This window comes from Lipingzhangella rawalii (assembly GCF_031628175.1).
Classification (GTDB): domain Bacteria; phylum Actinomycetota; class Actinomycetes; order Streptosporangiales; family Streptosporangiaceae; genus Lipingzhangella_A; species Lipingzhangella_A rawalii.
The window spans coordinates 1-57,671 of sequence record NZ_JAVLVT010000007.1; the positions used below are offsets into that span (position 1 = coordinate 1).

Here is a 57,671-nt window from a genome sequence, read left to right on the forward strand (position 1 = left end):
CCCCCCCCCCCCCCACACCCCCCCCCCCCCCCCCCCGCCCCCCCCCCGGGGGGGGGGGGGGGGGGGGGGCCCCCCCCCCCACAACCCACCAAGGCACACCCGCACAGTGGTCTTGCCCGGCCGCGACGCAATGACGTAGGAAGGTTGGACAACGTCCATCGGCCCACGCTCAGGAGGCTTGCGCCCGTGTCTCGCGACCTCAGTGCACTCGTTCCCCGGCTGCGCGAGATCTGCTCCGATCGGGGCGTGCTGACCGACGAGGCCGAACGTCGCACCTACGAGAGCGACGGACTGGACTACCACGCCGTCATTCCCGGTGTCGTGGTCCTACCCGAAACCACAGATCAGGTTGTCGCGGTGATCCGCCTGTGCGTGGAACATAACGTGCCCGTCGTTCCCCGCGGCTCCGGGACCGGCCTGTCCGCGGGAGCCCTCCCCAACGCGGACGGGGTCCTGCTCGTCACCTCCCGCATGCGCCGCATCCGGGAGATCGACGTCGACAACCAACGCGCCGTGGTGGAACCCGGTGTCCTCAACCTGGACGTGACCCGAGCCGCAGCTCCGCACGGGCTGTACTACGCCCCCGACCCTTCCAGTCAGCAGGTGTGCTCGGTCGGGGGCAACGTCGCGGAGAACTCCGGCGGGGCGCACTGCCTCAAGTACGGTTTCACCGTGCATCACGTCACCGGGCTGGAGATCGTCACTCCCACCGGTGAACTCGTCCAGCTCGGCGGAAAGTCGGTCGAGTCACCCGGGCTCGACCTCATCGGAACCTTCGTGGGTTCCGAGGGCACGCTGGGGGTGGCCACAGCCATCACCGTTCGTCTGGAACGCACCCCGGAACGGGTACGGACCCTCCTGGCCGCGTTCGACTCCCTGGATGCGGGCGGCACCGCCGTGACCTCCATCATCAGCGCGGGCGTACTCCCGTCAGCGATCGAGATGATGGATGCACTGTCGATCGAGGCAGCCGAACAGGCGGTGCAGTGCAACTATCCACCAGGTGCCGAAGCGGTGCTCATCGTCGAGTTGGATGGTCCGGCCAGCGACGTGGACGCCCAGTTCGACCAGGTCAGCACCCTGTGCCGCGAGGCGGGTGCCTTCGAGATCCACACCGCCGCCGACGCCCAGGAGCGCGCGCGGATCTGGAAAGGGCGCAAATCGGCGTTCGCTGCGATGGGTCGGATCAGCCCCGCCTACATCGTTCAGGACGGTGTCGTACCCCGAACCGCCCTGCCGGAGGTCCTCGGGCGCATCGCCGAGCTGTCCGCCACCACGGGGATCCGGGTCGCCAACGTGTTCCACGCGGGAGACGGCAACCTCCACCCCCTGGTGTTGTTCGACAATGCCGACCCCGAGGCTGCGGAACGCGCCGGCGACGTCTCCGCAGCGATCCTGGACCTGTGCATCGAGCACGGTGGCTCGATCACCGGCGAGCACGGTGTAGGCGTGGACAAGGTATGCCACATGCCCGCGATGTTCACCCCCGACGATCTGGCGACCATGGACGACGTGCGCCGGGCGGTGGATCCGCACGGCATCGCCAACCCGGAGAAGCTGCTACCCACCCCCCGTCTGTGCGGGGAACGACCCAGCGTACGCACGGGAGAGCACCCCCTGGTGGCCGAGGGTAAGGCCGAACTGTTCTAGCTGGTGCAGCCGGCACCGGACCACCGTTTGGAGAGCGGGCGCAGATGACGGATCCCCGAGACGCTCGGGTGGCGGGCAGCACGACGTTCCAACCCCACCCCCGGGTGGAAACACCAACCGACACCACCGCGGTGGCCGGTGTTCTGGGCCAGGCGGCCGCTGCCGGACAGAGCGTGCTTCCCCGGGGCCACGGCACAAAACTGGACTGGCTGGCGGAACCGGGGCCTCATCCCGGAGCAGACCTGGTGCTGGACACCTCAGCCCTGCGCGACATCGACCACGCCGCCGGCGATCTGATCGTCGAGGTCGGCGCCGGTGTTGCTGTTGCGGAGCTCCAGCAAGCCCTGGAGCGGCAGGGACAACGTCTGGCCGCGCATCCTCCCGTGGCCAACTCGACGGTGGGTGGCATGGTCGCAACGGCTCTCACCGGTCCTCCCCGCTACCGGCACGGTTCGATCAGCGACCTCATCATCGGCATGACCGTGGTTCGCGCAAACGGGCGCACCAGTCGCTCCGGGGGCCGGGTCGTCAAGAACGTCGCGGGATACGACCTGGCCAAACTGCACACCGGTGCCCATGGTGCCCTGGGAGTCATCACCTCGGTGACCTTCCGGCTGCATCCCTGCCCCGAGGCCAGGCGCTGGGTCACCGCCACAGCCACCTGCCCCCAGCAACTGGCGGTCTGGCTGCGGGCCCTACACCGCAGCCAGGCCGCGCCGACCGCGGTGGAACTCGACACTGCGGTCTCCGCGCGCGTGGACGCAACCGGCGCGGATGCGGCACCAGCACTCGGAGCCCTCCAGGTGCTGCTGGAGGGCTCCGACGCGGGAATCGGTACCCGCGCCGCCACCATCGCAGCGGAACTGGACGGGGCCAGGATCCACGCCGAGGAACCATCCGGCTGGGGGCAGCTGCCCGGCACCGGCGCCGACACTCTGTTGCGGATCGTGGTTCCTCCGGCCGCAGCCGCGACCGCCGTCGAGATGGTACAGCAGGCGGCCAGAGAGGAGATCCCCACCCAAGTGCGCGGGTCCGTCGGCAGCGGGGTGCTGTATGCGAGCCTGGCCGGAGAGGCCGATCCCGCGGCGGTGGCCCGGCTGATCCCCCGACTGCGGGAACACCTGGCTCAACCAAGTGACCCGGGTGCGGGAACCAGTGTGACGCTGCTGCGTAGCGCACCAGCGCTCCGGGGGATGGAACCAGACCCGTGGGGTGACATCCCCGGACTGGACCTCATGCGCGCGATCAAACACCAGCTCGACCCCGAGCGGCGCCTATCCCCAGGACGTGGGCCCGGGGGGCTGTAGACCAAGGAAGCGAGTGCCGACCCGTGTCCGAGACCCAGAACACGTCCCCGCCGGGCGAACCGAACCACGCGAACGGAACACCCGGTCAGCCCTCGTTCGGTGACCTGCTCAGCGACTGTGTCCACTGTGGATTCTGCCTCCCCACCTGCCCCACCTATGTCCTGTGGGGGGAGGAGATGGACTCCCCCCGCGGGCGCATCCATCTCATGGAACAGGCGCACGACCCGGCCAGCGACCGCCCCCGGCAACTCCCCGACGCCGCGGTGCGGGCCTTCGACAACTGCCTGGGCTGCCTTGCCTGCGTCAGCTCCTGTCCGTCCGGAGTGCGCTACGACCAGCTCATCGAATCCACCCGCGCGGCCGTGGAGCAGGAATACGACCGTCCGTGGACCGAGCGCCTCCTCCGTGCCGCCATATTCGCTCTCTTTCCCTATCGCCGACGGCTGGCCGCCATGCGGGGCCCGCTGCGTGCCTACCAGGCCAGCGGACTGTCGACCCTGCTGCGGGACAGTGGGCTCCTCGAACGTCTCTCGCCCACCCTCGCCACGATGGAACGGATCAGCCCACCGGTGCGCCCCACCCCCGAGCTACCGGACCTGGTCCCGGCCCGCGGTCGACGCCGCGCCGTGGTCGGAATGCTCACCGGATGTGTCCAGGGCGCTCTGTTCCCCCAGGTGAACACGGCCACGGCCCGGGTCCTGGCAATGGAGGGCTGCGACGTTGTTATCCCCCGCGAGCAGGGCTGCTGTGGGGCGCTGTCGGCTCATGCGGGACGTAGTCGGGAAGCCGCCGCCATGACCCGTGCCACCGTGCGGACCTTCGAACGGGCTGGCGTGGACCGCATTGTGGTGAACTCGGCCGGGTGCGGCAGCACGATGAAGCACTATCCGGGAGTGTTGGACACGGCCGGAGTCGCCGGAGGGGGTGCCGGATGGCGGCGCCGCGCCGAGGCACTGAGCGCCCGGGTCGTCGATCTGACGGAGCTGCTGGTTGAGCTGGGCCCCCAGGCCCGACGCCATCCCCTCCCGATGCGAATCGCCTACCACGACGCCTGCCATCTTGCGCACGGCCAAGGGGTGACCACGCAGCCCCGCGCACTGCTGCGCGCCATCCCGCAGCTGGAGCTGGCCGAGATCGCCGATCCGGAGGTGTGCTGTGGCTCGGCGGGGGTGTACAACCTCCTCAATCCCGATCCCGCACACGAACTCGGGATGCGCAAGGCCACCGACGTCGCGGCGACCGCAGCAGAGGTGCTGGTGGCCGGAAACCCCGGATGCTCACTTCAGATCTCCGCGGCGTTGGAGCAGGCCGGAACGTCGATGGCGGTGGCGCACACCGCTCAGGTACTGGACGCGTCCCTGCGGGGGTTGTCGCCGGAGGCCCTCCGCACCTCGGCCCCGAACTCGGCCTAGAGACCTACCTGGGGTGCGTGCATAACCGTACCGGGGAGTGCGGCGCGGCCCGGGGGCGCGCCGCACTCCCCGGTACGGGACACCTCCTAGAACGCCGGGCCCGCCTCCTCGGCTGCCGATTCGGCCTCCGTGGTGCGCTGCTCGTGCTGCTGTTCGATGTCGGCGGTCCGGTCCTCGATCGAGAAGGTCTGGACCGTGGGCATGTCCTCGAAGTCGCCGATCATGGCACCACGGACCCGGTTGTTGGTGCCCGCGAGCGCGACCGGGTCGTTGTCCTGGGCCACCAGGTCACCGGCAATGATGTTGTTGTCGATGTAGATGTCGGCAGTATTGCCCTGGGCCCTGACATCCTCATCCCAGTAGCTCACGGCGGTGCAGGTCGCGACCGGTCCGCTGGCTCCGATCTGTACGACTCCCGCGTTGTCCTGGTAGGTGGCCGAGCCGTAGACTTCACCGCCACAGAACACACCGCCCTCGGCGGTGTCCTCCACTCGAAGCTGGCCCTGCACGGTGCTGTCGTACACGTCGGTGTACTCGGCTCCATCCCCGACCAGATCGCCGCCCAACCGGCTGGATTCGACGTACACCGAGCCGGTGGTTGCATTGAGGCTGGCTCCCACGGTGGAGGAGATCGCGTAGAGGTAACCATCCTCGTATCCGTCCGGCAGCGCCGCGGATTCGACACTGGCCCCGATATCACTGCCTTCCAGATAGGCTCCGTAGGCACTGTGTGTGATGACGTTGCCCGCGATCTCGGTGTCTTCGGCATCCAGAAGACCATCGTCATGGACGGAAAGCTCCCCGTTGACGGTGCCGTCGGTGACGATGAGGTTCGCGCTGTCCCGGACCTCGACGTCTCCCTGGACCGTCGTCCCGGTCAGGGTGCAGGACTTGCCCTCGTCAACAACGAGATCTCCAGGGACCGTAACCTCGCCCCCTTCCCCGTCACAGTAGGTCACCAAACCGGCGTGCGCCGGTGCCGCGAGGAACACGGCACCGCCGAGTGTGAGGACTGAGGCTGCCGCGACACTGCGGAGTTTCATGCGCTCCCCTTTCTCGCGTGGAAAACCACCGGACAGGCAGGGGTGGTGCTCGCCCGGTCTCCCCCCGGGATTTGGTCGACCACCTGCTGGGTGTCGAGCGTTGCGAGCGCGACGGCCACCGATCCCGCGGTCGTCCGGACACGCCGGCCGCTGCGCCCCGGTCAGGTTAGCGGGATGCATCGTGTTTCGGAACCGTTGTGTGGCAGGCGGTTTGGCGCATGCGTGGGGAGCCTCGGGGGCGGGGCACGCCGCCCGTGGTCAGAGCTCTGCCGTCGGGACGAGGCTAGAGACGAACCTCGCCTTCGGCGACGATCACGGCGGGTCCACGCAGCCAAGCGCGTGGACCCTCCCGGTAGACCGTGCACTCTCCCCCGGGCACCCGAACCCGCCAGGCACCGGACCGGGATTCGGGGTCGGCCGCGGCCGCCACGGCGACAACGCCGGTTCCGCAGGAGCGGGTCTCGCCGGATCCCCGCTCGTACACCCGCATATCCACCATTCCGGGCTCCACCACCTGGAACACCTCCAGGTTGCCGCCGCTGGGAAACGTCTCCGGATCGAGTTCCGGACCAGCCTCCAACGGAATCTCGGCCACGGGGCCGGGCACGGAACAGGCGAGGTGCGGATTTCCAACATCGATGTGGATCCCCGAGAGCTGTGTTCCGGCCAGCCGGGCATTCCCGCTGCCATGGAGACTCACCGAGCCCATATCCACGGTGACGTCTCCCCCATGGTCAAGGGTCACCTCACGGGCACCAGCCCGGGTGCCAACGCTGAATCGCTCATCCCGGACCCACCCCGCCTCGGCGAGATACCGGGCGAACACCCGCACACCGTTCCCGCACATCTCGGCCAGGCTGCCATCCGCGTTGCGGTAGTCCATGAACCATTCGACGTCGGAACCCAGCTCCGGCAGCTCCATGCCCTGCCCACATAGGGCCGCGGTGCGGACCACGCGCAACACGCCGTCCGCACCGACCCCCGCCCTGCGGTCACACAGCGCGGCAACCCGCTGCGGGGGCAGGTCGATCCGGGCCTCGGGGTCGGGCAGGATGACGAAATCGTTCTCGGTGCCGTGCCCTTTGGCAAAACGCATGGGCACATCCTAGACGGGCTGGGCACCAGCGGCGGCCCCTCGCTCCACCCGCTGGCCACGCTGTGCCTGCGGGGCGGATCCCGGCCGATCCCACAGTCCTGGCAGACTGGAACCGTGGATAGCGTCGTCACGGTCGTGGGGCCCACCGCCTCCGGAAAGTCGGATCTGGCGGTCCAGCTGGCGCGACGGCTCGCAGCGGAGTCCGGCATCACCGCAGAAATCATCAATGCCGACTCCATGCAGCTGTACCGCGGTATGGATATTGGCACCGCCAAGCTCCCCCACAGCGAACGCGGCGGCGTTCCCCACCATCTTCTGGACGTCCTCGACGTTACGGAGCCCGCCGACGTCGCCACATACCAGAGCATGTGCCGTGCCCGGATCGCGCGCACACACGCGGCCGGACACCTGCCCATTCTCGTGGGAGGCTCCGGACTCTATATCCGTGCCGCCGTAGACCGGTTGGAGTTCCCCGGCACGGACCCGGGCTTACGGGCCCGGCTGGAGCAGGAACTGGCCGAGCTTGGCCCGGAGGTACTCCACGCACGTCTACACGACCAGGATCCAGCCGCCGCCGAGTCCATACTGGTCGGCAACGGTCGCCGTATCGTCCGTGCCCTCGAGGTGATCGAACTAACCGGGCGTCGGTTCACCGCCCACCTTCCGGACCACACCGGATTCTATCCGTGCCACCAGGTGGGGTTGGAGGTGCCGCGCCCCGATCTGGACGAGCGGATCGCACTGCGAGTGCGGCGGATGTGGGAGGCCGGCCTGGTCGATGAGGTGCGGCAGCTGGAACGGCAGGGACTCCGTGCGGGACGGACCGCCTCCCGGGCCCTGGGCTATGCCCAGGTGTTGCGGTATCTGGCTGGGGAGACCGACGAGTCCACCGCCTACGACGACACCGTCCGGGCCACGCGACGCTTCGCCCGCCGGCAACAGTCCTGGTTCCGACGCGATCCCCGCGTGCACTGGCTGGCCTACGATGCAGTCGATCTCGAAGATCGAGCCCTGGCGATCATACGTTCCGGCCCGCCGGGGAGAAGCGACACCGGAGTGGCCCCGGACGGGGCGGCCACGGCCTGGACACCGGCAACTGCCACCACCCCGGGCTCCGGCTCGGGGCGACAATCCTGACCAGGTGCCGCACACCGCAGCGCGTCCCGGGCGGTCCAGCCGGCCCGGATTCCGTGCTCGGTCCGGGGGTGTGCATCCCTGTGGTGGCAGGGAGCGTGGCAGACTCCGGACCGGATCATGGTCCCCCGAGTGCGAGCTACTGAGCTTTTCGTTGGTTGGTTGTAGGGCGGGGTGAATGGTCAGGCCGGGGCCGGGCTCTGCCTACCGTGTGTCGCCCCCATCGGCCTTTCCTCGCCCCCATCGGCTTTTGAGGGCTCTCATCGTCTGGGGGGTGGCCCCGAGGCGCCATAGCCGTCTCGGGGGCACCCAGGTCGGGTGCGGGAGCTGGAGGGTTCGGCGGGCGTGTTGAACTATCCCCGGGGAAGAGTGCTGGTAACGGCAACGGCCCGCCCGCCGGCGCCGTGTCGGCCGCCGGCGGCGTCGCGCCCTAGGGGCGCTCGGCCGCACGACGGCCAGCGGGCTGTGGTTGCGGCGCTACGGGATATCCCCGAGGCCGGGGCCACCCGTCTTCTCGCACACCACGACGGCCAACGAGAATGCAGGGACCCGCACCGCGGACGCCCCGCCAGGCCGAACAGCCCCCCGCACGGCGGCCAGCGCGATCGGGGCGCGGTTCCGGGCACGCACCGGGCGAGCAGCACCCACACAGCACCGGTGCGGCCGAAACAACCAGACCGGCCCCTCTCCCATACACGCCAGGTCAGGCCCTACCTCGTTCCCAACTTCACAAGGCAGGGAAGTACAACTAGGAGGCCGAACAGCATCCGTCCTGGGCTGCCGGCTGGCTCTCGGGCGCTCCCACGGTGGGCATCCCCAGGAGCACGCCCGGCCCGGTTGCGGCCTGACCGTTGCGCGCGGCCCAGGCCTCCCCCGCCCGGGTGCGTCGCACTTCCGTCGGTGGCTGCTCGGCAACCAGGTGGTGCGGCGCCGCGTAGGACACCGTGACGGTCGCCAGGTCCCCGGGACGCGGCGCCTCCGGCCCCTCGGGCACGGGGAAATGCACCAGGCGATTGTCTGGTGCCCGGCCGGAGGCCCGGCCGGGTGTCTCCCGGTCCTTACGGCCGGCACCCTCCGCAACCAGCACCTCCACCGCACGGCCGAGCAGTCGCTGGTTCTCCTCCAGGGAAATGCGGTTCTGGAGCTCAATCAGTCGCTCGTAGCGCTGCTGAACCACCTCTTTGGGCAGCTGCCCGTCCAGCTCGGCGGCCGGAGTTCCGGGACGCTTCGAGTACTGGAAGGTGAAGGCCTGGGCGAACCGGGACTGTTCGACGACATGCAGCGTCTCCGCGAAGTCCTCCTCGGTCTCCCCGGGAAAACCGACAATGATGTCGGTGGTCAGTGCTGCCTCCGGCATGGCCTCACGAACCTTGTGCACGATCGACAGGAATCGTTCCTGCCGGTACGAGCGGCGCATTGCCTTCAGGATCCGGCTGGATCCGGACTGGAGCGGCATGTGGAGCTGCGGCATGACGTTCGGGGTCTCCGCCATCGCCTCGATCACGTCGTCGGTGAAGTCCCGCGGGTGCGGTGACGTGAACCGCACCCGTTCCAGGCCCTCGATCTCGCCACAGGCCCGCAGCAACTTGGCGAAGGCCTGCCGGTCCCCGAACTCCACCCCATAGGCGTTGACGTTCTGCCCCAACAGGGTTACCTCGGTGACACCGTCCGCAACCAGCGCGCGAACCTCCGCCAGGACGTCGCCGGGCCGCCGGTCCCGCTCCTTTCCGCGCAGCGCCGGGACGATACAGAACGTGCAGGTGTTGTTGCAGCCCACCGAGATGGCCACCCATGCCGAGTAGGAGGAGTCGCGCCGGCTCGGCAGCGTGGAGGGGAAGGTCTCCAGTGCCTCCTTGATCTCGACCTGAGCCTCACGCTCGATGCGGGAACGTTCCAGCAGGGCCGGCAAGGAGTCGATGTTGTGGGTCCCGAACACGACATCGACCCAGGGAGCCCGGCGCACGATCTCGCCGCGATCCTTCTGGGCGAGGCAGCCGCCGACCGCGATCTGCATACCGGGGTGGGAGTCCTTCGCGGGACGCAGATGGCCCAGGTTGCCGTACAGCCGGTTGTCGGCGTTCTCCCGCACCGCACAGGTGTTGAACACGACCAGGTCCGGGGTGCTGCCCTCGGCGGCACGGACGTAGCCCGCATCCTCGAGCAACCCGGACAACCGCTCAGAGTCGTGCACGTTCATCTGACAGCCGTAGGTCCGCACCTCGAACGACCGGGCACGGTCCACTGCACCCTGCTCTACTCCCATGGCTCCAGGCTAACCGCGTGCCACACCCCTCGCCGCCGTGCTGGCCATCCGAAGGGCTCACACCCCGCTGGAACGAGTCCCGGCCAGGGGCGCGCTCCGGGCACCCCGCAGGTGAACCAGGAACACCGCCGTACCCACCGCCAGTGCGAGGAGCTTGCTCACCACCATGCCCAGGGGCACGTCAGCGCCGATCCCGGCGAGGGTGAGATGTTCGGGAAGGGCGATGTTCACGGGCACCGCCGCGGGAATCAGGTGCGCCTGGTCGCGCAACCACACCAGGACACCAGCGAGGTCGCTCATCCAGTCGTGCAGCATCATCCCAACGCCGGCGAGTGCCAGCAACACACGTTGGACCCAGTGCACGCGGCGTTCGATGTACCCCACGACCGCCACACCGACAAGGCTTGCCCCGACCACCCCGGTAATCACGGCGACGATACCCGTCGTCCAGGTCACCTCTTGCAGCAGCAGCTGTGGGTTGAGGACGAACATGAACGGAACCACGAATCCGGACACCGCGATCCGTACCGCCTGCACCCCGGTCCCCAACGGCCGACCACCGGAGATTCCGGAGGCAGCGTAGGCGGCGAGGCACACCGGTGGGGTGATGTCCGCCATCACACCGAAGTAGTACACGAACATGTGCGCCATCAGCAGCATTGCGACCGTGGGCTCGTCGAGTCCAGCTCCCAGGATGGCGAGAATCGCGGGTGCCGCAAGCGTCGCTGTGATCACATAGTTGGCCGTGGTGGGCAGCCCGATGCCCAAGACGAGACAGGCCAGCATCGACAGGATGAGCACGGGGATGAGATGCCCCTGGGCGACTGCGACGAGACCGCCGGCAAGGCCGAGACCCAGCCCGGTCAGGGTGATCACGCCGGCGATCAGCCCCGCCGCGGCGCAGGCCACGATCACCGGAAGCGCGAGTCGGGTGGCGCTGACCAGCCCGGCCAGCAACGAGTCCAGGGACAGTTGGTCGTCCTCGGCCGAGCGCCACCGTTGGAAGGGCAACAGTACGAGGACGGCAAGCACGCTCACCACCACCGACACGATCAGAATACGCGTCGACCGCGCCATGTCCTCGGGTGCGACGGCGTCCAGCACCCAGAAGAAGGCCCACAGCGCCGCGGCGGCCACCGCGAAGGGGACGGCCAGCCGGACAACGGCGTGCAGCTGGTTGCGCACTCGTTGCTGGACCGGCTCCTCGTCCGCCGTGGCATTACGGCGCCGGAGGACAATGCGTCCGGCAACCGCAACCGTTACCCCCAGAACGATGCCGGTGAGGATGACCCTGGCCGCGTCGGTCATCTCCGGAGCCAGCGCAGCAATCCCGCGGAACATTGCCCAGCCCACGGCACCGAGGATCAACATCGCGACCAGCAGAATCCCGCTACCCACGAGTCGGTTGCTGGTGGGCGTGTCCGACAGTGCCGTCTTCCGTGCCCGCGGTGGAACGAACGCCACCGCCAGCTCGCTCAGCTGCACCAGCACGTTCACTCCCACCGCCACGGCAATGGCCCCCATCGCCGCATATCCGGGGGAGAACCCCATCGACAGCAGCATGAAGATCGCCACGATCGGGATGAGCAGGTAGCCGCGCGTGGACATCAGCCGGCGCACGCTGGGCAGCAGGCTCTTGGGCAGGCCCCGGATCCCGAATCTCTTCGAGTCGAAGTGGATCACCACGAACTGCCCGACGAAGAACAGGATGGCCGGCACGATGGCCGCCTGGATAATCTCAACGTAGGGCACGCCCGTGAACTCGATCATGATGAAGGCCGCCGCCCCCATGATGGGTGGGGCCAGCTGGCCTCCGGTGGAGGAGGCCGCCTCCACCGCCCCGGCGTACTCCGGGCGGTAACCGGACTTCTTCATCATCGGGATGGTGAAGGCCCCGTTGGAGACCGTGTTGGCCACGGAACTCCCCGTGATGGTGCCGGAGAATGCGCTGCTGACCACGCCCACCTTGGCGGTACCCCCGGTTGCCCAACCAGTTCCGCCCAGGGCCAGGTCGGTGAAGAACCGTTCCATCCCGGTGCGTTGCAGCATCGCAGCGAAGATGAGGAACAGGAAGATCACGGTCGCCGAGATCCAGATCGGTGACCCGAACACGGCCTCGGTTCCCAGGAACGACGTCGCGACGATCCGGTCGATCCCGTAGCCGCTGTGATGTAGGAACCCGGGGAAGTTCGGCCCGAGGTAGGCATAGACCAGCATGGCGCTGGCCAGAATCACCAGGGCGCTGCCCAGGGCCCGTTGTGCGGCGAGCAGCACCAGTAGGATGCCCAGGGTCCCCACCACAATGTGCTCGTCGTCGAAGCGCACCCCGAGCCGGGTGATCTCCTCGTAGTTAATGAAAATGTACAGGCCGGAGAACGCGCCGAGCGCCGAGAGCACCACATCGCCCAGGGGGATTCCGAACAGCCGCACGGGCAGATACCGGGACAGCTGCACCACCAGCAGCACACCGAGGGCGGGAAGCACGATGGAGAGGGCGGCCGCCCCGGCGATCCACAGCCACAGCAGGACGAGGGCGCCGGCGACGCTCAGTGCGATCCCGATGGTGTGCTGCCGCCGCCCCTGTCGGGTCCCGGCGGGATAGAGCAGGAACGCGAGGAACAGGCCAAGCGCGAGGTGGAATCCGCCCTGCTGAAGCTGCGGCAGTGTGCCCTCGAACACGGCGTTGGTGTAGACGTGGAACACCGCGAGGATCAGCGCGGCGAGGAAGATCACCCAGCGCCAGGGGCCCTGCTGGGTGTCCCGCGCTCCCTCGGTTGGAGTCTCGGCGAAACTGTGCTGCTCCAGTTGGGCGACATCCTGCTCGATCTCATGCAGCGTGCGGGTGTCCGTCCCGCCGTCGGAGCGTGGCTGGGCTGCCATCACCCTTCCTTCCGCGTCGGGCCGCCCTGCGCGGGAACGGCCGGACTATGGTCCAGGCATGCCCTGCACCCGAAGTTCTACATGCGTGCCTCGTGGAGCGAGGTCGAGAAACCGGACACGCACCCCGTCCGCGGTGGTGACCGTGTGGTCGACCATCGGTCCACCGACACGCAGCGGGACCGTCCCCAGAATCCGTCCGTGGTGCACCACTCGGAACTGGTCACCGTCGTTGACGAACGTGGTGGTTACGTCCCCGATCTGTTCGGGACGGCTGGGGAGGTTGGCGCCGGTCGCGTCGAACCGCATCTCCTCCAGGGCCAGGCCGTCGCCGTCGCTGACCGAGAAGACCTCCACCACAGGACGTCCATGCACCGAATGCGTGTGTTCCAAGCGGATCCGCTCGCCCACCTCGACGGGTTCGGACCACAGGGTCACCGAGGTGTCGTGGTCAACCACGGCGATATGCATGCGCCAGGCGGGGGCATCCCCGGTCAGAACCAGCGCGCCCGCGAGCAGGAGCGCCGTCGCGAGCACAGACCCCAGACGGTACCCGCCGCGGCGCGCCCGGCCTCTCCGGGCCCGCCGCGGGGAGTCGTCAGCGCGCGGGACCGTGGTCAGTCGAGCGCGCCCTCTTCCTCGTAGTACTGCTCCGCCCCCGGGTGCAGCTCGATGTCGCCCAGGCCCTCGACCGCAGTGTCCAGCTGGATCTCGCCGGCCACATCGTGCTCCAGGTCATCAGCCTGGCCGTACATCGTGCTGACCAGGTCATAGACGAGGTCGTCGGAGAGGTTGCTCGGCCCGTACAGCGTGGCCCAGTTCGTCACCGTGTGATGCGGGTCGTCCTGGCCCTCGTAGGTGCCGGCCGGAATCTCGTGTGGAACCAGGGAGTCGTCGGCAGCCAGAACCTCATCCAGCGCGTCGCCCTCGATGTCCAGCATGTGGATGTCGTTCGTGGTCGCGATCTCGGTGAGGCTCGCATCCGGCACCCCGAGCACGCCGAACGCCGCGTCGACCTGGCCGTCCCCGAGGTTGGTCGCCGCGTCCCCGAAGGCACTGTCGAAGGTCTCGGACGGTTCGACATCGTAGGCGTCCAGGATCTGCTGGGCGAGCACCTCGGTCGCGCTTCCGGGCGGCCCCAGCTCCACCCGGGCCCCGTCCAGGTCTTCGATGGACTCGACGCCGGAATCCTCGACCGTGGTGACCTGCATGACCTCGGGGTAGACGTTGCCGATCGCCCGCACGGCATCCGGGTCGTCCAGGGGCTCGTCACCGAAGTCGCCCGCACCGGCCACGGCATTCTGGGCGGTGCCGTTGACCGCCATCACCAGCTCGTTCTCACCCGAGTCGAGCAGGTACATGTTGTCGACCGACGCCCCCGTGGCCTGGGTGGAGACGCTGACATCCTCCAGCGACTCGGTCCACAGGTTCGCGATCTCCCCACCCAGCGGGTAGTAGGTGCCGCCGGTCGACCCCGTCGCCAGGGTCAGATCTCCACCGGCAATGTCCTCCCCATTCCCGTTGGTGTCGTCCGGTGTTTCGCACGCCGTGAGCGCGACGACGCCTGCGGCTGCCACCGCGAACGCACGCGTCAGTCCAGTGCTTGTCACTCTTACCCTCCTCCGTACGGCGCGGCCCCACGCCTGTAGGCAATGACAACGGGAAACGCCACAGCAGTAACCATGTCCACGGTTGCTGCCAGCACCGTAGTGCACCAGCCAGCAAGCCACCGTCCCACTGTCATTACAACTGGGAAACGATGGCTGTGCTCCGAATATCCCCGCCTGCACCCTTGATTCCGCACGTACCGGTTGTGACCACTAGGGTCGGCACTGGCACATCCCCGTCAAGCAAGGGCAGTGACTGATGACCGACCCCGCGACAGCCTGCCTCGGCGCGTGGCCGTCACCGATCACCGCTCGGGACGCCGCTCGTGGTGACACCCTGCCGGCCTTTCCCACCGTGGTGGGTACCCAGATCTGGTGGCAGGAATCGTTGCCGGAAGCGGCCGGCCGGGTAACCGTACTCCGCAGTGTCGACGGTGGCTCACCCACGGACCTGCTGGCCGAGCCATGGTCCGCACGTACCCGGGTGCACGAGTACGGCGGACGCTCCTACCTGCCCGTCCCGACGGAGTCCGGTTACGGAATCGTTTTCAGCGAATTCAGCGACCAACGGCTGTATCTTCTGGACGACGGGGCCACGCTGCCGACACCGCTGACCCCCGAGCCCGCGACGCCGGCCGGCGACCGCTACGCTGACCTCGCCCTGACGGCCGACCAGCGTCACGTGGTGTGCGTGCTGGAACACCACGCCAGCCCTGTGGACCGTTGTGATGCCATGTCTGTGCCGGATGCCAACACCGACTCCACACCGGAGGCAGCTGCGCAGACCGAGCCGGCCGAGCCGGCCGCGGAAGCGGACGCACCCGACACGGCGACAGGTGCGACGGAATCTTCGGAATCGGGGACGTCGGCCACCGTCGCGCCCCAGGGCAACACCGTGCGGAGATCCCTGGTCCGAGTTCCCCTGGATGGATCCGCCGCCGAGGACCCCACCGCGATCGTGGAGCTGCTGGCCGACGCCGAGTTCTACGCCAGCCCGGTTCCCTCGCCGGACGGTGTGCACCTCGCCTGGATCGCGTGGAATCACCCACGCATGCCCTGGGACAGCACCGAACTACGCATCGCCAGGTTCACCGAGGACGGCACCCTGGACAACGTCCGCACGTTGAAGGGCGGACCAACCGAGTCGGTGCTGGCTCCACGGTGGCGGGACGAGGCCACCCTCTTCTGTGTCTCCGACTGGTCGGGATGGTGGAACCTCTACGAGATCGGTCTACACGGGCCCGCCATCGCGCTGTGTCCGATGCAGGAGGAGTTCAGCCCCACCCCGCTCCTTTTGGGCACGGAACCCTACTGCGCCGTTGACGACCGACGCATCATCGCGCTGCACGGGGATTGTGACCTGAGAGCATCCCGCCTCGACACCGCGTCGGGGGAAATCACCGAACTCGACTCCGCCTGGACCTGGCAGGCCGTCACCTGCGACACGACCGAAAACACAGGCACGGTCGTCGGGATCGCGGCGTCTCCCACGACTCCGGCCGTGCCGGTGTCGCTGGACATCGACACCGGCGAGGTCACCCCGCTGCGAAAGCCCTCCCTCGGGACGGGCGTCACCACGGCCCACCTACCCACCCCGCGGCGAGAGACCGTCACGGGCCGCTACGGCGAGCAGGTCCACGCCACCGTCTATCCGCCACGCCACCCCGAGCACACCGCATCCGGCCCAGCCCCCTTCGTGGTGTGGATCCACGGTGGCCCCACCGCATGTTCCAGCAGGGCGCTGCGCCTGGAGCTCGCCTACTTCACCAGCCGCGGGTTCGGGGTGGTGGACGTCAACTACGGCGGCTCCACCGGTTTTGGACGCTCCTACCGGGAGCGGTTGCACAACGCCTGGGGTGTGGTGGACGTCGACGACGCCGTGGCCGTGGCCCGTTCTCTCGTGGCCGACGGCACCGCCGACCCGCGACGCCTCGCGATCCGCGGTGGCAGTGCCGGGGGACTGACCACGCTCCTGGCCCTCACCCGGGATACCTTCGCCTGCGGGGTATCTCGGTACGGTGTGACCGACCTGCTCCGACTGGCCGAGCACACCCACGACTTCGAATCCCGATATCTGGACGCCCTCGTCGGTCCACTGCCGGGCTACCAGGCCACCTACGCGGAACGCTCGCCCGTGAACCGGGTCGACGACGTGAACGCACCCGTACTCCTGCTCCAGGGCACCGAGGACCCGGTCGTACCGTTGGACCAGGCAACCGCGATGGCTGAGCGGCTCGCCGAGCGCGCGGTGCCCCACGCCCTGTACACCTTCGAGGGCGAGGGGCACGGGTTCCGGGACGCCGAGAATCGCGCCCGTGCTCTGGAGGCGGAGCTGGCGTTCTACGCAGCCGTGTTCGACGTTAATCCACCCGATGTGGCGCCACTGGAGCTGCGCGGCTCGCCCGCGTCACCGGCGAACGGGGCCGGGGAGGACCACGAGGGTCGGGAGGGGGCCTCGCCCCTGGAGCGAACATGAGTACCGCGGCGGTCCTCAGTGGGATTGCGACGATGACGATACTGCCCCGGGGTGGCCCCCGCTCCTGGGGACGGGGACAGGCCGGCGGGGCCCGGTAGGCGCTGGCGAGCCCGGGCCGGAGTATCACGCCCATGCTCCACCAACGATCTAGTCCAGATCCGGCTCCGGGAGGTCAACGTCCGTGCCCTCGGCCTCCAGCTCCTCACGCACGATTCGATAGGCCAGGCCCGCGGAGTAGCCGCGACGCGCCAGCACTCCGGTCAATCTGCGCATACGTGCAGCGACGTCCCGACCCCGAGTTCCCGCTAGACGGCGGCGAACCAGTTCCCGGGCCGTCTCCTCCTCGTCCTCGGGTTCCAGCTCCGCAACAGCGGATTCCACCGTGTCCTCGGCAACCCCACGTCGGCGAAGCTCCTCGGCCAGGGCTCGCCGGGCCAGACCACGCCCGCTGTGCCGGGTGGACACCCAGGCCGCGGCGAAGGCCTCATCGTCGACCAGCCCCACCTCGGCGAGCCGATCCAGAACAGGCTCGGCCACCTCGTCCGGGATGTCGCGACGGTGGAGGGCCGCGGCAAGCTGTGCCCGGGTTCGCGCGCGCGTGGTGAGCAGCCGCAGGCACACCTCCCGCGCTCTGGCCCGTGGGTCCTCCCCCGCGGCGGGCTGTTCCTCACTCATGACGCTGCGGTCGTCCTGCGGCACTGGGGACGGTGTGCGCTCCCACGGCTACTCCGAGCTGGTCGAGGTACCGGAGGTGGCCCCATTGGATGTGGCAGCGGCGGCAGCAGCCGAGGAGGATGTGGCCGTGGACTTGCCACGCCCACGCTTGGTTCCACTCCCGGTCGTGGTGGCGGATCCCGCGGTTGTCGTGTCCGCGGGGGCGGCAGATTCTGTGCTGCCCGCGGTCTCGGCCTGGGCCGACGGTTTGGCGATCCCCAGACTCTCCTTGATCTTCTGCTCGATCTCGTCGGCGGTGTCGGTGTGCTCCCGCAGGAAGTTACGGGCGTTCTCCTTGCCCTGACCCAGCTGGGACCCGTTGTAGGTGTACCAGGCGCCGGACTTCCGCACGACACCGTGCTCCACCCCGAGGTCGATCAATCCACCCTCCCGGGAGATCCCCACCCCGTAGAGAATATCGAACTCCGCCTGCTTGAACGGGCTGGCCACCTTGTTCTTGACCACCTTGACCCGGGTGCGGTTACCCACGGCATCCGTACCATCCTTGAGGGTTTCGATCCGCCGCACATCCAGCCGCACCGAGGAGTAGAACTTCAGCGCCCGTCCGCCGGTGGTGGTTTCCGGAGACCCGAACATGACCCCGACCTTCTCCCGCAGCTGGTTGATGAAGATCGCTGTGGTTTCGGTCTGACGGAGGGCACCCGCGATCTTGCGAAGGGCCTGGGACATCAGCCGAGCCTGGAGGCCAACGTGACTGTCTCCCATTTCGCCTTCGATCTCGGCACGCGGAACCAGGGCGGCCACCGAGTCGATGACCACGATTGACACCGCCCCGGAACGGATCAGCATGTCGGTGATCTCCAGGGCCTGCTCCCCCGTGTCCGGCTGGGAGAGAAGCAGGTCGTCAGTGTTGACGCCGATCTTCTTGGCGTACTCCGGGTCCAGGGCGTGCTCGGCGTCGACGAACGCCGCGATTCCGCCGCTCTTCTGTGCACTGGCGACCGCGTGCAGGGCGACGGTTGTCTTTCCCGAGGACTCCGGCCCGAAGCACTCCACGATGCGGCCGCGCGGAATCCCGCCGATCCCCAGGGCCGAGTCCAGCGCGATCGAACCGGTGGGGATCGACTCCACTGCGGGGCGCGTGTCATCGCCGAGACGCATGATCGAGCCTTTGCCGAACTGTCGCTCGATCTGGGCGAGGGCGGTTTCTAGAGCCTTGTCACGGTCAGTTGCAGCAGCCACGGAAAACCCCTGTTGGGTCGGTGTCTTGTTCGTCTCGTGCGTGACGCTACGCGGCCGGGATGACAGACAGCGACACCGACATCATCGGTGTGGAGAACCGGACCGCGGTCGTCGTGGCCAGGACCGTCGGGCCACCTACCCCGCACAATACGCCCCAACCAGCAGGACCAGTATAGCCGAACGGGTGTTCGACATCGACCCGCGCCAGCCGCGTGTTCCCGCAACGACATGCGGTCACCGCACACTCGCCGGAAGGTCGAACTCGGTACACACCGCCTGCCAAACCTCCTTGGCCGACACCCCGTCCGCCAACGCCTGCTCGACCGTCCGGGAGCCAAGCTGTCCGAGCACATGGTCCCGGGCGAGGCTGTGCGCATAAGTTTCGCCGAACTCTGCATGCATTCGTTGCCAGAACAGGGAGAGTCGCATGCCCCCAGTATCGACGCTCGGTAGCCGCCACCGGTACGGAAAGCGGCTGGCGCCGCCCCGGCGAATCCTCCACACCGGCCACGCGGCCCGTGTCCGTTTCCACGGCGCTGCTTCACCGCCGGTTGTCCCCGGCAGCAGCGAGACTGGGTGACATGACCGCCGACGCCAACCCGAACGACGATCCACTGGGACGATTCTCCGCAGCGACCCGGGAATGGTTTACCCGCACGTTCCCACAGGGTCCCACCGTGGCCCAGGCTCAGGCCTGGAATGCCACCAGCTCCGGTAACGACGTCCTGGTGGTCGCGCCCACCGGCTCGGGCAAGACCCTCGCCGCGTTCCTGTGGCAGCTGGACCGGCTGACCACAACCCCCACGCCCACGGAGCCCACGAGCCGGTGCCGCGTCGTCTACGTATCTCCGTTGAAGGCCCTGGCCAGCGATATCGAACGCAACCTCCAGCACCCCTTGGCCGAGTTGGGCGCGACGCGTCGCCGCCGTGGCGAGGAGCACACCGAGGTGACCGTGGGTATGCGTACCGGGGACACGCCCGCGGCGCAGCGGCGACGCCTGGGAAGCCGCCCTCCGGATGTGCTGGTCACAACGCCCGAGTCCCTCTTTCTGGTCCTCACATCCCAGTCGCGTCGCGGGCTCGGCGGCGTGGAGATGGTGATCGTCGACGAGATTCACGCCCTGGCCGGAACGAAGCGGGGAGCACACCTGGCGCTGACCCTGGAGCGTCTGGATGCCCTGGTGGAACGCCCAGCCCAACGCATCGGCCTGTCGGCCACGGTTCGACCGGTGGACGAGGTCGCCCGTTTCCTCACGGGCCAGCCCGAACAGCGCTCCCGGAGGGCGACCGTGGTGGCCCCGTCCAGTGCACCGAACGTGGACCTGCGCATCGAGGTCCCGGTTCCAGACCTGCGCCACCTGGAACGGGCCGTGGACCCGTCCCGTGCGGACGACGACACCGCGAGCAAGGCCCGCGCCTCGGTGTGGCCGCACGTGGAGCGCCGGATCCTGGACCTGGTCCGCATCCACCGGTCCACGATCGTGTTCACCAATGCCCGGACCGTGGCCGAACGGCTGTCCGGGCGCCTCAACGAGCTCGCCGCGCAGCACGACCCATCCCCGGCCCCCGGAGCTGCCGACGGGCCACCCGCACAGGTCATAGGCAGTTCCGGAACATCACACGGGACAGAGCCTGTGGTAGCTCGGGCCCACCACGGCTCGGTGTCCAAGTCGGAGCGGGCCACGATCGAGGCGGAACTCAAGGCGGGGCGCCTACCCGCGGTGGTGGCCACCTCCAGCCTAGAGCTGGGAATCGACATGGGGGCGGTGGACCAGGTGATCCAGGTATCCACCCCGCCGTCGGTGGCCGCCGGGCTCCAGCGCGTGGGCCGGGCCGGTCACCAGGTGGGAGCGGCTTCGCGCGGAGTCCTGTTTCCCCGTTTTCGTGGGGAGCTCCTGTCCATGATGGCGGTGGCGGAACGGATGCGGAGCGGAGAGATCGAGGCGCTGAGTATGCCACGTAATCCGCTGGATGTGCTCGCCCAGCAGATCGTGGCGATGGTCGCGATGGACGAATGGTCCGTTCCCGCGTTGACGGAGCTCGTGCGGCGTGCCGCCCCGTTCGGTGAACTGTCCGACGCTGCCGTGCACGGAGTACTGGACCTGCTGTCCGGGGCTTATCCACCGTCCGAGTTCGCCACGCTGCGTCCCCGGTTGGTATGGGATCGGGAGACTGACCTGCTGCGTGGCCGGCCGGGGGCACAGCGCCTTGCGACCACGAGCGGCGGAACCATCCCGGACCGGGGCGCGTATGCGGTTCATCTCGCCGGAACCGCGGGATCGGGTCCCACACGGGTCGGGGAACTCGACGAGGAGATGGTGTACGAATCGCGGGTTGGCGACGTGTTCACCCTGGGTGCGAGCTCTTGGCGCATCGAGGAGATCACCGCGGATCGTGTGCTGGTGTCGCCGGCACCGGGTCGCGCGGGCCGGCTACCGTTCTGGCGTGCGGACACCATGGGTCGTCCGGTCGAGTTGGGCCGAGCCCTGGGACGGCTGCACCGCGAGCTGGTGGAGCTGGGCGCCGCGCAGCGTCCCCCCGGGGAGGCGACGGAGGCCACCGCACGGCTGCGTTCGGCCGGATTGGACCCGTGGGCCAGCCAAAACCTGCTGGAGTATCTGGCGGAGCAGCATGACGCCACGGGAGCGATTCCCGATGACCGCACCCTGGTGGTGGAACGGTTCCGCGATGAGCTGGGCGACTGGCGGGTCGTGGTCCACTCCCCGCTGGGAGCCCGGGTACACGCCCCGTGGGGACTGGCCATCACGGCGCGGATCCGCGCAGACCTGGGTGTGGACGCCAAGGTCGTGTACGGAGACGACGGGATCATCCTGCGCCTTCCCGACACCGACGGCCTGGACGAGGCCGCGTTGGACCGGCTGCTCACCTTCGCTCCGGACGAGGTTGAGGATGTGGTCACCACCGAACTGTCCGGATCCGCTCTGCTGGCCGGACGGTTCCGGGAGGCTGCGGGCCGGGCCCTGCTGTTGCCGCCGCGACGTCCGGGGCAGCGAATGCCGCTGTGGCAGCAGCGCCAGCGCTCCAGCCAGCTCCTTGCGGTGGCCCGACGGCACGGTTCGTTTCCCATCCTGGCGGAGGCGATGCGCGAGTGCCTGCGGGATGTGTTCGACGTCCCGGGACTGCGCCAGGTCATGTCCGACCTCGCCAGCCGCCGGATGCGCATCGTCACGGCAGAGACCCCACGCGCGTCCCCCTTCGCACAGTCGTTACTGATGGAGTACACGGCCAGCTTCCTCTACGAGGGCGACGCCCCGGTCGCGGAACAGCGGGCACAGGCGTTGACCCTGGACTCCCAGCTCCTCGCCGACCTCCTGGGGCAGGCCGGGCTGCGGGAACTCCTGGAGCCCGACGTTCTCAGCGAGATCGAGGAGCAGCTGCAACGACGACCTGCGGCCCTGCATCCCCGCGGCCCCGAACACACGGCGGACCTCCTCCGTGAAATCGGCCCGCTGACCTGCGCAGAAGCACGGGAACGCGGGGTGGCTCTGGAGTGGTTAACCGAACTCGCCGAGCAAGGCCGTGTGATTCGGGTGTGCTTCGCCGGTGCCGAGTGGTGGGCCGCGGTCGAAGATGCGGCGCGGCTGCGGGACGGGGTCGGGGCCGACCTTCCAGCCTGGCTAAACGCCGGCGAGCACGCCGGGAGTTACGCCGTGTTCACCACGGCGGTGGCCGACCCGCTGCGGGAACTGGTTGCCCGGTTCGCCCGGTCGCGGGGTCCGTTCCACACCGAGGAGGTGTGTGCGCGATTCGGGGTGGAGGCAGAGGCGGCCCGGGAGGTTCTGCGTGGTCTGGAGACCGACCAGCTGGTGGTGTCCGGGGAGTTCCGGCCCCACGGCCAGGGCACGGAGTGGTGTGACATCGCCGTGCTGCGGCGGCTGCGGCGAGCCTCGGCGGCACGGCTGCGCCGGGAGGCGGAGCCGGTGGACGAACGGGCGCTGGCGCGGTTCGTCCCGTCCTGGCAGGGGGTTGCGCCGGCCGGGAGCCGCCCGCGGGGGCCGCAGGCCGTTCTGGATGCGGTGGACCTGCTGCGCGGAGCACCGATTCCCGCATCGGCACTGGAGTCCCTGGTCCTTCCGGCGCGGGTCGGGGACTACGCTCCGAGCCAGCTGGACGAACTGACCGTGTCCGGTGCGGTGGCGTGGGTGGGCTGTGGCGGGCTGTCCGGTGGGGATGGCTGGTTGTGCCTGGTGCCCACGGACGAGATCGAGCTGGTCGCGCCGGAACCCCAGCCCCTGGAAGCCGCTCCACTGCGGGATGCGGTCCTGTCCACGCTGCGCACCCGAGGAGGGATGTTCGTTCGGGACCTGGTTCCCGCGGTACGGGATCTCCTGGACTGGCCGGCGGTGCCCCAGGGCGACGTGCTGGCTGCGGTGTGGGAGCTGGCCTGGGCCGGTTACGTCAGCAACGACAGCCTGTCCCCCATCCGGGCCCTGCTCGGTGCAGGGGGGTTGGCGCCCGCAGCGCGGCCACGGCGCCGGGCACGTGGCCGGATCCCGCGGCACGGCCCGGTGACTCCCAGTGTCCCGCCCACGGGGGCCGGGCGCTGGTGGTCGCTTCCGCACCGGGAGGACCATGGTGCGGACGCGACCCGCCGCGCCCATGCCCGCACCGCGGCACTGCTGGATCGCCACGGCCTGGTCAGTCGGGGTGTGTTCGCCGCCGAGCTCGGGCGGCGCTCGGCCAGCGGCGGATTTGCGCGCTACTACCCCGTACTGCGGCAGTTCGAGGAGGCGGGACACGCCAGGCGGGGATACTTCGTTGCGGGTCTGGGTGCGGCCCAGTTCGCACTGGCGGGCGCGGTGGACCGACTTCGCGCAGTGGCCAACACTCCCCGGGGGTCGGCGGCGGAGGAGGGGACTGTTCCGCCTTCTGGGGCCGGCCAGGAGAACACCGGCCGTTCCGGGACGACGGCGCTGGTACTCGCGGCGGCCGACCCCGCCAATGTGTACGGAGCGGCCCTGGCATGGCCACGATCGCCGTCCTCGGCACGTCCCGGACGTCGAGCCGGGGCGGTGGTGGTCCTGGAGGACGGCGATCTCGTGTTGTTCGTGGAGCGTGGCGGAACCAGCATCCTCACGTTCGGTGCGCCCCGACAGCAGCTGCGGCGTGGGGTGGAATCCCTGGTCGAGTCCGTGCGCACCGGGTCACTGGATTCTGTGGCCGTGGAACGGGTCGACGGCCGGGTGGTGTTCGACACCGAACTGTCCCCGATGCTGCGCGAGGCCGGATTCCATCCCACCCCCAGGGCACTCCGGTTCCGGCGGTGAGCTGCCCCTGGGTCGGACCCGCGCCCGCAGCGGGAGCGAGCCACACCGCCCAAAAAACCGGTGGCGTTCCCGGGGCAGGGTCCGGCACCTTCCTCGAAGGGACGAGTAGCGCGGAGGTTGGCATGGAACGCCTGCGGATCCGGGACGGCTGCCCGGGAGACGCGCCCCGGCTGGCGGAGATCGCCCGGTCGGCTATGACCCTGTTCGCAGAGGTCGGCCTGCACCTGCCCCCGGACGACCCCGAGGCCGAGCTCGTCGAGGCGCGGTGGGTGCTCGTCGCGGAGCTTCCCGGGGCCAGGCCTGATCCGGTCGGATTCGTCCAGCTGGTCGAACTGGACGCCCATGCCCACCTCCAGGAAATCAGTGTGCATCCCCGGTACGGGCGTCGTGGTGTGGGCAGCGCACTGGTCGACGCCGCCTGTGGCGCGGCGCGGGGGCGGGGATATCGCTGGATCACATTGACGACGTTCGCCGAGGTGGCGTTCAACGGCCCGTGGTATGCACGTCTGGGTTTCCAAGAACTGGATCGGGGCCGGTGGGGCCCACAGTTGACGGCACAGTGGGACGCGGAAATGGCAGCTGGAATCGGGGTGGCTCCCCGGATCGCCATGCTGCGTGACCTCGCCGCGGCCTGACCGCGGCGGCCGACGCCGTGCGCTGTCCCCAGGAGTCACTCGGTCGTGGTGCTGAACAGCTCCTCCCGGGCCGCGTCCAGGGCGGAGAGGACGGCGCCACGCAGCACCGGGTTCCCATCCACCTGGCTGAGTTGGATATCGGGGGCCTCAAGTCCCAGCCGCCGGGTCTCCTGGCGAATCCGCTGCGCCAGGTCGTCGCCACCGGCGCGAACGACGTCGGCCCCCAGAACGATCAGCCCGGGGTCGAGGATCACGGAGACCGCGGTGACAGCCCGCGCGATCCGACGGCTCATCTCGTCCAGGAACGCCTCGCCTCCGTCCGTGCCGGACCGGGCCGCGGTGAAAGCGACGGACACGCTGTCGGAGGGCAGTCCGTGCTCCGCGGCGAGGGCGCAGGTCGCCCGGGCACCGATCAGGGACTGAAGGCCATAGCCCAAGGCCGGGTGTGGCGCGGGTTCGCCGTGCCCGTGGTACCCCTCCGGCAGGCCAACCTCTTCGGGCAGGGGCGCCCCAGGTACGGGCAGCCAGCCGATCTCGCCGGCGCCTCCGGCGTGACCACGATGGAGCTGCCCGCCAAGCATGATGGCCATACCGACACCGGCCCCGATCCACAGCAACACGAAGTCGTCGGTGTTTCGAGCCGCCCCCAGGGACCGTTCCGCGAACGCCGCCAGGTTGACGTCGTTCTCGATGATGACCGAGCGCTGGAGGTCGGCCCGGAGGAGTTCCAACACTCCCTCGTGCCAGGACGGCAGGTTGAACGAGAATCGGATATCGCCAGTTCGTGGATCCACGACACCCGGCGTGCCGATCACGAAGGCCCGCAGCCGGTCCAGCGGAACCTCCGCTCGTTCCACCAGCCGCATGACCGTGGTGTGCACCGCGGACACCGGATCGGACTCCCCGGCGAGATCGATGGTCGACTCGGTGACCACCTGGCCGGTGATATCGGCGATCGCCGCGGTCACCTGCTGGGGCCCCTCGGCCGTGACCTCGGTTGGCCCCACATCCAGTCCCGCAACGTAGGCACTACTGGGAACCACGTCGTACAGCGCGGCGTTCGGCCCCCGTCCGCCCGCCTGCGCACCGACGATGTGGACCAGCTCGCGTTCCTGGAGTCGGGACAGCAGCTGGGAGGCTGTCACTTTCGACAGTCCCGTCGCCTGTCCGAGCTGGGTCCGCGTCAACGGTCCGGTGGACATCAACAGCTCCAACGCGGCGCGGTCGTTGAGCTGTCGCAGCAATCGCGGCGTGCCCGGACGTCGAGACATAACCGTGACACTCCCATCCCTATTTATTAGGAAAGTTTCTTGTTAGTTTAAACACCCATCGCCCACTTGGAGGGCACCAGGCCCCTGTGTCTGGCGTGGCTCCAGGTCGGCTCCGGCACATCACGTGCCACTCAAGCACGAATCCCGCACAAGTTACGAAGCCCGCACAGCGTTCGTGGCCGACGAGACATCGACCGGGGGGCGTTACTCGCGAAGCTAGCCGCTTGGCGTGGGCGATCGTGAAGGGAGAATCAGGTGAGACTCACACACATCGCAGCAGCAGGTTCCGCGCTGGTCTTCGCCACCGCCTGCGCAGGTAACGGCGACGGCGGCGACGTCGATCCCGGGGACGCTCCGGAAGAACTCACAATCTGGACCATGGGCGGAGCCACCGAGGAGAGCGAGGAGTTCTTCGAGGAACTCCGCGACGAGTGGTCGCAGGACTATCCCGACACCTCCCTCAACGTCGAGTACATCCCGTGGGACGAGGCCCAGGACTCCATCACCAACGCGCTCGCCGGCGGCGACGCCCCGGACGTCCTGGAAGCCGGAAACGACCAGGTGTCCAACTGGGCCGTCCAGGGGGCCATCCTCGACCTCGACGAGTACGTGGCCGACTGGGACGAGGCTGAGGACATCAACCAGGAGGCCATGGACTACGGCTCCTACGAGAACACGCAGTACTCGGTTCCTCTCCACCTGGCCGTGCGCACCCTGATCTACCGAGCCGACTGGCTGGAGGATCTGGGGCACGACGCCCCGGAAACCTGGGACGAGCTGGTCGAGGTGGCCGAGGACATCGAGGACGAACACGGAGTGCTCGGCTTCGGCGCCCCCACCGACTTCACCAACGGCATCGCCAGCTTCATCTGGAGCAACGGCGGGGAAATCGCCACCAGCGAGGACGGCGCCGAGTGGGAGGGGCAACTCACCGACCCGGCCACCGTGGAGGCCATCGAGTTCTACACGGACCTGACGAACGACTTCTCCCCCGTCTACACGGGAGAGAACGAACTGATCGCCCAGGCAGACCTCGCCAATGGTGAGCTGGGCATGTACATCGACGGGAACTGGGCCTTCGACGAGATCGCGGACCAGGCCGAGGACCCGGACATGGTGGACAACCTGGGGGCAGCTCCGATCCCCGGTGTCGACGGGATGGCCCCGGCCTTCGCCGGTGGATCCAACCTGACCGTGTTCAGCACGGCTGACGACCCGGACTTCGCCTTCGAATTGCTGTCCACCTGGGCCTCCAAGGACATGGCCGCAACCTGGGCCGAGTACACCGGCTTCTTCCCCGCCTACCCGGAGCTGCTGGACGAACCACAGTTCCAGGAGGACGAGGTCGCCCAGGCCTCGGCGGAGCAGTTGGAGAACCAGCGGTACTTCCCGGCCACGCCGAACTGGACCGATGCCGACTTCGAAGGCAAGATCATCCCGGGCGCGGTGCTGGACATCGCGGACGGAGACAACGCCGAGGAGCGGCTCGCCGAGGCGAATGAGGAGCTCACCGAGGTCCTCAACCAGGAGACCGACTAGGACCTCCCACCGACCCGCGGGCTGGTGCCGCCCCTCCCTGGGCGGCACCAGCCCCTGCCTCCGCTCGCGAGATGACTATGGCTGAATCCACCGCACCGGCCGCCACGACGCGCGCCGAACGACGCCCACCCGCCCCGCTGCGGCTGCTCAGCGTCATTCCCACGCCCTACCTTCTGATCGCTGCTCCCCTGATCATCCTGAGTGTCGTCCTACTGTGGCCGATCATCCAGATGGTCTGGTACTCCCTCAGCGACTACACCCTGCCGGATCTGGCCCGCGGAGACGCGCCGGAGTGGAACAACTTCGAGCACTACCGCCAGCTGCTCACCGACGCCGAGTTCTGGACCATCTTCCGGAACACGGTGCTGGTCGTGATCGCGATGGTGGCCGGGGTACTCACCCTGGGCACCCTGGTGGGCCTCCTGCTGCACAAGCTACCGCGGTGGTTCTCCACCGTCGTGGCCACCGGAATGATGCTCGCCTGGGCCACCCCGCAGATCAGTGCCTCCCTGATCTACCGCTGGCTGTTCCTCCCCGAACGCGGCCTCGTCAACTACACGCTGGCCAACTTCCCGGAATGGCTGGTCGGTACGCGCTGGGGTGAGTTCTGGACCACCTTCAACTGGTTCCTCCAGCCGCTGTCCCTCTTCACCATCCTGGCCATGATCATCATCTGGCAGGGCTTCCCCTTCGTCGCCGTCACGGTGCTGGCCGGCCTGAAGAGTGTTCCCTACGAACTCTACGAGGCGGCGCGCGTTGACGGGGCGAGTGCATGGCGCCAGTTCTGGAGCATCACCTACCCCGTGCTGCGCCCCCTGTTCGCCCTGCTGTTGGTCCTCCAGATCATCTGGAACTTCCGGATCTTCACCCAGCTCTACATCCTCGCGGGCGGATTCCAAAACCGCGATGTGTACCTGTTGTCCTACTACATCTACCAGCAGGGATTCCGAGACAACCCGCCGGACTACGGCATGGGATCGGCCCTGGCCGTGACGATGACCATCCTGATCCTCATCGTCTCCGCCTACTACCTGCGCATGATGATCCGACAGGGAGAAACCCGATGAGCCCGCGCAAGGCACTGCGGTCGGTCGGCCTGTACGGAGCCGGAGTCGTGGTCCTGATCTTCGCCGTCTTCCCCGTCTACTGGATGGCGGCCACCGCGTTCCGTCCCCAGGGCGAGATCTTCACCCGCGAACCCACCCTGTTCCCGACCCGCATCACCTTCGACCACTTCGACCGGGTGTTGTCGGGACAGCTACTGCCGGGGGTACGGTTCTGGGACTTCCTGATCAACAGCCTCATCGTGACCGTCGGTTCGACCGCGATGGCCGCGGTGTTCGCCCTCATGGCGGCTGTCGCCGTGGCACGGTTCAAGTTCCGGCTGCGCTCGGCGTTCATCATGCTGCTGATGTTGATCCAGATGGTGCCCATGGAAGCGATCATCATCTCGCTGTTCCTCAACTTCCGGCACCTCAGCGACGCCACCGGGCTGGAGCTGCTGGGCAACCTCAGCGGAATGCTGGTCGTGTACCTGGCCGTGGCCCTGCCCATCACCATCATCATGCTGCGGGGCTTTGTCGCCGCGGTTCCTCCCGAACTGGAGGAGGCAGCAGCCATCGACGGAGCGAGCGGCTGGACGATCTTCTGGCGCATCCTCATGCCGCTGGTGGCACCGGGCCTCATCGCCGCCAGCATCTTCGCCTTCATCACAGCCTGGAACGAGTTCATCGTGGCCCTGACCTTCCTGGGCCGCAGCACCGAGTACTACACCCTGCCCTTGTCCCTGTCCTACTACTTCGGCCGCACCGGAACCGAGTGGGGGGCCATCATGGCCGCCTCAACCCTGCTCACGCTCCCGGTCATGCTGTTCTTCCTGTTCGTGCAGAAACGCATGGTTTCCGGACTCACCATGGGGGCGGTCAAGGGCTAGCCCCTCCTCCCCGGCCCGTTGACCGCCGGGCGCCGCGCGCCGCCAGGGCCCCACCCGGCGCGCGGCGCCACATGTCCGGAGCCGACGGTCCGCGCCCCAGTCCACCCCACGCCGCGTTGACGCGTGGACAACGTGAACGGATGAAACCTCGAGATGTCACAAGACGCCACCCTGGACCGACTCGCCAACGCGACCCTCCTCGTGCCCTTCCCCGGAACCGAGGCCCCACGCTGGCTCCTGGACGGACTCGCGGAGGGCTTTGCCGGGGTCTGTCTCTTTCACAACAACATCGCCAGCCCAGAGCAGGTGTCTTCCTTGGTGTCCCACCTGAACCGTGCGGCAGAGGCCCCGATCGTCTCGCTCGACGAGGAGGGAGGCGACGTGACCCGGATTGGCCACCTCCAGGGCAGCGCCTACCCGGGCAATGCCGCCTTGGGAGTCGTGGACGACCTCGAGCTGACCCGGCGGGTCCATCACGCCCTCGCCACCGAGCTCGCCGATCTGGGTGTCACCCTCGACCTCGCTCCCTCCGTGGATGTCAATGTCGCCGAGGACAACCCGGTGATCGGGACCCGCTCTTTCGGCTCCGACACCGACCTGGTCGCCCGCCACGCGGCCGCCGCGGTGTCCGGACTTCAGAGTGCGGGGGTGGCGGCGTGCGCGAAACACTTTCCCGGCCACGGAGCCACCCACCAGGACTCCCACGAGGTTCTTCCCGTCGTTGACGCCGCCCCCGACCTGCTCCACAGCCGGGAGCTACAGCCGTTCCGAACGGCAATCGACGCGGGAGTGGCCAGTATCCTCACCGCGCACATCCAGCTCCCGTCCCTGGGGCTCACCGGGCCCGCCACCCTCAGCCGTGCCGTGGTCACGGACCTTCTCCGGAAACAGCTGGGGTTTACGGGGGTGGTGATCTCGGATGCCCTGGAGATGCGGGGAGTCTCCGCCGACATCGGAGTCCCCGAGGCTGCGGTACGGGCCCTCGAATCCGGTTGCGACCTGTTGTGCCTGGGCCGCTACATCTACGACACGGACATCGCCACGGTACGGGAGGCCATCACCACGGCGGTGCGCTCTGGGCGCCTCCCGGGCGAACGCCTGGAGGAAGCAGCATCCCGTGTCGCCACGCTCCGCTCCCCCACCCCGACCGTGACCCCACCGACCCACGAGCGGGCGAGTGGGCTCGACGGTGCCCGCCGTGCACTGACGGTGGAGGGGGATCTACCGGACCTCAATCACCCCGAGGGGCCCGTGGTCGTGGAACTGGACGTGCCACCAATGGCGGCGGTGGGTGAGGTGCCCTGGGGGCTTGGCCCCTGGTTCCCCGAAACACGGCGCCTGCGCCCCGAACACACCACTGTGGACGAGGTACGCGCTGCGGTGGGTGACCGTCCCCTGGTCCTCGTAGTCCGAGACGCGCACCGCCACGAGGACACACGCAACCTGGTGACCGAGGTGTGCCAGGCGTATCCGGACACGGTCGTGGTGGACATGGGGGTTCCGGTGTGGCGGCCGCAATGTCGTGCCTATATCCGCACCTATGGGGCCGCCCGTGTCAATGCCCAGGGCGCGGCGGAGGTCCTGCGCACGCGGGTGGCCGCGCCCGTGCACTGACGAACGACCCCATAGGCGCGGGCCCACACCCGCTCCCATTAGGGTGGAATTCACGCCCGCTGAACGTCGAACAGGCCCGACCCTGTGCACCATGCCAGCATTCGCACGCGGGCGATGCACAGGAGCGGGCGGGAAGCGCGAGATAATCGCGATATGCGTCTGTCCGCACGAGTTGACTATGCCCTGCGTGCCGCGGCCGAATTGGCCGCAGCCGACGGCGGTCCGGTGACCGCCGAACAGCTCGCACGCGCCCAGGCCATCCCCGGAAAGTTCCTGGAGAACATTCTGACGCAGCTCCGTAGAGCGGGGCTCGTTCGCAGCCAACGTGGTCCGGTTGGCGGGTACTGGCTCGCCAAACCGCCCGCGGACACCTCGCTGGCCGACGTGATCCGCGCGGTTGACGGGCCGCTGGCGAACGTTCGGGGGGAACGGCCCGAGCACGTGGACTACGGCGGTGCGGCACGCAGTCTCCAGCGCGTCTGGATCGCCCTGCGCGCCAACGAGCGTGCGATCCTGGAGTCGGTCACCCTGGAACACATCGCCACGGGTGAACTTCCCGGAACGATCCAGGACCTCACCCAGGACCCGGACTCCTGGGCCAGTTAGATCTGCCCCCGCACAGCGGCCCATCGGGGTGAACCGGGGGCCCACCCGCGACCTCCGGTTCCCGGACCACTCGGGGAATCCGGGTCACCGGCCGGCCGCCCGGGTCCACGCGATGACGCGGATGCGGAAGGGATGGATGCCACACGCGGGGCCTCGGGGAACCGCTGTGTCCCCTGCGTCCGGCCTGCCGGGCACAGCCGGCAGGCTCCCACGACGGTTCCATCTCCAGGGCTTCCCAGACCGGGCCTACGCCGCGCGATCCCGACCGCGCCGGTAGGGCACACCCCGATGGAGCGCGCCCGGCACCGCCGGTGTGGCTCAGACCCCGACCATGTCGGGCACCTCCGGAAGCTGGTCCGGAACGGTGCCGATGTCGAACCGTTCGGCTGCCGGAACGGATCCTGGGGAGAGCATCGCTGCCTCTTGCAGCTCGGCCAGCGCCAGTTGATCCCCGACCTCGCGCAGAACCTGGGAGAGGGGGACTCCAAGGGCAGCACAGACCGACGCCAGCAGTTCGGACGACGCCTCCTTCTGCCCACGTTCGATCTCCGACAGATACCCCAACGACACCCGGGCCTCAGCCGACACCTCACGGAGGGTTCGGCCCTGCCGCTGCCGAAGCTGCCTGAGCACCTCGCCCAGGAGGTGACGAAGCAGGACCATCATTCGCGCTCCCTCCCACCGGTAGCGACCAACATACACATACCGTACCTGTCCCTGGAGTGACCGTCGCACCTCAACGTCGGCTGTTCGCTCGAGGGTTAACGCGATCCTCCCTCGTGTTTGTTCCCCGCTGCCATGGCGGGGAATCGCACATCGAGGCCTACGCCGCCGCGGGAGCACGTTCGAGAACGGTGACCAGGAGCTCCAGAGCCGCGTGTACCGCCTGTTCGCGCACGTCCTCGCGGTTGCCCCGGGCCGCCACGGTGACGCTGGACACCTCCCCCTCCGGGTCACACACCGCCACATAGACGGTTCCGGGCGCCACCCCATCCTGCGGATCGGGCCCGGCTACTCCAGTCACGGCGAGCCCGTACCCGGCGGTGAGTACCTGGCGCACCCCCAGGGCCAGAGCCTGGGCCACCATGGGGTCGACGGCGCCACGGGTCGCCAGAAGATGCGGGGAGACGCCCAGCACCCGTTCCTTCACCTCAGTGGCATAACAAACCACGGCGCCGCGAAAGTAGGCCGACGCGCCCGAGCGCTGCGTCAGCCTCGCCCCGATGAGACCGCCGGTCAGGGACTCCGCCACCGCGAGTGTGGCACGGAGCCGCTGCATTTCCGTAGCAGTTCGCGTCACCAAAGCCTGGGGCTCAGGGGCGTCCATAACTGGTCCTTCCCGCCGTTCAGGAGGAGTCCTGAGCGTTGGGATGGGGCCGCAGGGCCGTCACTCCGCCGGACGCGTCCCGCCGCAGGCGGTAGGCCTGTACCACATAGTCCAGCCCCGTGATCACAGTGACCAGGAGAGCGGCTGCCATCAACACCTGGGGAACGATCATAAGCGCTGCCGGCAGCGGGAAGAGGAACGCTGCGATCGCGACAACCTGGAGTACGGTCTTGATCTTGCCGCCGCGACTCGCCGGAATGACGCCGTGCCGCAGGACCGCGTACCGCAGAGCCGTGATGGCCAGTTCCCGGCCCAGGATCACCAGGGTTACCCACCACCAGAGCTCGGAGAGCATACTCAGCACCACGAGCGCGGCACCGGTGAGGGCCTTGTCGGCGATGGGGTCCGCAAGTTTTCCGAAGTTGGTGACCAGATTGCGCCGGCGGGCCAACTCCCCGTCAATCCGGTCCGTGACCGAGGCGAGCACGAACACGGTGAAGGCCGCAAACCGCCACAGCGGATCCTCGAAGAACATGCACACGACGAAGAGCGGAACCATGGCCAGTCGGGTCATGGTGAGTACGTTGGCGATGTTCAGCGTCGGTGCGCTGCCCCCCGGGTATCCCGGAGTGGCGACCGAGTCCCCGGATGTACTCACAGCCTCCCCCGATCGGTTCCTGACCATGTGCTCCCAGCCGTCCGCAGCCACGCGTGCGCGCCGAGTCCGGCCCACCAGCCGGGCCACGTGCATCGCGAGTGGCCCGCAGCCACCGTCCCTGTCGTCAAAGCACACCCGGCATTCCCACCACCACCCCGCCCCTCTGGAGGCTCTGGAGGGGGCCGCGCCCGCCACCGCGCATCACCCGGACCGGGCGGCTGCACGCCTCGTGGCTGTTGTGAAGCCACCGTGACCGCTGTGCCATGAGCTCCTCCACCGGCTGGCCAGTCCGCCCACCGGGCCGTGCGCCCGTTGTCCGGGTGGGGCTGACCTGGACATACCGGATTGGTGTGGTGCCGTCACCCTCGGAGTAGCCGAAGATCCGGTCAGCGTCAAGCGCCTGCCGGCCGACCACGGCCGCGGCCCGCCCAGACAGTGGCGGTTGGCAACCGGCTATGACTGTCGTACCAAATCCACAGTATCCCGGGCCGGCGTTCGGTTCAGCCTCCGTGCGCCAGCTCCGGGGCCCACCTGCGGTTGCGACACCGGAAACACCAGCACCACGGGCATCAGCCACAGTGCCCACGTGATAGCTCACCGACTCCTGGGGCTGACGGGACACAGCCGACACCCGGGCTGGGACACACCGTTCCGGAAGCCGGCGCGCACCCGCGCCAGTGGAGGGAGGAGACAACATAGCCTCCAAGCGTACCGATGCCGGCCCGCCGCACCACATCCCCACCCCACGACGCGCCGCACCCATAGCTCCCACGCCCGCCGTAGCGGACGTGGAGCCTCATTCGGCGGATCCGTCCTGGTGAATGCCGTCGGTGTTGACGGTGATGAGAGAAACACCACCCTGGCGTTCCGGTGGCTCCAGGATCTCCCCGCTGGCCGTCACATGGACGCCACCCGCGTTTCCCAGCCGAAGGCTCAACTGTTCTGGCCCCCGCCACCCGCGGCTCTGTCCCTCGGTCAGGATCCCCGCGAACAGCTCGCCGCCGTGGCTGTTGCGCACGGACAACCAGGTCCGTTCCACCGCGCGCACCTTGACCGCCGCCGTGGGCTGTGTGGTGACGTCGTACCGTTCCGTGGAAGCACGCTCGGCCGAGGTGTTGTCCCCGGCCTCGAGAGTGTCCGGCGGGGCCGGGGACACGCTCCGTTCGACGGGACCTTCCTGCTCCTGGGTCACCTCCGACGGGGCGGACCGTTCGGTGGAGTCGTACGAGCCGAACAGCGCCTGGGCCACCCCCAGCAGCAGCACCACGACCGAGGCCAGAGCCATGAGCAGTGTCCAGCGCACGCGGGGTGGCTCGGTTCCCTCCGCACTCCGGTGAGCACGGAAGATCTCAGCGGCCCGCATCCGTCGCCGGGGAGCGCTCTGAATGGCTTCGGAGGTGGCACCCGCGCTGCCGGCCCCACGGGGGCCGGCAGCGGCTCCGACCGTGCCGACCGCGCCGGTCTCCGGAGGCGGATGCGGGCCGCCGGCGCCCCCGCTCGCCGGCACCGCCCGCACCTGCTCGGCAAAGTCTGCGAGCAGCGGCTGCGGGTCCAGTCCAAGGGTCCGCGCAAGTTGCCGGATATGTCCGCGAGCGTAGAAGTCCCCGCCACAGGGGCCGAACTCGTCCCGTTCGATCGCGGCGATGACCTGGCCGCGGATACGGGTTCGCTCTTCGAGGGCCGCTATGGACAATCCGGATCGCGCTCGAGCTTCGGCGAGACACTGTCCGATCGTCATCCGCCCGTTCTCCTCCATCTGCGGGAGTCTCCTGAGACCGCGGGTACACGTGGAAACTAGTCAGTCACCTACTGTAGTAACACGGTTGGGGCTACGTAGCGCTCCCGGGACAGCGCCGCGCAAAGATCGCGTGTACGGGGGGTATGGTCGCCCTGGGTGTCGTCGTTCCCCGGCCACCCGACAGACAGCATGGTCCTACTCGATGGTCCTACTCGCCGCGGATCCGCGCGAGCACCTGCGGAAGCTCGTCTGGGGATACGAGAACGTCACGCGCTTTGGAACCCTCGCTGGGCCCCACGACGTCGTTACTCTCCATCAGATCCATGAGACGCCCGGCCTTGGCGAAACCGACCCGCAGCTTGCGTTGCAGCATCGAGGTCGAACCGAACTGTGTGGTCACGACCAGTTCCACGCCTTGCAGCAGCAGTTCGAGATCTTCACCGATCTCCTCGTCGATCTCCTTCTTCTTGCTCTCGGCGGCGCCCACATCCTCGCGGTAACTGGGCTCGGCCTGCTTCTTGCAGTGGTCCACCACCGAGCGGATTTCCTTCTCGGTGACCCAGGCGTTTTGCAGCCGAATCGTCTTGCTGGCTCCCATCGGGAGGAACAGCCCATCACCCTTGCCGACGAGCTTCTCTGCTCCCGGCTGGTCGAGAATGACTCGGCTGTCGGACAGGCTGGAGGTGGCGAACGCCAGCCGGGAGGGCACGTTCGCCTTGATCAGCCCCGTGACCACATCCACACTGGGACGCTGTGTGGCCAGCACGAGGTGGATTCCCGCCGCACGCGCCAGCTGCGTGATCCGGACGATGGCGTCCTCGACGTCCCGCGGGGCCACCATCATGAGGTCCGCCAGCTCGTCGACGATGACGACCATGTAGGGATACGGCTCGTAGACCCGTTCGCTGCCCGGCGGTGCGGTCAGCTCGCCGGAACGCACCGCGGCGTTGAAATCATCGATGTGTCGGTATCCCGACGCGGCAAGATCGTCGTACCGCCGGTCCATCTCCCCAACGACCCACTGCAACGCTTCGGCTGCCTTTTTCGGGCTGGTGATGATCGGGGTCAGCAGGTGCGGGATCCCCTCGTACATGGTCAGTTCGACCCGTTTGGGGTCCACGAGAATCAACCGGACCTCGTCTGGGGTCGCCCGACTCATCACCGAGGTGATCAGTCCGTTGATGCAGGTGGACTTACCGGCACCGGTCGCACCCGCTACCAGAATGTGGGGCATCTTCGCCAGGTTGGCCACCACGTTGGCACCCTCGACATCCTTGCCGAGTCCCACGAGCAGTGGATGCTCCTCACTGGTGGCCTCTGGGGAACGCAGGACGTCCCCCAGACTCACCACATCCTTGTCGCTGTTCGGGATCTCGACACCAATCGCCGACTTACCGGGGATCGGAGACAGGATCCGCACGTCGGCACTCTTGACGGCCAGGGAGATGTTCTTCGTCAGCGCGGTCACCTTCTCGACCTTGACCGCCGGCCCCAGCTCGATCTCGTAGCGGGTCACGGTGGGGCCGCGTGTGAAGTCGGTGACCTCCGCATCGATCTTGAACTCCTCCAGGACCCCGGTCAGGGCGGACACCACAGTGTCGTTGGCCTTGGTGCGAGGCTTGGGGGGGCTTCCGGGCTGAAGCAGGCTCGCCGGCGGCAGCTCGTAGTCGCCCTCGACCACGCGTGCCGGAATCGCCAGCTGCTCCACATTCTGGGGTTGGGGGGTGGGCTCTGGTGCCGGCTCGGGGACGGGTGGCTGCTCCCCGGAGACCACCGGGCTGTCGTAGGGACGCTCGGTCGTGCCAACGCTGGACTCCTCGGTCTCCGAGACGCGAGCAGCGGCCGCCTGCTTCTTGGCCGAGCGTTTGCGGGAGCCCCGCGCAGCACCCTCGGTTTTCTCCCCGGGCAACAGATCGGCTCCGGAGTCGGGGCCGTCCGGGCGGACGAAGTGCGGCGCGACCAGGCTACGTAGACGTTCGGGGATCCGGTAGATCGGTGTGGCGGTGAGCACCAGCAGCCCGAAGATGACCAGGAACAGCAACAGTATTCCGGTGACCCACGCCGTGGCGAGTTGGCTCAGTGGCCCGGCTGCCACGAAACCGATCATGCCCCCCGCACGCTGGATGGCCTCGGTGCCGTCAGCGGGCCACGGGACCCCGTGCCCGATGTGGATCAGTCCCAGAAGGCCCACGATCAGGGCAGAGGCCCCGATCGAGATCCGCCCCACGTCGGTCTGGTTGTTGCCCGGAGTGCGCATGAGGCGCCAGGCCACGGGCAGGAACAACAGCGGCAGAACCGGGGAGAACGCGCCGAAAGCACCGGCGACGATGACCCGGGTCCACTCCAGCAGCGGCCCGGAGGTCTCCCACCAGACCGCGGCGGCGATCAACAGGCCCAGAGCGAGAAGGACCAGCCCGATCCCGTCGCGGCGCAGATCGGGGTCGAGGTCTTTGGCGCTGCGACCCACGAGCCGCACCAGTCCGCCCACAGTGTGGGCCAGGACCCGCCACACCATGAGCATGCCCTGGCCCAGGAGTCGCACAAGACCCGCCAGCGGCCCCTCAGCCTGGGCGGATCCCTTCCGAGCCCCACCCGCCGTGGACTTCCTCGTACCGCCCGAGGAGGTGCCCTTCTTCTTGCCCGTGCTGGCCGAACCAGACCGGGTTGCGGTAGAGGCGGAGCGCTGGGGGGACTTGGGCGCACGGGTGGCCATGGCCCGTAGGATACTCGGCTCGCCAGCACCACGGGCCGCGACACGCCGTGCGCGGCGCTCTAGACCTCCACCACCACCGGCACGATCATAGGACGACGGCGATACGTGTCGTTGACCCACCGCCCCACACTGCGCCGGACCAGCTGGCGCAGCTGGGTGGGGTCGGTGATCCCGTCGGCTGCGGCCCGGTCCAAGGCACTCTGGATCCGCGGTAGCACCTCGTCGTAGGCCTCGGCGTCGATCCCGGAGCCACGCGTGTGGAGTTCGGGATCGCTGAGCAGCTTACCCGTGGTGGAGTCCACAGCGATGACGACGGAGATGAATCCCTCCTCACCGAGAATGCGCCGGTCCTTGAGTGCGGACTCGGTGACATCGCCCACGGACAGACCGTCGACGTAGACGTATCCGCACGGCACGGCCCCGGTGACACGGGCCCGCCCGTCGACGAGGTCGACGACCACACCGTCTTCGGCGATCACCACACGGTCCTTGGGAACTCCGGACAGCTGCGCCAGTTCGGCGTGCGCCCGCAGGTGTCGCCACTCCCCGTGCACCGGCACCATGTTTCTGGGACGCACCATGTTCAGGACGTAGAGCAGTTCGCCCGCGGGGGCGTGCCCGGAGACGTGCACCAGCGCATTGCCCTTGTGGACGACTGTCGCCCCCCAGCGGGTCAGGCCGTTGATCACCCGGTTGACCGAGTTCTCGTTTCCCGGAATGAGGGAGGAGGCCAACAGGACCGTGTCTCCCTCCTCGATCCGGATCTGGTGATCGCGGTTAGCCATCCGGGTCAACGCCGACATGGGCTCGCCCTGGGAGCCGGTGGAGACCAGAACCACCTCGTCGGGTGGCAGATCGTCGAGGTCCCGAACATCGACCAGCAGGTCTCCGGGAACACTGAGGTAGCCGAGGTCGCGGGCGATGTTCATGTTGCGCACCATCGAACGCCCCACGAACGCGACTTTGCGGCCGTGGGCGGCGGCCGCGTCGAGCACCTGTTGAACCCGGTGAATATGGGAGGCGAAACAGGCCACGATGATGCGCTTGTCCGCCCGGTCGAACACCTGGTCCACCACACCGGCGATGTCGCGTTCACTGGTGACGAATCCGGGAACCTCGGCATTGGTGGAATCGCTCAGGAGGAGATCCACCCCCTCGTCTCCCAGCCGGGCGAACCCCCCGAGGTCCGTCAGCCGACCGTCGAGGGGCAGCTGGTCCATTTTGAAATCACCGGTGTGCAGAACCGTCCCGGCCGGCGTCCGCAGGGCGAGTGCCAGCGCATCGGGAATCGAGTGATTCACGGCGAGGAACTCGCAGTCGAAGGCCCCGAAACTCCGCCGTTCTCCCTCGGCGACCTGGACCAGCTCCGGCTTGATGCGGTGCTCCCCCAGCTTCGCCGAGATCAGGGCCAGGGTGAGCTTGGAGCCCACGAGCGGGATGTCGGGACGCTGGCGCAGCAGAAACGGAACGGCTCCGATGTGGTCCTCGTGGCCGTGGGTGAGGACCACGGCTTCCACATCGTCCAGCCGGTCGGCGATGTGGTCGAAATCCGGAAGGATCAGATCGACCCCGGGCTGCTCCTCCTCCGGAAACAGGACGCCGCAGTCCACGATCAGCAGCCGGCCGTCGTACTCGAAGACGGTCATGTTGCGGCCGATCTCGCCCAGGCCCCCGAGTGCGACGACACGCAGGGCCTGCTGCGGCAGGGGCGGCGGAGCGTCCAGCTCCGGGTGGGGGTGACTCATGCGGATCCCTCCGGCAACGACTCGACACCGACAGCGCTGGCCGGCACCGCCTGGTGCGGCGCCAACCCGATGGGGCCCTTGACTCCCGCGGCGGCCAGGTCCTCACGCAGCAGGGTGCGCAGCTCGGTGGAGGCATCCGCCAGCGGGGTACGAACGGAGCCACCGGGCAGGCCGAACATGTCCAGGACCGCCTTCGTGGTGATGACACCCTGGGTGCGAAAGATTCCCGTGTAGACCGGCGTGAGCCGACGGTGAATCGACAGCGCCAGCTGGGTGTCCCCCGAGGTGTAGGCGTCGATCATCTCGTGGAGGTCGGAACCCACGATGTGACCCACCACGCTGACGAATCCGGCCGCTCCGATGGACAGCAGCGGCAGGTTCATCATGTCGGTGCCGCAATAGTAGGCCAGATCCGTACGGGACAGGACCCAGGAGCTGGCTCCGATGTCGTCCTTGGCGTCCTTGTTGGCGATGATCCGGGGGTGGTCCGCGAGCCGCACCAGGGTCTCGGAGGCAATCGGGACACCGGTGCGCCCCGGAATGTCGTAGAGCATCACCGGCAGCTCGGTACTGTCGGCGATCGCCGTGAAGTGCTGGATCAGCCCTTCCTGGGGTGGCTTGTTGTAGTAGGGAGTTACCGCGAGCAGCCCGTCGGCTCCGGCACGCTCCGCCGCCGTGGCCAACTCGATACTGTGGCGGGTGTTGTTGGTGCCAACACCGGCAACGATCGTCGCCCGGTCCCCCACGGCTTCGACGACCGTTCGTAGCAGCCGGTCCTTCTCCTCGTCATTGGTCGTCGGTGCCTCCCCGGTGGTGCCACTGATGACGAGACCGTCATTGCGCTGCTCATCCACCAGGTACGTGGCCAACCGGGCGGCCCCGTCGTAATCGACTTCCCCGCCTTCGTGCATGGGCGTGACCATCGCGGTCAACATCTGGCCGAACGGCGCGTTCGGCGTGTTGCTGCCTACCATGCACCAAACCGTATCGCTAATATGCGCCACCCGTGGCCACGCGAACCGCCCTCACCCGGTGTTTTGCCCGGACTCGACCGGTTCTGGCGGTTCCACCGACGAGACATCCCGCGCCCCAGCCTGGGACCGCGTTGCCCATGGCTCGCCCGCAACACAGCGGCACGATACGTTCCACCGGGCCGCCGCGGCCAACGGGAGCAGGGCCCGAGCCGGGCGCCATGACGGCAGGCCCGGCCCCGGAAGCCGACCCGCGGCTCGTTCCCCGGAACCGGGCCTGGAAGGTGCGGTTCTACTCGTCGCGACCACCGAGGAAGAGACTGAGCAGCCAGCTGACCACGGCCACGATGATGGCTCCCCAGAAGGCCGGCCAGAACCCGGCAATCTCGAAGGGAATGTTGAACAGCCCCGCGATCCATCCGGTCAACATCAGCAGCAGGGCATTGACCACCAGGGCGATCAACCCCAGGGTCAGTGCGTAGAAGGCACAGCCAACCGTCTTGACGATCGGCTTGATCACCGCGTTGACCAGGCCGAAGATCAGCCCCAGCACGAGGTAGACCACGGCCTCTTCGCCCAGAGTTCCGGCGTGGACGTCGAGCCCCTGTACGAAGTACACGGCTGCCCACAGCGCGACGGCGTTGATGACGACACGAAGTATGATGCTCACCTTCACGATGCTGCCACGCCTGACACACCGTGGGGAACACCGCGGGGCCGGGAACCGTCCCCGCATCGTGTCCACCGCGCTCCCCGGGGGGCTTCGCCGGGGACCGGCTTGGTGATGGCCGGGACAGCCTGGGAGGATCGCGGGAGACAGCTACGGACCCCGGCCCCCGAACCCCGTGCGAGGACGCACCCGTGACCACCGCCGCCTTTGTCCGCGCCGCCCGAGCCGCGGACGTACCCACCCTCGTGCGGATCCAGGTCGAGGCGTGGCGCCGGGCCTACGGCCCGATTCTGCCCACCGAAGTGTGTGCCGAACTCACCAGTGACGAGGCCGCCGACCAGTTCCGCCAACAGTGGCACGAGGCGATCACGGCACCACCGTCGTCTCGCCACCGTGTCCTGGCCGCCACGGCCGGAACCACGGAGCGGGAAGTGGTCGGGCTGGCCTCTTTCGGCCCCGCGCAGGATCCGGACCGCTGGCCCGGAACCGACGCCGAACTCTACGCACTGCACGTGGCCCCGGAGCACGGACGTGCGGGGCACGGGAGCCGACTGTTGAACGCGATGGTGGACCATCTGCTGGAGGATCGGTTCACCGCGGTATACGCCTGGGTGTTGGCCGCGGATGCGGGGCTGCACAGCCTCTTGGAGTCAACCGGGTGGCGCCCGGATGGCGCCCGCCGCGAACTCGATGTGGCCGGAACCGCGGTGCCCATGCTCCGTCTACATGCGGGGATCGAAGCCTAGGGCGGCCCCGACCCTACGCAGGGCAACCGGTAGTCTTCCGCCCAGCGGAACACCTGCGGGATTCACGGCGCCCCGGCGAGACCGGGAGCACGGGCCGAGAACCACGCGCCGTCCTGGCGCCGGTGAACCCGCGGTACGGATGTAGCCCCATACCGGAGATGAGGAAATACGGCGTGGCCACGGTCGCTCAGTGGGTCGCAGGCGCTCGCCCGCGTACGCTGCCGAACTCGGTGGTTCCGGTGGCAGTCGGAACCGGCGTCGCCATCGGCGCCGATCCGGGCGGCGCGGTGTGGTGGAAGGCGGGTCTGGCCCTGGTTGTCGCCTTGGCGCTCCAGATCGGCGTCAACTATGCCAACGACTACTCCGATGGTGTGCGCGGAACCGACGCGGACCGCGTGGGGCCCGCCCGGCTGACCGCTGCCGGTGTGGCCCGACCACGTCAGGTCTTCACCGCTGCTTGGCTGGGCTTTGGTGTCGCGGCCGTCGCCGGGCTGGTGCTGGTCGCGACGACGTCGTGGTGGCTGCTGCTGCTCGGCGTTGCCGCGATCCTGGCCGCATGGACCTACACCGGTGGCAGCAATCCCTACGGGTACCGAGCTCTGGGGGAACTCTCGGTGTTCGTGTTCTTCGGACTGGCGGCCGTCGTGGGTACCGCGTTCGTGCAGCTGTGGCCGCAGGCGGCGGTTCCCTGGGCCGGGTGGGTCGCGGCGATCCCCGTGGGGCTACTGTCCTGCTCGGTGTTGGTGATCAACAATCTGCGCGATATTCCCACGGACGCGGCCACGGGCAAGCGCACCCTGGCCGTGGTTCTCGGGGACCGTGGCACGCGGCTGGTGTATCTGGGCTGCATCGCCGGTGCCTTCCTGGCGGCGATCGCCACTGCCGTGGCGAGTTGGTGGACGCTGCTGGTGCTGGTGACGGTTCCGCTGGCGGTGCGCCCCTGGTTGGATGTCGCCCGCGGAGCGCAGGGTGCGGAGCTCGTGCAGCTGCTCGGGGCGACCGGGCGGTTCCAACTCGCGTTCGGAACGATGTACGCTCTCGGTCTCGCTCTGGGCTAGCCGCGGCAGACGCGACAGCCGGACCAGTAGGATGTCGTATGACACTGTCGTACGCAAGGGGGCGAGGTAGGCATGCCGGGACGCATCCAGTCGATCGAGCGCGCGGCGGCGATCCTCCGTCTGCTGGCGGGCGGAGCCCGGGGCCTGACCCTTGCGGAGATCTCCCGATCCCTGGACCTACCCAAGGGAACCGCGCTGGGGATCCTTCGTACCCTGCAACACGTCGGTTTCGTGGAGCAGGACACCGAGAGTGGGGTCTACCAGCTGGGCGGTAGTGTCCTGCGGCTGGGCACCCGCTATCTCGACGGCAACGAACTACGCACCCGCGCGCTGAACTGGGCGGATTCCCTGGCCGGCCGCAGCGGTGAAAGCGTGCGTATCGGCACTCTGCACGAGGCACAGGTACTGGTCGTGCACCACGTGTTCCGCCCCGACGACAGCAGACAGAGCCTGGACGTGGGGAGCCTGCTACCGCTACACGCGACCGCGCTCGGCAAGATCCTGCTGGCCTTTGACCCGCACGCTGCCTCCGAGGCCGCCGAGGGCACCATCGACCTGCCCGGCTTTACCAGAAACACCATCACCGATCTGGAAAGCCTCCAGCAGGAGGCGATCGAGGTGCGTAACAACGGCTGGGCCTGGGAGCTGGAGGAGCTCGTGGAGGGGGAGGTCGCCTTCGCGGCCCCCATCTGGGACCGCCGGGGCACCGCCGTCGGCGCCATCGGGATCCGCGGCGCGGTGGAGCGGCTGTGTGACCACGACAAACCGCGGATGGACCAGGTCTCCTATGTGCGGGACGCCGCACGGGCGATTTCGCGGGAGCTGGGCTCCACGCCTTGGTAACCGGCCTGAACACGCTGGTAACGAGTCGGAAACCCGGGTTGACATGCGACGAGACCCATACCACACTTATCCAGCAACGTACGACAATGTAGTACATCATTCGCTAATAACCCGGGAACGCCATACAACGTTCCACTCCCGTGCCGGACCCGCCGGAAGCGAGTTATTCATGACCGAGCAGTTCATCGCCGCCATTGATCAGGGGACCACGTCGAGCCGCTGCATGATCTTCGACCAGGAGGGTCGAATCCATTCGGTCGGCCAACGTGAGCACACCCAGATCTTCCCCCGCCCGGGATGGGTGGAACATGACGCCCAGGAGATCTGGACCAACGTGGAACACGTGGTGCGGGAGGCCCTCGAACAGGGCGAGATCAGCCCCGCGCAACTCGCCGCGGTCGGCATCACCAACCAGCGGGAAACCACGGTGCTCTGGGACGCGGCCACCGGGGCCCCAGTACACAACGCGATCGTGTGGCAGGACACCCGCACCGACCAGCTGGTGCGGGAGCTCGGCGGTGGGGTTGGCCAGGAGCGGTTCCGCGAACGCTGTGGCCTGCCCCTGGCCACCTACTTCTCCGGCCCCAAGATCCGTTGGCTGTTGGACGAGAAGCCCGAGCTCCGCCAGCGCTGCGAACGCGGCGAAGTCCTGTTCGGAACCATGGACACCTGGCTCATCTGGAAACTGACGGGTGAGCACGTCACCGACGTGACCAACGCCAGTCGCACCATGCTGATGAACCTGCACACCCTGGACTGGGACGACTCCATCCTGGAGGCGCTGGACATTCCCCGGGCGATGCTTCCCACCATCCGCTCCTCGGCGGAGGTCTACGGCGAGGCCACCGGGTTCCTGGCCGGAGTCCCGGTCGCCTCAGCACTCGGCGACCAGCATGCGGCCCTGTTCGGACAGACCTGTTTCGACCCCGGAGACGTCAAGGGCACCTACGGCACCGGAACCTTCCTCGTTCTCAACACCGGCACAGAGCCGGTGATGTCCGAAACCGGCCTATTGACCACCCTCGGGTACAAGATCGGGGACCAACCCGCGATCTACGCTCTGGAGGGAGCAATCGCGGTCACCGGATCGCTGGTGCAGTGGCTGCGCGACAACCTGGAACTCATTGAGACCGCACCGGAGATCGAGACGCTCGCCCGGACCGTGGACGACAACGGCGGCTGCTATGTGGTGCCGGCGTTCTCCGGACTGTTCGCCCCGCATTGGCGCAGCGACGCCCGCGGGGTCATGGCCGGACTGACCGGCTACGTCACCAAGGCCCACATCGCCCGCGCGGTTCTGGAGGCGACGGCCTGGCAGACCCGCGAGGTCGTCGATGCCATGAACACCGACTCCGGAATCCCTCTGACCTCGCTCCGGGTCGACGGCGGGATGACGGCCGACAACCTCCTCATGCAGATCCTGGCCGACGTTCTCAACATCGAGGTGGTCCGCCCGATGGTCGCGGAGACCACCTGCCTGGGCGCCGCCTATGCCGCCGGCCTAGCCGTGGGCTACTGGCCCTCCATCGAAAGCCTGCGCGCCAACTGGCACAAGGCGGCCGAGTGGGAACCACAGATGGCCCCGGACAAGCGGGAAGCCGAGTACCACAACTGGCAGAAGGCCGTACAGCGCACCCTGGGGTGGGTGGAACATGACGACGCATAACATCGAGCACGACCCCACCCGTCGGCCCTACGACCTGCTGGTCATCGGCGGCGGCATCTCCGGGCTGAGCACGGCCTGGCAGGCGGCACGTTCGGGGCTCCGGGTCGCCGTGGTGGACCGTGGCGATCTGGGCGCGGAGACCTCCTCCGCCTCCACGAAACTGGTTCATGGCGGACTGCGCTACCTGGCCACCGGTTCGGCCGGTCTGGTTTGGGAGAACCACGCCGAACGGCGGGCCCTGGCCGAACGGGTCGCACCCCACCTGGTACGCCCGATGCCATTCCTACTTCCGCTGTATCGCGGCGGGCCACACGGCCCGGCCAAGATCGGCGCGGGGATGGTGACCTACTCGGCATTGTCCGGGTTCCACGACGGCCTGGGCCGGCTTGTGGGACCCCGCCGCGCCCGCCAGATGGCGCCGGAGCTGCGCACCACGGGGCTGCGTTCCTGCGGGCTGTACCACGACCACCAGATGAACGACAGCCGGTTGGCCATCATGGTGGCGCGGGCCGCACGGCGTGCTGGGGCACTACTGCTCAACCACACCGAGGTCACCGCCCTACGCACCACTCACGGCCAGGTCAGTGGGGCCGAACTCATCGACCGGCTGGACGGAACCGAGTTCGGCATCGACGCGCACGCCGTCGTCAACGCAACCGGACCGTGGGTGGACACACTCCGGCGACTGGAGGATCCCACCGCCGAACCGAGCGTCCGGCTCTCCAAGGGCGCACACCTGGTGATGCGGACCGGCCATCGCTGGCAGTCCGCCCTGGTGGTACCGGTGGACAAAGTCCGTGTGTCCTTCGCCGTTCCGTGGGAGGGGCACCTCCTCCTGGGAACCACCGACGCCACCTATACCGGTGATCCCGCCACAGTTGCCTGCACCCAGGAGGATGCCGACCAGATCCGCTCCGAGTTGGCTCCGGCGCTGCGGGCCGATCAACTGAATGCGGAGCGTATCGCCTACTCGTTCGCCGGACTGCGGGTGCTTCCGGGACGACCCGGGCAGGACTCGGCGCGGGCGCCACGCGAGACCGTGGTCACGGTCGGACCGGGGGGCATGATCAGTGTGGCCGGTGGCAAGTGGACCACCTTTCGCCGGATCGGTGCTCAGGTCCTCGACCAGGTCCGGCGTCGGTTGCCGGCCGTGGTCCCGGACCGCACCACGGTTCCGGTGCCCGGTGTCGCCCAGCCCCAGGCGGTGGCCCGGTTGCTGCGTTCGGGTGTTCCTCCGCTGCCGGCGGATGTGGCCGAGCACCTCGCGACCCACTACGGCGCACTCAGTCACGACGTCCTGTCCTATGTCCGCTCGGCGCCGAAGCTACTGGACCGGATCCACCCGGACGGGCCGGATATCTGGGCCCAAGCCGTCTATGGCCACACTCACGAATGGGCACGCACCGTTGACGACGTACTGCGGCGACGCACAACGGTGACGGTTCGGGGGCTGGAAACTCCGGAGATCCGCCAGCGCACCGCGCAGCTTCTCGCCTCCCCTCCCTGCGGTTCCTCCAGAGATTCGGAGGCGCTGACGGGCTGACACGCCGGCCGCGCCGCGACCACCAACCACCAGACGAACCTATCTAACTACTCTCTGTAACTACCTGCCTTCCTTCTCTACAGCGGAGGTCTCCTCATGGAGAACTACCTGGCGGAATTCGTCGGTACGGCGATTCTGATCCTGCTGGGCAACGGCGTGGTCGCCGGTGTGCTCCTGAACAGGTCCAAGGCGCACAACGGCGGCTGGATCGTGATCGCGCTCGGCTGGGGTATGGCCGTGGCTATGGCCGTGTACGTCACCGGGCAGATCAGCGGTGCGCACATCAACCCGGCGGTCACGCTCGGCCTGGCCAGCGCCGGCGAGTTCGAGTGGGCGCTGGTGCCCGGCTATATCGCCTGCCAGATCGCGGGCGGTGCCTTCGGTGCCGCTTTGGTCTACGTGCACTACCTGAAGCACTGGGCGGTGACCGAGGACTCTGACGCGAAGCTGGCCTGCTTCAGCACCGCACCGGAGATCCGACACAAGCCCGCGAACTTCGTCACCGAAGTGATCGGCACCTTCATGCTGGTGTTCGGAATCCTCGGCATCAACGCCACCGCGGGGGTGACTGACGCGTCGGAGTTGTTCGCCAACGGGATCGCTCCGCTGTTGGTGGGTTTGCTGGTGTTGGCGATCGGCCTGTCGCTGGGCGGACCGACCGGCTATGCGATCAACCCGGCCCGGGACCTCGGGCCGCGTATCGCACACTTCCTCCTGCCGATCCCCGGAAAGCGCGACTCGGACTGGGGCTACTCCTGGGTCCCGATCGCCGGGCCCGCCGCCGGCGGCATCCTCGCCGGCCTCGTCTACCCCGCCATCGGCTTCCCGATGTAACAACACCCTTCCCTCCCTGGGGCACCCGGTTCACCGGGTGCCCCTTATTACTGCCCAGCCCAGCAGTAGGAAGACATCACCGCACCACAACGCACCCTTGCGATCAATATCCGAACACTGAAACCGTAACGAGGCGCCGGAAATATCACCGGAGAACCAATCCCCACCCCAAGGAAAATAATGCGGAGAGTAGGCCCCCCACTACTCGCCACCATGGCAACTCTCACCCTGCTCCCGGTAGCCCCAACGACCGCGCACGCCGATTCCCGCGGTGAGATGCTCGACAGCATAACCGTGGACCGACGCACTCAGGAGATTGAGGTCTCCTGGGATGATGTTCCCCAAGCCAGCGAATACGTGATCTTTGACGAGGTTCCCAAAGATTCGGTGCACGACGATCCCACGCAACCCGTCTACCGGGGCGAGAACACCCAGTACACGCTGACCGATCTGCCCACCCCCAGTTCCGTTCGCCTGCGGCTGGCAGCGTCAATCCGTTGAAGCAACGCCCTCGTCCTGGCCCTGGACAGCGCGCGACGGGTTCTGGCGCGAACGATGTTGCGCACGACAACAACCGACGACTCGAACTCCAACCACCAACTCACCTGGATCACCGATTGCGAGAACACCGGCTTCACTCCACCGTTCCTACTCTCGCTGTCCTCGCCTCGGCCGGCGCCATGTACACGGCCCTGGTGGGTTTGGACATCATGAATGGCCCCCTGCCGGACCATTCGAATCCGTTGGGTCCCCTCGCAATGGCACTGCTCATCGCCCACGGGGCCTACCTGATGCCCGTGCTCCTGGTCCACCTCCTGCGGCGAACCCCGCTGGCGGCCATTCTCGGGGCAGTTCTCGCTGGATTCGTCGTGTGGTTCATGTGGTTAATATCGTTGTTCCAGCCAGGTGGGGGGCTGTTTGTCCTCCCGGTGGATCTGGTTCTGATCAGCTCACTGGCCCGTCTGGCACTGACAGTTGGACTGCCCATCGGGGTTGCGCTTGGCCTGTGGACCGCCGTGTTCGTCTGGCCGCGCTGGCCCCGGCACCTACGTCACCTGTTCGCCTGGGTCCTGCCCGCACTGGCGACGGTAGGACTACTGGCCCAGAACCTGCTCTGGTGACCACCGGAGTGCGCTGTGGCAGGGCGACCTGACGCCCCGCCACCGCGCACTCCGAAACCGGGAACTACTCCCCCGTCGGCGGTAGGCCCAGTAGCGGTTCCAGGCCGACAGTGAGCTGCTCGGGCAGCCCGGCGACCTCGCGCACACCCAGCAGCACGCCCGGCATGAAGGACTCGCGGTTCATCGAGTCGTGCCGCACAGTCAGGATCTCGCCGTGCGTGCCGAACACGACCTCCTGGTGCGCGATGTGACCGGCCATCCGCAGCGCGTGCACACGCACCCCGTCCACCTCGGCGCCGCGCGCCCCCGGCAGCTCGGAGGTGGTGGCGTCCGGCATCGGCTCGGCCATCGCGTTGGCGCGCGCCTGGGCCACGACCTGCGCCGTGCGGCTCGCCGTGCCACTGGGCGCGTCCACCTTGTTCGGATGGTGGGTCTCCACGATCTCCACCGACTCGAAGTACGGCGCGGCCTTCGCCGCGAAGTGCATCATCAGCACCGCGGCGATCCCGAAGTTCGGGGCGATGAGCACCCGTGCGCCCGGATGCCCGGTGAGCGCCGCGCGGACCTCCGTCAGCTTCGCCTCGTCGAAGCCACTGGTGCCCACCACCGCGTGGATGCCCCGCTCCACGAGCCAGCGGACGTTGTCCAGCACCACGTCCGGGGTGGTGAAGTCCACCACGACGTCCGCCCCGGACACCTGCTCCCGGTCGTCCGCCGCGTCGACCCCGGCCACCAGTTCCATATCGGCGGCCCCCTGGACCGCACGCACCACTTCCGCTCCCATGCGCCCCTGGGCGCCAAAAACACCAACCCTAATCACGGGTGTAACGCTATCGCCTGCGCATGGTGGCTGGGGCACATCGCGCTGACCGCGACGCGCCCCAGCCTCACCGGGCTACAGCCAGGCAACTTCTCCGCCGAGCCGCGCGGCGAGCTGCCGCACGTCGGCGAAGGAATGCATCCCAGAGCCGGTCAGCGGCTGGGCGATGCCACCACCCCGCACCGGATTGGTGACGCCGTAGTAGCGGTGCACGACATCGTCCAGGTCCTCGTCCCAGCAGTCCACGTAGAAGGCCCGGGGTTGGTCGTGCGGTTCCTCGGGCTGGTAGACAGAGGACAGATCGAGGGAGTCATTGCCCTGCATCGCAGGCCCCTTCCTTGGTTGGATAGGCCCGGGCGGGTCGAGCTGCCAACTGTCTCCGTCCGGGCCGCCTCCGTTTCTATGCGGCGAGCTGACCACGAATCCCACGGGCTCGCCGCCACGCATCCTGCTTGTTACTTAGAGTAAGAGTAGGGTAATGTCTCTACATACACAAGCTTTTGCATATATAATTTCATCGACTGTGGAGGTCGTGCGGTGCCAGTCGGTAAGCCGAAGCGAGTAACCTTACGCGCTCGCTGGCTTGGCCAGCGCTTGCGGGAGTTGCGGGACGCCAGTGGCCAGACCATCGAAGAGGTCGCAGAATATCTACAGCGAAGCATGGGGACAGTCAGCCGGTTTGAAAGCGGCATCTACCCCATCCGCCGCACTGAGGTCACTGCACTCCTCGACCTGTATGCCGTCAATGACGCCCGCACCCGAGCCAACCTGCTCAAGATCGCCAACGACGTGTGGCAGACCGGCTGGTGGGACGGCTACACCGGCGAGGTGGAGGACTGGTTCATCGACTTCGTGTGGCTGGAGGAGCAGGCCACCGCGCACCTGCTGTTCGACACCACCGTGCTGCCCGGCCTGCTACAAACCGAGCAGTACGCGCGTGCGGTGATGCTGGCCGACGATCCTGCCTCCACCCGGGAGCAATTGGACCGCGCGGTCGAACTGCGTTTGGCTCGGCAACAGCTTCTGGAGCGGGAGGAACCACCGCAGGTGTACTGCGTGCTGGACGAGGCGGTACTGCGCCGCCGGGTGGGCGGCCGGCGCACGATGACCGCGCAACTGCGGCATCTGCGGCAGGCGATGGACTGGCCCACCGTGTCCCTGCGGGTGCTGCCGTTCTCCGCCGGGGAGCACGCCAGCCCGATGGGCGCGTTTCAGCTGTATCGGATGGAGGACCCGTATCCCGAGGTGGCCTATGTGGAGACCCCCAAAGGGGCGATGTACATCGAATCGCCCGATACCGGGGCGATCCTGGAGCGATACGATCGGTTGTGGGAGGCATCCCTGAGTGAGCACGCATCGGCCGAGGCCATCTCGGCCCTGATCGAGGAGCAGTCGTGACGTCGACACCCGCGCCGCAGCCGCCAGCCGCCACGGACCTGGCCCGGGTGGCGTGGCACATCAGCACCCACAGCTCAAACGGCGGGAGAAGCTGTGTGGAAGCCGGCCCCATCCTGGACGGCACCGCCCGCGTCGCCATCCGGCACAGCCACCACCCAAACGGCACCACCCTCACCTACCCCACCCACGAATGGCACGCCCTCCTGCACGCCATCCACACCGGAGAACTCGACGTGGAAAGCTAGAAGACTGACTCCGATCAGTTCAGCCCACAACGGGAGATGCGAGCTAAGTGCCCGCCCTCCAGGCCCGAGTGTGCATCGTTACGCCCGCGCGCTGAGCGTGGGCACCTCATAGTCCGCGAATATCCGGTCAGCGGTGACTATGGTCAGGTTCTCCACCTGGGCCTGGGCGATGAGCATGCGGTCAAACGGATCGCGGTGGTGCCAGGGAAGCGTTTGCAGCTGCATGCCGTGCTGGAACGTCAGTGGCAGGAGCGTGAACCCATCGGCGGCCACCTGCTCCTGCGGGTCAGCAGGGATCTTGAGCTTACCCAGCGAGGATTTCACGGCGATCTCCACCGCACTGACACTGGAGACGTAAACGTCGTTGGCCCGCTCAGCGATGGCCGCACACGCCTGGGGCGCGAGAGCAGGGTGATCCTCGAACCACCACAGCAGCACGCATGTGTCCAGCAGCAGTCTCACGAGTCGGTCCCTGCTTCCAGCGACGTGCCGTACCAGTCAGCGAGGGTTTGTTCGTCGAGTTCATCGAAGTCCTCGGAGATCCACACCTGCCCCCGCCACGCCCCCGGGGTTCGTGGCTCCGTTTGCTTGCGGGCCGGGACGAGCGATGCGACTGCCCGCCCATTGCGGGCAATCACGATCTCCTCGCCCGCCTCCACCCGGGCCAGAAGTGCGGACAGCGAGGTTTTCGCCTCATACACGTTGACTTGCGTGACCATATGTCAAGCATCAGACATGTTTCTGGTCTGGTCAAGTCAGACCAACCAGGAGGGCACGCCCGGAACGAGCCGGACACGAGGCAACCGAAGCGGCTACGGCTTGCGGCCCACGCCCCCGGTCATGAACCGCGCGGCGATGCTGGTGGCGTCGGTGACCGGCTCGTCGGGGCGCCACAGCGGTAGCGGCACCAATCCTGGAGTGAGCAGCTCCAGTCCGTCGAAGAAGCGGGCCAACTCCTGCGGGTCCCGTACCCGGCCGGTGCCCAGCTGGCTCAACAGGACCCGTTCCAGCTCGGCGGACTCGGGGGCATCGCCCAGGCGCGTGAAGTTGGTGATAAAGAAGTAGGAGCCCGACGGCACCGCCTTGCGCAGGCTAGCAACCACCCCGTGTGGGTCCTCCTCGTCCAGCAGGTGGTGCAGGATGCCGCACAACATCACACACACCGGCTGCTCGAAGTCGATCATCGCGCGGGTGTCCGGATGGTCCAGCACCGCCTGGGGCTCGCGGATGTCGGCGGTGACGACGCGGGTCTGGCGGTCCCCTTCCAGCAGGGCCCGCCCATGCGCGAGCACGATCGGGTCGATGTCGACATAGACCACGCGGGCGTCTGGGTTGGCCTCCTGGGCGACCTCGTGGGTGTTGCGGGCCGTGGGCAGCCCCGAGCCCAGGTCGATGAACTGGGTGATGCCTTCGGCCCCGGCCAGGTGCCGCACCACCCGGTGCAGGATCTCGCGGTTGTATAGCGCGATCTGCTTGAGCTCCGGCATCACGGACAGGCTTGCTTCGGCAACCTGCCGGTCCACCGCGAAGTTGTCCTTGCCGTTGAGCATGACGTCGTACACCCGAGCAGCGGTAGGCTCACCCGTGTCGAGCTGCTGCCAGCTCGGCGTTCCCTCCTGCGGCTCAACGTCCAGCCACTTCGGCTCCGACTCCATGTGCGCTCACCCTCCGACGATACCGACCAGTAGGTCACGTCGATCCTACCGTGTCGACACGCCCGCAGTGGCAGGGATTCGAGAACGCACGCCGTGCATGTCCTGTTGGGGTGGGATTGCGACGGTTCCAACGTCTGGGGGCGGCCCAGTCCCTGGACCGAGGAAAAGCCGAGACGTCCGGGAAGGCCGGTAGGGGATCTCCGAGCAGAGGCGCGCTGCACGGGAACCGCAAGCTCCCCCTGTATCGATCGGGCGGGGACAGACGTGTGCTGGTGCACGCGGGTGTGCTCGGGTTCGGCAGGGTGGTCGCCGCCGGTGCCCTCCAGCCAGGCGGCTACCTGCTCCGGGGTGGGGTGGTCGTAGGTGAGCGTGGCGGGTAGGAAGCGGCCGGTCGTCTCGGCCAGGCGGTCCCGGAGCTCAACGGCGGCCGCGGAGTCAAAGCCCAGTTCGGTGAAACTGCTTCGCATATCGACGGCGTCACCTTGCTCCGGGGAGTAGCCCAGCACGGCTGCGGTGTGGTCACGCACGAGCTCGCTGTACGTGGGGGCCAACGGTTGGGTCTGTGGCCGCTGTGGATCCGCCCGTGGTTCGGGACGGTCCTCGTGGCTTGAAGCGGGTTTCGCCGCAGGCGTGGCGGGTGGGGCCGCGTCCTCGATCCAGAATCGACGGCGCTGGAACGGATACGTGGGTAGATCCACGAGACGGGGTGGGTGCTGGGCCCACTGGTGCTCCCAGCCGATGTCATAACCGCGGGTGTAGAGTCGCCCGAGCGCGGTCAGCAGAGCCGTGACGTCGTGATGACTGCTTTCGTCGTCCCTATGGCCGCGCTGGGCGGCGAGCACGAGGGTGGCGGACTTCGCGTGCAGGCTCTGCTCGAGGGCCGAACGCAGCGTGGCTCGAGGCCCGATCTCTACGAACGTCCGCACTCCGTGGTTCTCCAGCTCAGCAACGGCTGCGGAGAAGCGTGTGGGCTGGCGGGCCTGGGTCACCCAGTAGTCGGGGCTGTCAAGCGTGGCCTGGATCGTTCCGGTGACGGTGGAGGCGAGTGGGATCCGCGGGGAGTGCAGGGTGCGGTGCGCGACTCGCTGGGCGAATTCGGGGAGGACGGCATCCACCTGTGGCGAATGGAAGGCGCGGCTCACCGCAAGGCGACGCGTCGGGATGCCGTGCGTGGCGAATTCCCCGGCCAGGTGTTCGATGGTCATCTCATCGCCGGAGATGACGGTGCTCCGCGGGCCATTGACCGCGGCGATATCCACCGTGTGCCGCACCGGCTCCACCAGGGCGGCCACATCCTCTTCGGCTGCCTCGACGGAAAGCATGCCGCCATTGACCGGAAGCTGCTGCATCAGATACGCCCGGTCGGCCACGAGTGCACAGGCCTCGTCCAGGGAAAGCACCCCGGCCTGGTGCGCAGCCGCGATTTCGCCCACGGAGTGGCCCAGTAGATAGTCGGGCCGCACACCCCACTCTTCCAGAAGCCGGCACAATGCCACCTGGAAAGCGAACAGGGCCGGTTGAGTGAAGGAGGTCTCCTCCAACAACCGCGGCTGCTCGAACATCACCTCGCGCAGGGGGCGCTCCAGCCGGGGATCCAGCAGGCCGCACACCTCATCCAGGGCCGTGGCGAAGGTGGGAAACGTGGTGTAGAGCCCGCGCCCCATTCCAAGACGTTGGGCTCCCTGCCCAGAGAACACAAAGCCAACCGGGCCCGGGCTGCTCTCTGCCCGACCGACGAGCACCTCCCGATGTGGGGTTCCGGCAGCCAACGCCCGCAGCTGGGGCGACGGATCGGCTGTGGGCGCGGTAAGGACCACGGCGCGGTGTGCCAGGTGGGCGCGCGACACGGCCAGGGCGTTTCCGGTCTCCGCCGCGGTCTGCTCGGGGCGTGTGGCCAGATGCGTCTGGAGGCGTTCCGCCTGGGCGGCCAGGGCCGATGGGCTGTGGCCTGAAAGCGGCCAGGCCACTGTTGGTGCCGGCGCGTCAACAGAGATACTCCCTGCGTCCATCGGGGCCGCCGGGTTCGTCTCCTCGGGAGGTTCGATGAGGACGGCGTGGGCATTGGTCCCGCCCATACCAAAGGAACTGACGCCCGCAACGAGTGGGCGATCCTGCTCGGGCCAATGCGACCCGCCGGTATGGACGCGCAGGTGGAGGCGATCCAGGGGAATTTTCGGATTGGGGGTGGCGAAGTTGCGGCTGGCGGGTAGACGACGGTGGTGAACGCTCAGGGCGGTCTTCAGAAAACCAGCAATTCCGGCCGCCGCTTCCAGATGACCGATATTGGTCTTGACGGAGCCCACCGCCAGGGGGCGGTCGGGATCACGGGCCACACCCAGCGCATCCCCCAGCGCCCGAGCCTCCACCGGATCGCCGACAGGTGTTCCGGTTCCATGGAGCTCCACGTACTGAACGTCGCGGCGGGCGATACCGGCGTGCTCATAGGCCTCACGAAGAAGTTCCTGCTGGGCGTGCGCGTTGGGTACGGTCAGCCCCTCCGAAGTGCCGTCATTGTTGACCACACTGTGCCGCAGTACGCAGTAGATGCGATCCGCGTCGGCCACCGCCGCGTCCAGGGGTTTCAGGACGACGACCCCGCCGCCCTCACCACGCACATAGCCGTTGGCGCGGGCGTCGAAGGTATAGCAGGCACCGTCGGGTGACACCGCGCCGAACTCGCTGGTGCTCAGGCTGCCGTGTGGGTCGAGCATCAGATTCACTCCACCGGCGAGTGCCAGGGCGCATTCCCCGGAGCGCAGGCTCTGTGCGGCCAGGTGCACCGCGACCAGCCCCGAGGACTGTGCGGTGTCCACCGCGAGGCTGGGGCCACGCAGTCCCAACCGGTAGGAGACACGGTTGGCGATGATGCTTCGGGTGAGTCCGGTAAGGGTGTGGCGGGTGATGGCGGTACTGCCCTGGCGGTGCACCCGTGCGGCGTAGTCGTCCGCGGCAGCGCCGATATAGACCCCGGTGGAGCTGTCGCTCAACTGGGGTGGCGCGGTTCTGGCGTCCTCCAGGGCCTCCCAGCACAGCTCCAGCATCAGGCGTTGCTGTGGGTCCATGCTGGCCGCCTCGCGTGGTGCGATGCCGAAGAACTCGGGATCGAAGCGGTCGACATGATCGAGGAAACCACCGTAGGTCGTCGCATCGGTGCCCGCATCGGCGAACGGCGCGCGGTGTCGCGGTGCACGCGTGATGGCACTGGCCCCCGATTCCAGGAGCTCCCAGAATGCCGCCGGGTTGGGGGCTGCCGGAAAACGACAGGACATCCCCACAACGGCGACCTCGCACGTGTCCACAGGGACTGTCGATGCATGACGGTTTCGACTGCTGGTACTGGCCACTGTGCGGTCTCCCCTCCCGCGTAATCCGCATGTTCCGGCCCTCCCAGTGCCGTCAGGAACAGATGCGGAAAATAATGAGATGTCGGGCACACTCGTGCGTTAGCGTCCCACGCTGACCTCGGTGTTCGTCTCCTCGGTGGTGACTGCGACTGTCTGGTGTCGGACTCAGTGGGTTAGCACCCAAGCGATGCTCGGGCACACCCACCGTTCCGGAGCCAGGGCGCTCCCCCCGGAGACAGCGGATATACGGAACTCCCGTGGTTCGGACCCAGTGAACAATTCAAGACAGACACTTTCCGAAGCATCACGTGTCCAAAATTTGATGGCCAGCTCGCAACACAAATCGACAATATCGACAAAAGAGACGCATTCGACAGTGGCCCACAGATGGCTCAAACGGGCCATACCGTCCCGGAAAGGGTAAACTCCGGCTCTGCGCGGGTGCAATGGGTGATCCCAATTCGGACGAGGTCACCCGGCTTTCACCCACGGCGTATCTGGGACCACAGCCACACAGCGATGATCATGTGCAGCAACAACAGGGCGCGGGGGCCACAGTCCGGACTGTGGCCCCCGCGCCCTGTTCAGCCGCTGGCCCGCGCCTTTCGAGTGTTCCGCTATGCGGACTGTTTGGATGTCACCGTGTCCAAATACGCCTGGGCCTTCACCGGGTCCAGGAGCCACTCGTGGAAATCAAGCGGATTGTCCCAGCCGTGCACCCAGCGGTCCCCGATCTCGGGATGGTACGGAGCGGCCGCGAACACATCCTGGAACTGCTGGGGTGGGGGGCCATCCCAGAACGAGGACACGGTCTCCGCCCACAGTTCCGCGTAGTAGCCGTAGGTCCAGAACGACTCGAAGGTCTGCACCATGAAGGTCTCGTCGAACGGACGATCGCCGTGCGCCAC

At 67.9% G+C, this 57,671-nt stretch carries 47 protein-coding genes (1 of these 47 running past the window's edge); 22 read left to right on the forward strand and 25 right to left on the reverse strand.

The genetic code is table 11. The annotated features are described in order from the left end of the window. Window positions 1–186 precede the first annotated feature (186 nt). The 3 genes from RIF23_RS15305 to RIF23_RS15315 are packed head-to-tail and all read left to right on the forward strand — an operon-like array spanning window position 187 to window position 4,369. Entirely contained in the window at window positions 187–1,650 is a 1,464-nt protein-coding gene (locus RIF23_RS15305) for an FAD-linked oxidase C-terminal domain-containing protein (protein WP_310913232.1), read from the forward strand. A gap of 44 nt (window positions 1,651–1,694) precedes the next feature. Beyond that, window positions 1,695–2,957: an FAD-binding oxidoreductase gene (locus tag RIF23_RS15310; protein WP_310913233.1), complete on the forward strand. Its 1,263-nt coding sequence runs from the start codon at window positions 1,695–1,697 to the stop codon at window positions 2,955–2,957. Window positions 2,958–2,980: 23 nt separating this feature from the next. Then, window positions 2,981–4,369 carry a (Fe-S)-binding protein gene (locus RIF23_RS15315; protein WP_407659480.1) on the forward strand — a complete coding sequence of 463 codons (1,389 nt, stop codon included), beginning with the start codon at window positions 2,981–2,983 and terminating at the stop codon, window positions 4,367–4,369. A gap of 86 nt (window positions 4,370–4,455) precedes the next feature. Here the strand turns inward: RIF23_RS15315 and RIF23_RS15320 are convergent, their stop codons facing one another. Continuing rightward, window positions 4,456–5,412: a hypothetical protein gene (locus tag RIF23_RS15320; protein WP_310913234.1), complete on the reverse strand. Its 957-nt coding sequence runs from the start codon at window positions 5,410–5,412 to the stop codon at window positions 4,456–4,458. A gap of 283 nt (window positions 5,413–5,695) precedes the next feature. Continuing rightward, a complete protein-coding gene (gene dapF / locus RIF23_RS15325; RefSeq protein WP_310913235.1) occupies window positions 5,696–6,508 on the reverse strand; it encodes a diaminopimelate epimerase in 813 nt (270 codons plus the stop codon). 114 nt (window positions 6,509–6,622) lie between these two features. Here dapF and miaA point away from each other — a divergent pair, with 114 nt between their 5' ends. Continuing rightward, on the forward strand, window positions 6,623–7,645 hold the full coding sequence (gene miaA / locus RIF23_RS15330) for a tRNA (adenosine(37)-N6)-dimethylallyltransferase MiaA (protein WP_310913236.1): 1,023 nt from the start codon (window positions 6,623–6,625) through the stop codon (window positions 7,643–7,645). A 745-nt stretch (window positions 7,646–8,390) separates the two neighbouring features. Here the strand turns inward: miaA and miaB are convergent. The 4 genes from miaB to RIF23_RS15350 all read right to left on the reverse strand — a co-directional run bounded on the left by miaB (window position 8,391) and on the right by RIF23_RS15350 (window position 14,392). Continuing rightward, complete coding sequence (miaB, locus tag RIF23_RS15335) at window positions 8,391–9,860, reverse strand: tRNA (N6-isopentenyl adenosine(37)-C2)-methylthiotransferase MiaB (RefSeq protein WP_310913286.1); 1,470 nt, start codon at window positions 9,858–9,860, stop codon at window positions 8,391–8,393. Between the two features lie 102 nt (window positions 9,861–9,962). Further along, window positions 9,963–12,785: a TRAP transporter permease gene (locus tag RIF23_RS15340; protein WP_310913237.1), complete on the reverse strand. Its 2,823-nt coding sequence runs from the start codon at window positions 12,783–12,785 to the stop codon at window positions 9,963–9,965. 45 nt (window positions 12,786–12,830) lie between these two features. Continuing rightward, on the reverse strand, window positions 12,831–13,319 hold the full coding sequence (locus RIF23_RS15345) for a DUF1850 domain-containing protein (protein WP_310913238.1): 489 nt from the start codon (window positions 13,317–13,319) through the stop codon (window positions 12,831–12,833). Window positions 13,320–13,399: 80 nt separating this feature from the next. After that, window positions 13,400–14,392 carry a TAXI family TRAP transporter solute-binding subunit gene (locus tag RIF23_RS15350; protein ID WP_310913239.1) on the reverse strand — a complete coding sequence of 331 codons (993 nt, stop codon included), beginning with the start codon at window positions 14,390–14,392 and terminating at the stop codon, window positions 13,400–13,402. Window positions 14,393–14,648: 256 nt separating this feature from the next. On the opposite strand from RIF23_RS15350, the gene RIF23_RS15355 reads away from it, so the two are divergent. Further along, window positions 14,649–16,865, forward strand: a complete 2,217-nt coding sequence (locus RIF23_RS15355) for a S9 family peptidase (RefSeq protein WP_310913240.1) — start codon at window positions 14,649–14,651, stop codon at window positions 16,863–16,865. Between the two features lie 147 nt (window positions 16,866–17,012). Here the strand turns inward: RIF23_RS15355 and RIF23_RS15360 are convergent, their stop codons facing one another. From RIF23_RS15360 to RIF23_RS15370, 3 genes are all read right to left on the reverse strand, one after another. Then, window positions 17,013–17,540, reverse strand: coding sequence for a regulatory protein RecX (locus tag RIF23_RS15360; protein WP_310913241.1), 528 nt, complete (start codon window positions 17,538–17,540; stop codon window positions 17,013–17,015). Between the two features lie 48 nt (window positions 17,541–17,588). Further along, window positions 17,589–18,782 (reverse strand): recombinase RecA, encoded by a 1,194-nt coding sequence (gene recA / locus RIF23_RS15365; protein ID WP_310913242.1) that lies wholly within the window; start codon window positions 18,780–18,782, stop codon window positions 17,589–17,591. A gap of 234 nt (window positions 18,783–19,016) precedes the next feature. Next, the gene (locus RIF23_RS15370; protein WP_310913243.1) at window positions 19,017–19,211 is read right to left on the reverse strand and encodes a DUF3046 domain-containing protein; all 195 of its coding nucleotides are present in this window, start codon (window positions 19,209–19,211) and stop codon (window positions 19,017–19,019) included. A gap of 152 nt (window positions 19,212–19,363) precedes the next feature. On the opposite strand from RIF23_RS15370, the gene RIF23_RS15375 reads away from it, so the two are divergent. Both RIF23_RS15375 and RIF23_RS15380 read left to right on the forward strand, forming a co-directional pair. Next, on the forward strand, window positions 19,364–24,070 hold the full coding sequence (locus RIF23_RS15375) for a DEAD/DEAH box helicase (protein WP_310913244.1): 4,707 nt from the start codon (window positions 19,364–19,366) through the stop codon (window positions 24,068–24,070). A 122-nt stretch (window positions 24,071–24,192) separates the two neighbouring features. Continuing rightward, window positions 24,193–24,705 carry a GNAT family N-acetyltransferase gene (locus RIF23_RS15380; protein ID WP_310913245.1) on the forward strand — a complete coding sequence of 171 codons (513 nt, stop codon included), beginning with the start codon at window positions 24,193–24,195 and terminating at the stop codon, window positions 24,703–24,705. A gap of 35 nt (window positions 24,706–24,740) precedes the next feature. Here RIF23_RS15380 and RIF23_RS15385 read toward each other — a convergent pair whose 3' ends face one another. Continuing rightward, entirely contained in the window at window positions 24,741–25,976 is a 1,236-nt protein-coding gene (locus RIF23_RS15385) for an ROK family transcriptional regulator (protein WP_310913246.1), read from the reverse strand. Between the two features lie 255 nt (window positions 25,977–26,231). Between RIF23_RS15385 and RIF23_RS15390 the strand changes: the two genes are divergently transcribed. The 5 genes from RIF23_RS15390 to RIF23_RS15410 all read left to right on the forward strand — a co-directional run bounded on the left by RIF23_RS15390 (window position 26,232) and on the right by RIF23_RS15410 (window position 31,668). Next, window positions 26,232–27,515, forward strand: coding sequence for an extracellular solute-binding protein (locus RIF23_RS15390; protein ID WP_310913247.1), 1,284 nt, complete (start codon window positions 26,232–26,234; stop codon window positions 27,513–27,515). Window positions 27,516–27,592: 77 nt separating this feature from the next. Then, on the forward strand, window positions 27,593–28,582 hold the full coding sequence (locus RIF23_RS15395; RefSeq protein ID WP_310913248.1) for a carbohydrate ABC transporter permease: 990 nt from the start codon (window positions 27,593–27,595) through the stop codon (window positions 28,580–28,582). Further along, window positions 28,579–29,448 carry a carbohydrate ABC transporter permease gene (locus RIF23_RS15400; protein ID WP_310913249.1) on the forward strand — a complete coding sequence of 290 codons (870 nt, stop codon included), beginning with the start codon at window positions 28,579–28,581 and terminating at the stop codon, window positions 29,446–29,448. The genes RIF23_RS15395 and RIF23_RS15400 overlap by 4 nt, the downstream gene beginning before the upstream one ends. A 153-nt stretch (window positions 29,449–29,601) precedes the next feature. Beyond that, window positions 29,602–31,062, forward strand: a complete 1,461-nt coding sequence (locus RIF23_RS15405; RefSeq protein ID WP_310913250.1) for a glycoside hydrolase family 3 protein — start codon at window positions 29,602–29,604, stop codon at window positions 31,060–31,062. A gap of 153 nt (window positions 31,063–31,215) precedes the next feature. After that, on the forward strand, window positions 31,216–31,668 hold the full coding sequence (locus RIF23_RS15410; RefSeq protein WP_310913251.1) for an RrF2 family transcriptional regulator: 453 nt from the start codon (window positions 31,216–31,218) through the stop codon (window positions 31,666–31,668). 318 nt (window positions 31,669–31,986) lie between these two features. Here RIF23_RS15410 and RIF23_RS15415 read toward each other — a convergent pair whose 3' ends face one another. From RIF23_RS15415 to RIF23_RS15450, 8 genes are all read right to left on the reverse strand, one after another. Then, window positions 31,987–32,334, reverse strand: coding sequence for a helix-turn-helix domain-containing protein (locus RIF23_RS15415; protein ID WP_310913252.1), 348 nt, complete (start codon window positions 32,332–32,334; stop codon window positions 31,987–31,989). A 157-nt stretch (window positions 32,335–32,491) separates the two neighbouring features. Beyond that, window positions 32,492–32,995, reverse strand: coding sequence for a CinA family protein (locus RIF23_RS15420; protein ID WP_310913253.1), 504 nt, complete (start codon window positions 32,993–32,995; stop codon window positions 32,492–32,494). Window positions 32,996–33,014: 19 nt separating this feature from the next. Further along, window positions 33,015–33,653 carry a CDP-diacylglycerol--glycerol-3-phosphate 3-phosphatidyltransferase gene (gene pgsA, locus RIF23_RS15425; protein ID WP_407659481.1) on the reverse strand — a complete coding sequence of 213 codons (639 nt, stop codon included), beginning with the start codon at window positions 33,651–33,653 and terminating at the stop codon, window positions 33,015–33,017. Between the two features lie 796 nt (window positions 33,654–34,449). Further along, window positions 34,450–35,391, reverse strand: a complete 942-nt coding sequence (locus RIF23_RS15430; RefSeq protein ID WP_310913254.1) for a helix-turn-helix domain-containing protein — start codon at window positions 35,389–35,391, stop codon at window positions 34,450–34,452. Window positions 35,392–35,599: 208 nt separating this feature from the next. Continuing rightward, window positions 35,600–38,104: a DNA translocase FtsK gene (locus tag RIF23_RS15435; protein ID WP_310913255.1), complete on the reverse strand. Its 2,505-nt coding sequence runs from the start codon at window positions 38,102–38,104 to the stop codon at window positions 35,600–35,602. Window positions 38,105–38,163: 59 nt separating this feature from the next. After that, window positions 38,164–39,849, reverse strand: coding sequence for a ribonuclease J (locus RIF23_RS15440; RefSeq protein ID WP_310913256.1), 1,686 nt, complete (start codon window positions 39,847–39,849; stop codon window positions 38,164–38,166). After that, complete coding sequence (gene dapA / locus RIF23_RS15445) at window positions 39,846–40,823, reverse strand: 4-hydroxy-tetrahydrodipicolinate synthase (RefSeq protein WP_310913258.1); 978 nt, start codon at window positions 40,821–40,823, stop codon at window positions 39,846–39,848. The genes RIF23_RS15440 and dapA overlap by 4 nt, the downstream gene beginning before the upstream one ends. Before the next feature lie 289 nt (window positions 40,824–41,112). Continuing rightward, on the reverse strand, window positions 41,113–41,490 hold the full coding sequence (locus RIF23_RS15450) for a phage holin family protein (RefSeq protein ID WP_310913259.1): 378 nt from the start codon (window positions 41,488–41,490) through the stop codon (window positions 41,113–41,115). Window positions 41,491–41,681: 191 nt separating this feature from the next. On the opposite strand from RIF23_RS15450, the gene RIF23_RS15455 reads away from it, so the two are divergent. From RIF23_RS15455 to RIF23_RS15490, 8 genes are all read left to right on the forward strand, one after another. Next, window positions 41,682–42,236: a GNAT family N-acetyltransferase gene (locus tag RIF23_RS15455; RefSeq protein ID WP_310913260.1), complete on the forward strand. Its 555-nt coding sequence runs from the start codon at window positions 41,682–41,684 to the stop codon at window positions 42,234–42,236. Between the two features lie 173 nt (window positions 42,237–42,409). Next, complete coding sequence (locus RIF23_RS15460) at window positions 42,410–43,294, forward strand: 1,4-dihydroxy-2-naphthoate polyprenyltransferase (RefSeq protein WP_310913261.1); 885 nt, start codon at window positions 42,410–42,412, stop codon at window positions 43,292–43,294. 72 nt (window positions 43,295–43,366) lie between these two features. Beyond that, window positions 43,367–44,137, forward strand: a complete 771-nt coding sequence (locus RIF23_RS15465; protein WP_310913262.1) for an IclR family transcriptional regulator — start codon at window positions 43,367–43,369, stop codon at window positions 44,135–44,137. 169 nt (window positions 44,138–44,306) lie between these two features. Beyond that, a complete protein-coding gene (glpK, locus tag RIF23_RS15470) occupies window positions 44,307–45,803 on the forward strand; it encodes a glycerol kinase GlpK (RefSeq protein ID WP_310913263.1) in 1,497 nt (498 codons plus the stop codon). Beyond that, the gene (locus RIF23_RS15475) at window positions 45,790–47,346 is read left to right on the forward strand and encodes a glycerol-3-phosphate dehydrogenase/oxidase (protein WP_310913264.1); all 1,557 of its coding nucleotides are present in this window, start codon (window positions 45,790–45,792) and stop codon (window positions 47,344–47,346) included. Before glpK ends, RIF23_RS15475 begins: the two co-directional genes overlap by 14 nt. A gap of 96 nt (window positions 47,347–47,442) precedes the next feature. Beyond that, complete coding sequence (locus RIF23_RS15480) at window positions 47,443–48,180, forward strand: MIP/aquaporin family protein (protein ID WP_310913265.1); 738 nt, start codon at window positions 47,443–47,445, stop codon at window positions 48,178–48,180. 180 nt (window positions 48,181–48,360) lie between these two features. Further along, entirely contained in the window at window positions 48,361–48,681 is a 321-nt protein-coding gene (locus tag RIF23_RS15485) for a hypothetical protein (protein WP_310913266.1), read from the forward strand. A gap of 209 nt (window positions 48,682–48,890) precedes the next feature. Continuing rightward, window positions 48,891–49,301 (forward strand): hypothetical protein, encoded by a 411-nt coding sequence (locus tag RIF23_RS15490; RefSeq protein ID WP_310913267.1) that lies wholly within the window; start codon window positions 48,891–48,893, stop codon window positions 49,299–49,301. A 64-nt stretch (window positions 49,302–49,365) separates the two neighbouring features. Here RIF23_RS15490 and dapB read toward each other — a convergent pair whose 3' ends face one another. After that, window positions 49,366–50,121, reverse strand: a complete 756-nt coding sequence (gene dapB, locus RIF23_RS15495) for a 4-hydroxy-tetrahydrodipicolinate reductase (protein ID WP_310913268.1) — start codon at window positions 50,119–50,121, stop codon at window positions 49,366–49,368. 75 nt (window positions 50,122–50,196) lie between these two features. After that, complete coding sequence (locus RIF23_RS15500; RefSeq protein WP_310913269.1) at window positions 50,197–50,445, reverse strand: hypothetical protein; 249 nt, start codon at window positions 50,443–50,445, stop codon at window positions 50,197–50,199. A 213-nt stretch (window positions 50,446–50,658) separates the two neighbouring features. On the opposite strand from RIF23_RS15500, the gene RIF23_RS15505 reads away from it, so the two are divergent. Then, window positions 50,659–51,519 (forward strand): helix-turn-helix domain-containing protein, encoded by an 861-nt coding sequence (locus tag RIF23_RS15505; RefSeq protein WP_310913270.1) that lies wholly within the window; start codon window positions 50,659–50,661, stop codon window positions 51,517–51,519. Further along, on the forward strand, window positions 51,516–51,764 hold the full coding sequence (locus tag RIF23_RS15510) for a DUF397 domain-containing protein (RefSeq protein ID WP_310913271.1): 249 nt from the start codon (window positions 51,516–51,518) through the stop codon (window positions 51,762–51,764). The genes RIF23_RS15505 and RIF23_RS15510 overlap by 4 nt, the downstream gene beginning before the upstream one ends. 78 nt (window positions 51,765–51,842) lie before the next feature. Here RIF23_RS15510 and RIF23_RS15515 read toward each other — a convergent pair whose 3' ends face one another. The 5 genes from RIF23_RS15515 to RIF23_RS15535 form a co-directional block, all read right to left on the reverse strand. Beyond that, window positions 51,843–52,226: a type II toxin-antitoxin system VapC family toxin gene (locus tag RIF23_RS15515; RefSeq protein ID WP_310913272.1), complete on the reverse strand. Its 384-nt coding sequence runs from the start codon at window positions 52,224–52,226 to the stop codon at window positions 51,843–51,845. Continuing rightward, complete coding sequence (locus tag RIF23_RS15520; RefSeq protein WP_310913273.1) at window positions 52,223–52,483, reverse strand: type II toxin-antitoxin system Phd/YefM family antitoxin; 261 nt, start codon at window positions 52,481–52,483, stop codon at window positions 52,223–52,225. The genes RIF23_RS15515 and RIF23_RS15520 overlap by 4 nt, the downstream gene beginning before the upstream one ends. A gap of 93 nt (window positions 52,484–52,576) precedes the next feature. After that, window positions 52,577–53,314 (reverse strand): SAM-dependent methyltransferase, encoded by a 738-nt coding sequence (locus tag RIF23_RS15525; protein WP_310913274.1) that lies wholly within the window; start codon window positions 53,312–53,314, stop codon window positions 52,577–52,579. Beyond that, the gene (locus RIF23_RS15530; RefSeq protein WP_310913275.1) at window positions 53,251–56,853 is read right to left on the reverse strand and encodes a type I polyketide synthase; all 3,603 of its coding nucleotides are present in this window, start codon (window positions 56,851–56,853) and stop codon (window positions 53,251–53,253) included. The genes RIF23_RS15525 and RIF23_RS15530 overlap by 64 nt, the downstream gene beginning before the upstream one ends. 527 nt (window positions 56,854–57,380) lie before the next feature. Next, window positions 57,381–57,671, reverse strand: partial view of a styrene monooxygenase/indole monooxygenase family protein gene (locus RIF23_RS15535; protein WP_310913276.1) — the 3' portion only. The gene runs 963 nt beyond the window's last position; only the last 291 of its 1,254 coding nucleotides appear in the window; its start codon lies beyond the right edge, outside the window; its stop codon occupies window positions 57,381–57,383.

What these genes read in the sequence shown, in the direction of transcription:
- RIF23_RS15310 (WP_310913233.1), top strand. Translation starts at nt 1,695, where the DNA reads ATGACGGATCCCCGAGACGCTCGGGTGGCGGGCAGCACGACGTTCCAA.
- RIF23_RS15320 (WP_310913234.1), bottom strand. Translation starts at nt 5,412, where the DNA reads ATGAAACTCCGCAGTGTCGCGGCAGCCTCAGTCCTCACACTCGGCGGT.
- dapF (WP_310913235.1), bottom strand. Translation starts at nt 6,508, where the DNA reads ATGCGTTTTGCCAAAGGGCACGGCACCGAGAACGATTTCGTCATCCTG.
- RIF23_RS15340 (WP_310913237.1), bottom strand. Translation starts at nt 12,785, where the DNA reads ATGGCAGCCCAGCCACGCTCCGACGGCGGGACGGACACCCGCACGCTG.
- RIF23_RS15355 (WP_310913240.1), top strand. Translation starts at nt 14,649, where the DNA reads ATGACCGACCCCGCGACAGCCTGCCTCGGCGCGTGGCCGTCACCGATC.
- RIF23_RS15360 (WP_310913241.1), bottom strand. Translation starts at nt 17,540, where the DNA reads ATGAGTGAGGAACAGCCCGCCGCGGGGGAGGACCCACGGGCCAGAGCG.
- RIF23_RS15370 (WP_310913243.1), bottom strand. Translation starts at nt 19,211, where the DNA reads ATGCGACTCTCCCTGTTCTGGCAACGAATGCATGCAGAGTTCGGCGAA.
- RIF23_RS15375 (WP_310913244.1), top strand. Translation starts at nt 19,364, where the DNA reads ATGACCGCCGACGCCAACCCGAACGACGATCCACTGGGACGATTCTCC.
- RIF23_RS15380 (WP_310913245.1), top strand. Translation starts at nt 24,193, where the DNA reads ATGGAACGCCTGCGGATCCGGGACGGCTGCCCGGGAGACGCGCCCCGG.
- RIF23_RS15385 (WP_310913246.1), bottom strand. Translation starts at nt 25,976, where the DNA reads ATGTCTCGACGTCCGGGCACGCCGCGATTGCTGCGACAGCTCAACGAC.
- RIF23_RS15395 (WP_310913248.1), top strand. Translation starts at nt 27,593, where the DNA reads ATGGCTGAATCCACCGCACCGGCCGCCACGACGCGCGCCGAACGACGC.
- RIF23_RS15400 (WP_310913249.1), top strand. Translation starts at nt 28,579, where the DNA reads ATGAGCCCGCGCAAGGCACTGCGGTCGGTCGGCCTGTACGGAGCCGGA.
- RIF23_RS15405 (WP_310913250.1), top strand. Translation starts at nt 29,602, where the DNA reads ATGTCACAAGACGCCACCCTGGACCGACTCGCCAACGCGACCCTCCTC.
- RIF23_RS15410 (WP_310913251.1), top strand. Translation starts at nt 31,216, where the DNA reads ATGCGTCTGTCCGCACGAGTTGACTATGCCCTGCGTGCCGCGGCCGAA.
- RIF23_RS15415 (WP_310913252.1), bottom strand. Translation starts at nt 32,334, where the DNA reads ATGATGGTCCTGCTTCGTCACCTCCTGGGCGAGGTGCTCAGGCAGCTT.
- RIF23_RS15420 (WP_310913253.1), bottom strand. Translation starts at nt 32,995, where the DNA reads ATGGACGCCCCTGAGCCCCAGGCTTTGGTGACGCGAACTGCTACGGAA.
- RIF23_RS15430 (WP_310913254.1), bottom strand. Translation starts at nt 35,391, where the DNA reads ATGACGATCGGACAGTGTCTCGCCGAAGCTCGAGCGCGATCCGGATTG.
- RIF23_RS15435 (WP_310913255.1), bottom strand. Translation starts at nt 38,104, where the DNA reads ATGGCCACCCGTGCGCCCAAGTCCCCCCAGCGCTCCGCCTCTACCGCA.
- RIF23_RS15440 (WP_310913256.1), bottom strand. Translation starts at nt 39,849, where the DNA reads ATGAGTCACCCCCACCCGGAGCTGGACGCTCCGCCGCCCCTGCCGCAG.
- dapA (WP_310913258.1), bottom strand. Translation starts at nt 40,823, where the DNA reads ATGGTAGGCAGCAACACGCCGAACGCGCCGTTCGGCCAGATGTTGACC.
- RIF23_RS15465 (WP_310913262.1), top strand. Translation starts at nt 43,367, where the DNA reads ATGCCGGGACGCATCCAGTCGATCGAGCGCGCGGCGGCGATCCTCCGT.
- glpK (WP_310913263.1), top strand. Translation starts at nt 44,307, where the DNA reads ATGACCGAGCAGTTCATCGCCGCCATTGATCAGGGGACCACGTCGAGC.
- RIF23_RS15475 (WP_310913264.1), top strand. Translation starts at nt 45,790, where the DNA reads ATGACGACGCATAACATCGAGCACGACCCCACCCGTCGGCCCTACGAC.
- RIF23_RS15480 (WP_310913265.1), top strand. Translation starts at nt 47,443, where the DNA reads ATGGAGAACTACCTGGCGGAATTCGTCGGTACGGCGATTCTGATCCTG.
- RIF23_RS15485 (WP_310913266.1), top strand. Translation starts at nt 48,361, where the DNA reads ATGCGGAGAGTAGGCCCCCCACTACTCGCCACCATGGCAACTCTCACC.
- RIF23_RS15490 (WP_310913267.1), top strand. Translation starts at nt 48,891, where the DNA reads ATGAATGGCCCCCTGCCGGACCATTCGAATCCGTTGGGTCCCCTCGCA.
- RIF23_RS15500 (WP_310913269.1), bottom strand. Translation starts at nt 50,445, where the DNA reads ATGCAGGGCAATGACTCCCTCGATCTGTCCTCTGTCTACCAGCCCGAG.
- RIF23_RS15520 (WP_310913273.1), bottom strand. Translation starts at nt 52,483, where the DNA reads ATGGTCACGCAAGTCAACGTGTATGAGGCGAAAACCTCGCTGTCCGCA.
- RIF23_RS15525 (WP_310913274.1), bottom strand. Translation starts at nt 53,314, where the DNA reads ATGCTCAACGGCAAGGACAACTTCGCGGTGGACCGGCAGGTTGCCGAA.